This window comes from Bacillus sp. NPDC093026 (assembly GCF_044754665.1).
GTDB classification, from domain to species: Bacteria; Bacillota; Bacilli; order Bacillales; family Bacillaceae; genus Bacillus; species Bacillus maqinnsis.
This window is the reverse complement of the sequence record NZ_JBIVPN010000009.1, coordinates 57672-114852: the sequence shown is the minus strand read 5'-3', so window position 1 is coordinate 114852 and position 57181 is coordinate 57672. Positions and strand designations below refer to the sequence as shown.

60 protein-coding genes and 2 pseudogenes (2 of these 62 only partly in view) are annotated in these 57181 nt (G+C 40.2%); 22 read left to right on the top strand and 40 right to left on the bottom strand.

All coding sequences use genetic code 11. The features are described from left to right. A protein-coding gene (locus tag ACIQCE_RS15425; protein ID WP_400495869.1) for an FUSC family protein crosses the window boundary here: on the top strand, positions 1-753 show its 3' portion. It extends 321 nt beyond the left edge of the window; 753 of the gene's 1074 nt are visible here — the last part of the coding sequence; its start codon lies off the left edge, out of view; it ends in the stop codon at positions 751-753. A 30-nt stretch (positions 754-783) separates the two neighbouring features. Here ACIQCE_RS15425 and ACIQCE_RS15420 read toward each other — a convergent pair. From ACIQCE_RS15420 to fabL, 6 genes and pseudogenes are all read right to left on the bottom strand, one after another. After that, positions 784-996 (bottom strand): annotated as a pseudogene (locus tag ACIQCE_RS15420) (ABC transporter permease); the annotation flags it as partial. A 193-nt stretch (positions 997-1189) separates the two neighbouring features. After that, positions 1190-2935: an ABC transporter ATP-binding protein gene (locus ACIQCE_RS15415; protein WP_400495867.1), complete on the bottom strand. Its 1746-nt coding sequence runs from the start codon at positions 2933-2935 to the stop codon at positions 1190-1192. A 96-nt stretch (positions 2936-3031) separates the two neighbouring features. Beyond that, positions 3032-3562, bottom strand: coding sequence for a nucleoside tri-diphosphate phosphatase (ntdP, locus tag ACIQCE_RS15410; protein WP_400495866.1), 531 nt, complete (start codon positions 3560-3562; stop codon positions 3032-3034). A gap of 153 nt (positions 3563-3715) precedes the next feature. Further along, positions 3716-3976 (bottom strand): YgaB family protein, encoded by a 261-nt coding sequence (locus ACIQCE_RS15405; protein WP_400495864.1) that lies wholly within the window; start codon positions 3974-3976, stop codon positions 3716-3718. A 175-nt stretch (positions 3977-4151) separates the two neighbouring features. Continuing rightward, positions 4152-4298: pseudogene (locus ACIQCE_RS15400) on the bottom strand (gamma-type small acid-soluble spore protein); the annotation flags it as partial. 75 nt (positions 4299-4373) lie between these two features. Beyond that, on the bottom strand, positions 4374-5126 hold the full coding sequence (fabL, locus tag ACIQCE_RS15395) for an enoyl-[acyl-carrier-protein] reductase FabL (RefSeq protein WP_400495862.1): 753 nt from the start codon (positions 5124-5126) through the stop codon (positions 4374-4376). An 81-nt stretch (positions 5127-5207) separates the two neighbouring features. Here fabL and ACIQCE_RS15390 point away from each other — a divergent pair, with 81 nt between their 5' ends. Then, complete coding sequence (locus ACIQCE_RS15390) at positions 5208-5432, top strand: hypothetical protein (protein WP_353856322.1); 225 nt, start codon at positions 5208-5210, stop codon at positions 5430-5432. Here ACIQCE_RS15390 and mutY read toward each other — a convergent pair. Continuing rightward, on the bottom strand, positions 5419-6519 hold the full coding sequence (gene mutY / locus ACIQCE_RS15385; protein ID WP_400495859.1) for an A/G-specific adenine glycosylase: 1101 nt from the start codon (positions 6517-6519) through the stop codon (positions 5419-5421). The genes ACIQCE_RS15390 and mutY overlap by 14 nt on opposite strands. Positions 6520-6709: 190 nt before the next feature. On the opposite strand from mutY, the gene ACIQCE_RS15380 reads away from it, so the two are divergent. Further along, entirely contained in the window at positions 6710-7690 is a 981-nt protein-coding gene (locus ACIQCE_RS15380; protein WP_400495857.1) for a metal-dependent hydrolase, read from the top strand. A 431-nt stretch (positions 7691-8121) separates the two neighbouring features. Here ACIQCE_RS15380 and ACIQCE_RS15375 read toward each other — a convergent pair whose 3' ends face one another. The 3 genes from ACIQCE_RS15375 to ACIQCE_RS15365 form a co-directional block, all read right to left on the bottom strand. Then, positions 8122-10698 (bottom strand): YfhO family protein, encoded by a 2577-nt coding sequence (locus ACIQCE_RS15375; protein WP_400495855.1) that lies wholly within the window; start codon positions 10696-10698, stop codon positions 8122-8124. 91 nt (positions 10699-10789) lie between these two features. Then, the gene (locus ACIQCE_RS15370; RefSeq protein ID WP_353856326.1) at positions 10790-11773 is read right to left on the bottom strand and encodes a glycosyltransferase family 2 protein; all 984 of its coding nucleotides are present in this window, start codon (positions 11771-11773) and stop codon (positions 10790-10792) included. 297 nt (positions 11774-12070) lie between these two features. Next, the gene (locus tag ACIQCE_RS15365) at positions 12071-12340 is read right to left on the bottom strand and encodes a YfhJ family protein (RefSeq protein ID WP_353856327.1); all 270 of its coding nucleotides are present in this window, start codon (positions 12338-12340) and stop codon (positions 12071-12073) included. 116 nt (positions 12341-12456) lie between these two features. Here ACIQCE_RS15365 and ACIQCE_RS15360 point away from each other — a divergent pair, with 116 nt between their 5' ends. Beyond that, the gene (locus tag ACIQCE_RS15360; RefSeq protein WP_099679945.1) at positions 12457-12606 is read left to right on the top strand and encodes a small, acid-soluble spore protein K; all 150 of its coding nucleotides are present in this window, start codon (positions 12457-12459) and stop codon (positions 12604-12606) included. 25 nt (positions 12607-12631) lie between these two features. After that, positions 12632-12805 carry a YpzG family protein gene (locus ACIQCE_RS15355; protein ID WP_353856329.1) on the top strand — a complete coding sequence of 58 codons (174 nt, stop codon included), beginning with the start codon at positions 12632-12634 and terminating at the stop codon, positions 12803-12805. A 25-nt stretch (positions 12806-12830) separates the two neighbouring features. Here ACIQCE_RS15355 and ACIQCE_RS15350 read toward each other — a convergent pair whose 3' ends face one another. Continuing rightward, positions 12831-13145, bottom strand: coding sequence for a YfhH family protein (locus tag ACIQCE_RS15350; protein WP_353856330.1), 315 nt, complete (start codon positions 13143-13145; stop codon positions 12831-12833). Between the two features lie 3 nt (positions 13146-13148). After that, a complete protein-coding gene (gene recX, locus ACIQCE_RS15345) occupies positions 13149-13940 on the bottom strand; it encodes a recombination regulator RecX (protein ID WP_400495852.1) in 792 nt (263 codons plus the stop codon). Positions 13941-14033: 93 nt separating this feature from the next. Here recX and ACIQCE_RS15340 point away from each other — a divergent pair, with 93 nt between their 5' ends. From ACIQCE_RS15340 to ACIQCE_RS15330, 3 genes are all read left to right on the top strand, one after another. Next, the gene (locus tag ACIQCE_RS15340) at positions 14034-14930 is read left to right on the top strand and encodes a TIGR01777 family oxidoreductase (RefSeq protein WP_400495850.1); all 897 of its coding nucleotides are present in this window, start codon (positions 14034-14036) and stop codon (positions 14928-14930) included. Positions 14931-14984: 54 nt separating this feature from the next. After that, the gene (locus ACIQCE_RS15335) at positions 14985-15095 is read left to right on the top strand and encodes a YfhE family protein (protein ID WP_353856333.1); all 111 of its coding nucleotides are present in this window, start codon (positions 14985-14987) and stop codon (positions 15093-15095) included. A 61-nt stretch (positions 15096-15156) separates the two neighbouring features. Continuing rightward, complete coding sequence (locus tag ACIQCE_RS15330) at positions 15157-15312, top strand: YfhD family protein (protein ID WP_400495846.1); 156 nt, start codon at positions 15157-15159, stop codon at positions 15310-15312. A 45-nt stretch (positions 15313-15357) separates the two neighbouring features. Here the strand turns inward: ACIQCE_RS15330 and ACIQCE_RS15325 are convergent, their stop codons facing one another. Beyond that, a complete protein-coding gene (locus ACIQCE_RS15325; RefSeq protein ID WP_400495844.1) occupies positions 15358-15945 on the bottom strand; it encodes a nitroreductase family protein in 588 nt (195 codons plus the stop codon). 280 nt (positions 15946-16225) lie between these two features. Here ACIQCE_RS15325 and ACIQCE_RS15320 point away from each other — a divergent pair, with 280 nt between their 5' ends. Next, positions 16226-17482, top strand: a complete 1257-nt coding sequence (locus ACIQCE_RS15320; RefSeq protein WP_400495842.1) for a helix-turn-helix domain-containing protein — start codon at positions 16226-16228, stop codon at positions 17480-17482. Between the two features lie 36 nt (positions 17483-17518). Here the strand turns inward: ACIQCE_RS15320 and ACIQCE_RS15315 are convergent, their stop codons facing one another. From ACIQCE_RS15315 to mprF, 3 genes are all read right to left on the bottom strand, one after another. Continuing rightward, positions 17519-17986 (bottom strand): thiol-disulfide oxidoreductase DCC family protein, encoded by a 468-nt coding sequence (locus ACIQCE_RS15315; protein ID WP_400495840.1) that lies wholly within the window; start codon positions 17984-17986, stop codon positions 17519-17521. A 339-nt stretch (positions 17987-18325) separates the two neighbouring features. Then, positions 18326-18874 (bottom strand): thioredoxin family protein, encoded by a 549-nt coding sequence (locus ACIQCE_RS15310; protein WP_400495838.1) that lies wholly within the window; start codon positions 18872-18874, stop codon positions 18326-18328. A 92-nt stretch (positions 18875-18966) separates the two neighbouring features. Further along, entirely contained in the window at positions 18967-21537 is a 2571-nt protein-coding gene (gene mprF, locus ACIQCE_RS15305; protein ID WP_400495836.1) for a bifunctional lysylphosphatidylglycerol flippase/synthetase MprF, read from the bottom strand. A 169-nt stretch (positions 21538-21706) separates the two neighbouring features. On the opposite strand from mprF, the gene ACIQCE_RS15300 reads away from it, so the two are divergent. After that, on the top strand, positions 21707-22186 hold the full coding sequence (locus ACIQCE_RS15300) for a MarR family transcriptional regulator (RefSeq protein WP_353856340.1): 480 nt from the start codon (positions 21707-21709) through the stop codon (positions 22184-22186). 177 nt (positions 22187-22363) lie between these two features. On the opposite strand, the gene ACIQCE_RS15295 is transcribed toward ACIQCE_RS15300, so the two are convergent. From ACIQCE_RS15295 to ACIQCE_RS15270, 6 genes are all read right to left on the bottom strand, one after another. Next, complete coding sequence (locus ACIQCE_RS15295; protein ID WP_400495834.1) at positions 22364-23371, bottom strand: zinc-binding alcohol dehydrogenase family protein; 1008 nt, start codon at positions 23369-23371, stop codon at positions 22364-22366. Positions 23372-23456: 85 nt separating this feature from the next. Beyond that, complete coding sequence (locus tag ACIQCE_RS15290; RefSeq protein ID WP_400495833.1) at positions 23457-23999, bottom strand: hypothetical protein; 543 nt, start codon at positions 23997-23999, stop codon at positions 23457-23459. Positions 24000-24256: 257 nt separating this feature from the next. Continuing rightward, positions 24257-25297, bottom strand: a complete 1041-nt coding sequence (locus ACIQCE_RS15285) for an NAD(P)/FAD-dependent oxidoreductase (RefSeq protein WP_400495831.1) — start codon at positions 25295-25297, stop codon at positions 24257-24259. Positions 25298-25444: 147 nt separating this feature from the next. Beyond that, positions 25445-26074, bottom strand: coding sequence for a rhamnogalacturonan acetylesterase (locus ACIQCE_RS15280; RefSeq protein ID WP_400495829.1), 630 nt, complete (start codon positions 26072-26074; stop codon positions 25445-25447). Between the two features lie 153 nt (positions 26075-26227). Beyond that, positions 26228-26692, bottom strand: a complete 465-nt coding sequence (locus tag ACIQCE_RS15275) for a DUF6884 domain-containing protein (protein WP_400495827.1) — start codon at positions 26690-26692, stop codon at positions 26228-26230. After that, complete coding sequence (locus ACIQCE_RS15270; RefSeq protein WP_400495825.1) at positions 26689-27237, bottom strand: VanZ family protein; 549 nt, start codon at positions 27235-27237, stop codon at positions 26689-26691. Before ACIQCE_RS15270 ends, ACIQCE_RS15275 begins: the two co-directional genes overlap by 4 nt. A 176-nt stretch (positions 27238-27413) precedes the next feature. Here ACIQCE_RS15270 and ACIQCE_RS15265 point away from each other — a divergent pair, with 176 nt between their 5' ends. The 3 genes from ACIQCE_RS15265 (at position 27414) to ACIQCE_RS15255 (ending at position 28725) form a co-directional block, all read left to right on the top strand. Continuing rightward, positions 27414-27992 (top strand): TetR/AcrR family transcriptional regulator, encoded by a 579-nt coding sequence (locus tag ACIQCE_RS15265; protein ID WP_400495881.1) that lies wholly within the window; start codon positions 27414-27416, stop codon positions 27990-27992. A 72-nt stretch (positions 27993-28064) separates the two neighbouring features. Then, on the top strand, positions 28065-28409 hold the full coding sequence (locus ACIQCE_RS15260) for a DMT family transporter (protein ID WP_400495823.1): 345 nt from the start codon (positions 28065-28067) through the stop codon (positions 28407-28409). 1 nt (position 28410) lies between these two features. Then, positions 28411-28725 (top strand): DMT family transporter, encoded by a 315-nt coding sequence (locus ACIQCE_RS15255; protein WP_400495821.1) that lies wholly within the window; start codon positions 28411-28413, stop codon positions 28723-28725. Between the two features lie 41 nt (positions 28726-28766). Here the strand turns inward: ACIQCE_RS15255 and ACIQCE_RS15250 are convergent, their stop codons facing one another. The 4 genes from ACIQCE_RS15250 to ACIQCE_RS15235 form a co-directional block, all read right to left on the bottom strand. Continuing rightward, the gene (locus ACIQCE_RS15250; protein ID WP_400495819.1) at positions 28767-29048 is read right to left on the bottom strand and encodes a hypothetical protein; all 282 of its coding nucleotides are present in this window, start codon (positions 29046-29048) and stop codon (positions 28767-28769) included. A 507-nt stretch (positions 29049-29555) separates the two neighbouring features. Continuing rightward, on the bottom strand, positions 29556-30038 hold the full coding sequence (locus tag ACIQCE_RS15245) for an MFS transporter (protein ID WP_400495817.1): 483 nt from the start codon (positions 30036-30038) through the stop codon (positions 29556-29558). Positions 30039-30674: 636 nt separating this feature from the next. Further along, positions 30675-32066: a 23S rRNA (uracil(1939)-C(5))-methyltransferase RlmD gene (rlmD, locus tag ACIQCE_RS15240; protein ID WP_400495815.1), complete on the bottom strand. Its 1392-nt coding sequence runs from the start codon at positions 32064-32066 to the stop codon at positions 30675-30677. 96 nt (positions 32067-32162) lie between these two features. Further along, positions 32163-33032, bottom strand: a complete 870-nt coding sequence (locus ACIQCE_RS15235) for a DNA-3-methyladenine glycosylase family protein (RefSeq protein ID WP_400495814.1) — start codon at positions 33030-33032, stop codon at positions 32163-32165. 435 nt (positions 33033-33467) lie between these two features. On the opposite strand from ACIQCE_RS15235, the gene ACIQCE_RS15230 reads away from it, so the two are divergent. Continuing rightward, positions 33468-33968 (top strand): stress protein, encoded by a 501-nt coding sequence (locus ACIQCE_RS15230; RefSeq protein WP_400495812.1) that lies wholly within the window; start codon positions 33468-33470, stop codon positions 33966-33968. A 132-nt stretch (positions 33969-34100) separates the two neighbouring features. Continuing rightward, positions 34101-35060, top strand: coding sequence for a magnesium/cobalt transporter CorA (gene corA / locus ACIQCE_RS15225; protein WP_353856357.1), 960 nt, complete (start codon positions 34101-34103; stop codon positions 35058-35060). A gap of 78 nt (positions 35061-35138) precedes the next feature. Here corA and pdaA read toward each other — a convergent pair whose 3' ends face one another. Both pdaA and ACIQCE_RS15215 read right to left on the bottom strand, forming a co-directional pair. Next, the gene (gene pdaA, locus ACIQCE_RS15220; protein ID WP_400495810.1) at positions 35139-35930 is read right to left on the bottom strand and encodes a delta-lactam-biosynthetic de-N-acetylase; all 792 of its coding nucleotides are present in this window, start codon (positions 35928-35930) and stop codon (positions 35139-35141) included. A 99-nt stretch (positions 35931-36029) separates the two neighbouring features. Beyond that, complete coding sequence (locus ACIQCE_RS15215; RefSeq protein ID WP_400495808.1) at positions 36030-36221, bottom strand: SE1561 family protein; 192 nt, start codon at positions 36219-36221, stop codon at positions 36030-36032. 146 nt (positions 36222-36367) lie between these two features. Here ACIQCE_RS15215 and yfkAB point away from each other — a divergent pair, with 146 nt between their 5' ends. From yfkAB to ACIQCE_RS15200, 3 genes are all read left to right on the top strand, one after another. After that, positions 36368-37489, top strand: a complete 1122-nt coding sequence (gene yfkAB / locus ACIQCE_RS15210) for a radical SAM/CxCxxxxC motif protein YfkAB (RefSeq protein ID WP_400495806.1) — start codon at positions 36368-36370, stop codon at positions 37487-37489. A 7-nt stretch (positions 37490-37496) separates the two neighbouring features. Then, on the top strand, positions 37497-38333 hold the full coding sequence (locus ACIQCE_RS15205; protein ID WP_400495804.1) for a mechanosensitive ion channel family protein: 837 nt from the start codon (positions 37497-37499) through the stop codon (positions 38331-38333). A 345-nt stretch (positions 38334-38678) separates the two neighbouring features. Further along, positions 38679-39398: a YebC/PmpR family DNA-binding transcriptional regulator gene (locus ACIQCE_RS15200; RefSeq protein WP_400495802.1), complete on the top strand. Its 720-nt coding sequence runs from the start codon at positions 38679-38681 to the stop codon at positions 39396-39398. Positions 39399-39438: 40 nt separating this feature from the next. Here the strand turns inward: ACIQCE_RS15200 and ACIQCE_RS15195 are convergent, their stop codons facing one another. The 3 genes from ACIQCE_RS15195 to ACIQCE_RS15185 all read right to left on the bottom strand — a co-directional run bounded on the left by ACIQCE_RS15195 (position 39439) and on the right by ACIQCE_RS15185 (position 41799). Continuing rightward, positions 39439-40221 (bottom strand): YfkD family protein, encoded by a 783-nt coding sequence (locus ACIQCE_RS15195; protein WP_353856363.1) that lies wholly within the window; start codon positions 40219-40221, stop codon positions 39439-39441. A 67-nt stretch (positions 40222-40288) separates the two neighbouring features. Beyond that, positions 40289-41356, bottom strand: a complete 1068-nt coding sequence (gene cax, locus ACIQCE_RS15190) for a calcium/proton exchanger (RefSeq protein ID WP_400495800.1) — start codon at positions 41354-41356, stop codon at positions 40289-40291. 65 nt (positions 41357-41421) lie between these two features. After that, a complete protein-coding gene (locus ACIQCE_RS15185; protein WP_400495798.1) occupies positions 41422-41799 on the bottom strand; it encodes an OsmC family protein in 378 nt (125 codons plus the stop codon). A gap of 77 nt (positions 41800-41876) precedes the next feature. Between ACIQCE_RS15185 and ACIQCE_RS15180 the strand changes: the two genes are divergently transcribed. Then, positions 41877-43037: an MFS transporter gene (locus ACIQCE_RS15180; protein ID WP_400495795.1), complete on the top strand. Its 1161-nt coding sequence runs from the start codon at positions 41877-41879 to the stop codon at positions 43035-43037. A 409-nt stretch (positions 43038-43446) separates the two neighbouring features. Here ACIQCE_RS15180 and ACIQCE_RS15175 read toward each other — a convergent pair whose 3' ends face one another. The 3 genes from ACIQCE_RS15175 to ACIQCE_RS15165 are packed head-to-tail and all read right to left on the bottom strand — an operon-like array spanning position 43447 to position 45104. After that, a complete protein-coding gene (locus ACIQCE_RS15175; RefSeq protein WP_400495793.1) occupies positions 43447-44265 on the bottom strand; it encodes a YihY/virulence factor BrkB family protein in 819 nt (272 codons plus the stop codon). Between the two features lie 18 nt (positions 44266-44283). Then, positions 44284-44613 (bottom strand): hypothetical protein, encoded by a 330-nt coding sequence (locus ACIQCE_RS15170; RefSeq protein ID WP_400495791.1) that lies wholly within the window; start codon positions 44611-44613, stop codon positions 44284-44286. A 20-nt stretch (positions 44614-44633) separates the two neighbouring features. Beyond that, positions 44634-45104, bottom strand: a complete 471-nt coding sequence (locus ACIQCE_RS15165; RefSeq protein WP_400495789.1) for a low molecular weight protein-tyrosine-phosphatase — start codon at positions 45102-45104, stop codon at positions 44634-44636. Between the two features lie 174 nt (positions 45105-45278). Between ACIQCE_RS15165 and ACIQCE_RS15160 the strand changes: the two genes are divergently transcribed. Continuing rightward, on the top strand, positions 45279-46637 hold the full coding sequence (locus tag ACIQCE_RS15160; protein WP_400495787.1) for an alanine/glycine:cation symporter family protein: 1359 nt from the start codon (positions 45279-45281) through the stop codon (positions 46635-46637). Positions 46638-46707: 70 nt separating this feature from the next. Then, positions 46708-46926 (top strand): DUF1128 domain-containing protein, encoded by a 219-nt coding sequence (locus tag ACIQCE_RS15155; protein ID WP_353856371.1) that lies wholly within the window; start codon positions 46708-46710, stop codon positions 46924-46926. Between the two features lie 134 nt (positions 46927-47060). Here ACIQCE_RS15155 and ACIQCE_RS15150 read toward each other — a convergent pair whose 3' ends face one another. Further along, positions 47061-47579 carry a type 1 glutamine amidotransferase domain-containing protein gene (locus tag ACIQCE_RS15150; RefSeq protein ID WP_400495785.1) on the bottom strand — a complete coding sequence of 173 codons (519 nt, stop codon included), beginning with the start codon at positions 47577-47579 and terminating at the stop codon, positions 47061-47063. Between the two features lie 252 nt (positions 47580-47831). Here ACIQCE_RS15150 and ACIQCE_RS15145 point away from each other — a divergent pair, with 252 nt between their 5' ends. Then, a complete protein-coding gene (locus ACIQCE_RS15145) occupies positions 47832-52124 on the top strand; it encodes a multifunctional 2',3'-cyclic-nucleotide 2'-phosphodiesterase/3'-nucleotidase/5'-nucleotidase (RefSeq protein WP_400495783.1) in 4293 nt (1430 codons plus the stop codon). A 7-nt stretch (positions 52125-52131) separates the two neighbouring features. Here the strand turns inward: ACIQCE_RS15145 and treR are convergent, their stop codons facing one another. From treR to ACIQCE_RS15120, 5 genes are all read right to left on the bottom strand, one after another. Next, positions 52132-52860, bottom strand: coding sequence for a trehalose operon repressor (gene treR / locus ACIQCE_RS15140; protein ID WP_400495781.1), 729 nt, complete (start codon positions 52858-52860; stop codon positions 52132-52134). 19 nt (positions 52861-52879) lie between these two features. After that, on the bottom strand, positions 52880-54580 hold the full coding sequence (gene treC, locus ACIQCE_RS15135; RefSeq protein WP_400495779.1) for an alpha,alpha-phosphotrehalase: 1701 nt from the start codon (positions 54578-54580) through the stop codon (positions 52880-52882). 42 nt (positions 54581-54622) lie between these two features. Further along, complete coding sequence (gene treP, locus ACIQCE_RS15130) at positions 54623-56044, bottom strand: PTS system trehalose-specific EIIBC component (RefSeq protein ID WP_400495777.1); 1422 nt, start codon at positions 56042-56044, stop codon at positions 54623-54625. 164 nt (positions 56045-56208) lie between these two features. Next, positions 56209-56586 carry a DnaJ family domain-containing protein gene (locus ACIQCE_RS15125; RefSeq protein ID WP_400495775.1) on the bottom strand — a complete coding sequence of 126 codons (378 nt, stop codon included), beginning with the start codon at positions 56584-56586 and terminating at the stop codon, positions 56209-56211. 73 nt (positions 56587-56659) lie between these two features. Beyond that, positions 56660-57181: the final stretch of a methyl-accepting chemotaxis protein gene (locus ACIQCE_RS15120; RefSeq protein WP_400495773.1), read on the bottom strand. 1203 nt of this gene lie beyond the right edge of the window; the window shows 522 of its 1725 coding nt (coding positions 1204-1725); its start codon lies beyond the right edge, outside the window; the stop codon is at positions 56660-56662.

Below are 57181 nucleotides of genomic sequence, written 5' to 3'. Positions count from 1 at the left end.
GCTATTTTAGAAAGTGCAGGAGATCACTTCCTTTCCTTTGCTTTAATACGAACGGCTACCGTGGTGTTAGGCGTACTTTCTTCATTCCTTGTGAATTTAATCTTCCTGCCACCAAAGTATGAAACAAAGCTTGTGCATCATATTATGGAAAATACGGAGGAGATTTTAAAATGGATCCGTCTGAGCTCCAGACAGTCTACTGATCATTCCATTTTAAAGGATGACATCGATCAAATAAAGGAACGCATGATCAAATTAGATCATATTTACTTGTTGTATAAAGAAGAACGAAGCTATTTAAAGAAAACCACTTATGTGAAATCAAGAAAGCTCGTTTTATTCAGACAGGCCATTATGACATCAAATCGAGCCCTGTACTTGCTTAAAAAACTCCATAAATTAGAAAATGAAATTCATATGATGCCAGAACATTTCAGGGAGAGCTTAACCGATGAGATTGATTATTTACTATATTGGCACGAGCGAACCTTAATGAAGTTTGTCGGGAAAATGAAGCCTCAGGATGATGATTTTCAAAATGAGTGTTCTCTACGTCTTCAAACATTGACAAAATCTTTTATTCAGCATCAGCAAAACCAAGAGCACGACTTGCTTGATTACAATATGCTGAATGTCATGTCTAGCATCATTGAATACCGTGATGAATTGGAGCATTTAGATACATTAATTACAAGCTTCCAAACGTATCACCCAAAAGATAGTGAAATTGAAACAGAGGAAAAAGAAGCGTAAAGACCGATTATGAGAATCGGTCTTTCTTATTTTATTTTTAGGATCGAGGGTATCTCTTAAACCATTCAAAAGGACAGTGAGCATAATCGCAATTCCTAGGAAGGAAAGTGTCCACTGCGCTTGGACAAGATAAGGTCTTGTATCGTCCAGCATTTTCCCCCACTTTGGACTTAAAGCCTGTGCTCCCAGCCCTAAAAACCCAAAAGCTGCTGCTTCATTAATCGCCGTTTCAATCGCAAGATTCAGAAATAAAAACACAATCACAGCCAGCTTATGCTTGAAAGAATTGTTTGATTGAGTCAAGAATTAGTGATTGTAAACCCTCGGCTTTCTAAGTAGGCGCTTCACAAGTTCACCACCTCGTCATACTTTTTTAAATTGCATTGAGACAAGCTGGGAAATAAAGAGCCTATCGCTAAAATCGGATAGGCTTCTACTAATTTAATGTTTGAATGCTAAATAGATGGCGATAGTGGCTGTCTCCTCGGTTCATTAATTCTTCATGTGTCCCTTTTTCCACAATCTCACCTTTTTCCATGACAACAATTTGATCGGCATGTGTAATCGTGGACAGACGGTGTGCAACAATAAATGTCGTACGATCCTTTGCTAGCTTTTGCATTGCTTCTTGAATATAGTGTTCACTTTCTAAATCAAGGGCAGACGTTGCTTCGTCCAAGATGAGCAGAGGCGGATTTTTGAGAAAAACTCTGGCAATAGAAATCCGTTGTTTTTGCCCGCCTGAAAGCTTCACGCCTCGTTCACCCACCTTTGTGTCATAGCCTTCAGGGAGAGACATGATGAATTGATGAGCGTTTGCAGCTTTTGCTGCGGATACGATTTCGTCAAAAGACGCTTCCGGATTTCCAACGGCAATATTCTCTTTTATCGTATCACTAAATAAGAAGGTATCTTGCAGTACCATCCCCACATGATTTCGCAAACTTCTTACCTTGTATTCTTTAATATCTATACCATCCATTTCAAGTGATCCTTTTGTCACGTCATAGAATCTTGGGATTAAACTGACGAGTGTTGATTTCCCTCCGCCGCTCATTCCTACTAGCGCAATGGTCTGACCTTGCTCTACTTTCAATGAGATATTATGTAAAATTTCTTCCTGCGTATTTTCATAACGAAAGGACACATTCTTAAATTCAACTTCTCCCTTTAAATGATTGGCTTCCTTGGCATTTGGTCGATCTGTCACCTCGTACGGCTCATCAATAAACTCAAATATTCGATCCATCGACGCAATGGACTGAGTTAATGTCGTCGATGAGTTAATGAGACGCCGAATTGGACTGTACATACGGTCAATATAGCCGACGAAAGCTATCATTGTGCCAATGGATAGCGATCCGTTGATAACGGTATAGCCTGCAAACGCAATAATTAAGAGTGGCGCAATATCTGTAATGGTATTGACAACTGCGAATGTCTTGGCATTCCAATTCGTATGGTTAATCGCTTTGTTTAAAAAATTCTTGTTTTCATCATGAAAATTCTCTTGTTCATACTCTTCAATCGCAAAGCTACGAATCACCGGCATTCCTTGTACTCGTTCATGAAGATGCCCTTGTACTTCAGCTAACGCCTGTGAACGCTCTTTTGTTAGCTTGCGAAGTCGTCCATAAAAATACTTCACAGCGAAAGCGTAAAGTGGAAAAATAATAACTGATACGATGGTGAGCTTGATATCAAGTGTGCACATAATGGCAATCACGATCAGCACTGTCATCATATCAAGCCAAATATTCATAAGTCCTGTAATCACAAATTCCTTCGTCTGCTCCACATCGTTAATAACCCTTGAAATGATCTCACCAGTTCTCGTATTTGCATAATACCGGAGACTTAGCTTTTGAATATGTGAGAACAGCTTTTCCCGAATATCAAACAACACTTTACTGCCTGTCCACTGTGCATAATATTGTCTATAGTATTCAACTGGCGGTCTCATAATTAAAAATAAAAAGAGCATGATTCCCATGATCATAAGGAGTGAGGACGTCTTTTCTTCAGCCGTACCTGATCCTTGAATCACATCATCAATGACATATTTTAAAAGCAGAGGCAAGGTTAAAGGAATCGAGAATTTGATCATTCCGATTACCATTGTTAATGCAATCTGTTTTTTATACGGTGTAACAAAAGCCATATAACGTTTAATGACCCCCATGTAAATCTCCTTCCCAGTCTATCAGCGCCTCTTATCCAAACGCAGTCAAAAACCTGTTAGCTCATTTAAGGCCAAACAGGTTTTTGCGGCTCTTGCTTATTTTGTATAACGCAAAAAACGTTCATACCACATATCCACAAATTCTGGAGCAAACGGTCCCTTCCGCTGGTGAATCCAATGCAGTAATGTATTCAGATGCTCTCTTAAGATACTATCGATTTCTTTTGGATAATTCATTTGCCTCTTATGGTCTGCATATTCATCCTCATCCAAAATATTGTACGTCATGTCCGGAAAGACTTTGACATCTAAATCGTAATCAATATACTTAATTGCCTCTTCGTCTGTAGCAAAAGGAGAGCTAATGTTGCAGTAATAATATACCCCATCATTTCTAAGCATCCCAATAACATTAAACCATTGTTTTGCATGAAAATAGCAAATGGCCGGTTCTCTTGTCATCCATGTACGTCCATCGGATTCCGTCACCATTGTTCGGTCGTTTGCACCAATGATACACAATTCCGTTGCTTTCAGAATGGTGGTTTCATTCCAAATCCTGTGGATCAAGCCATTGTGTTTATAGCTTTGAATTTGGATGGTTTCTCCTTCCTTGGGATAGCCCATATTTTCTCCCCTACTTTCTATAACAAACAAACCTAACAGTCCAAAGACCTAATTTCTTAACTAACTTAACATGTCTCAATTATATTATACCGTTACATAGGTAAAAAATGAAATGAAAAGAGGCCATTCAAGGCAATTGAATGGCATACTGAATTACATGACGGTCGAACTCTTTTCCATCTGTTTATATGAATTAATTACTTGCTTAGTTTGTTTTGTAAACAATGTTTGTACTTTTTGCAGTTCGTCACGTTTTTGTTTGATTTGATGATCAAGCTTATGCCATTCCTCATTTTTTTCTTCTTGTAGCAGTCGTTTTTTTATTTCTAAGCATACATCTAGCTCTCCTTGTACATCTAGCAGGTGGTCCATGAGTTTCATTTGTTCTTTGACAAGCTGATCGAAATGAGACATCTAACTCCTCCTTTTTCATTCAAAATCCTATTTTGTATCTATATCAATTCTTGAAAGGATGAGGAAGTCCTTTGACTGTTTATGTAGAGACTTTACAGGTTTTGTCGGTTGGTGGTGATTAGCAAAAAGAAAAGCACTTCATTCGTATATGAAGTACTTTCCTTTGTTTCAGTGATTAGCTGTTTTGTTGTTTGTTTTGCTCAGCTTTTTGGTTGTATTTTTTTACTTGCTGTGCGTCAGTCTCGCTAGCAAATTCTGTACCATATTGACCTTGAGCAGCAGCTTGGTTTTGTTTTTTCACTTGTTGTGCGTTTGTTTTGTTTTGTTGTTTGTCCATCATTATCACCTCCACGCACATTAATTTGTGCAAAAGGTGTACATCCTATTCATGATTTTTTTAAACAAGTAAAGAACGTCCACCATCCACAATAATGGTTTGTCCTCTGATCATGTCTGCCTTGCCTGATACAAGGAATTCTACACTGTCGACCATGTCTTTAATTTCTACCATACGGCCTGCTGGTGTATTATTTTTCGCATCTTCTAATAGCTCTTCTCGGTTCGGGAAGTGCTTAAGTGCATCTGTATCAATCGCACCGCCTGAAACGGCATTGACGACGATATTCTTTTGTGACAGCTCAACGGATAAGTAACGTGTGAGTGCTTCTAGTGCTGCTTTTGAAACGCCGACTACTGTGTAGTTTTCAAGGTAGCGGATGGAGCCTAGTGAGCTAATGCTGACGATATGTCCACCACCGTTTTTTTCCATGAGTTTCGCCGCTTCTTGCCCGCAAAATAATAGGGCTTTTGCATTAATATTCATTGTCCAGTCCCAATGGTTTTCCTCAAGTTCCATAATTGGACGTTGTACACCAGATGCCGCATTGTTAATAAATACATCTAAACGGCCAAATGTTTCATCAATTTGTTGAAACATGTCTTTGATTTTTTCTGGCTGACCGACATTGGCTTTTACAACTAACGCTTTTACGCCTAATGCTTCGATTTCTTCAGCTGTTTCTAGTGCTGCCTTTTTACTTCTCGCATAGTTAATGACAATGTCATATCCTTTTTCAGCAAGGCGAAGGGCAACTGCCTTTCCAACACCTCTGCTGCTTCCTGTAATTAATGCACATTTACGTTGACTCATTAAGGTTCATCTCCTGATTTGAATAGTTTTCGTCCATTCGCTTCACACTAATAGGAAAATTCCTATTAGGAGGTTACATTCATGTATGTCGGACGCGATTTAAGCCAGCTTGGCATGATGTCAAAAGATCAATGGAAAGATACTGAGCTTGCTTATTTTCATCATGCTTTTCAACAAATTTTACCTTATTTAAACGAAGAAGGACAATCCAAGTATCGAGAAATCGTCTCTGAAATAGAAGAGCGCGGGGGTCTGCACCGGAATGAAGCCGATTATACCCACGGCACAACAGTTAAATACGACTAGGCTGCTCCACTGCCATCTTCCAAATTTTTTGGTGTGATACTGGCAAAGCGTGTGACTCAAATTCTTCTCTCGTTACTTTTTTCAGTACGGTGTCATCAGTCACAGCATTGACGGTCCCAAAGAAAACGGATATATTCCAGATCAGATGGGTAAATACATGCTGAATCGTGCCTTCTAAATCACCTAGTTGAACCTGTACGCCTGCTTTTTGCTCTAAAAATTCGAGTAGCTGCTCTTTTTCCGTTTTTCTCCCTTTGGTGGTTTCCGTGTTGGGAAACTCCCACAGGTTCGCAAGCAGACCTGTATTGGGGCGCTTATGAATATAAAGATAGCCCGCCTCATCGAACAAAACAGCTGCTGCCATTGATTTGGCAGTAGGCTTTTTCTTTTTACTTTTGACAGGCAATTCATGTTGAACACCTTCCTCAAAGGCCGAGCAATGCATGTTCACAGGACAAATAAGACAGGCTGGGGATGTAGGAGTGCAAATCAGTGCACCCAACTCCATGAGCCCTTGATTAAATTCTGACGGCTTTTCCCGGGAAATGAGCTGATCGACTGCAAATTCAAAAATATGTCTCGTTTTCGGTTTGGCAATATCATCCCATATCGACAGGATACGTGAGATGACTCTCATGACGTTACCATCTACAGCAGGGTATGGTTTCTTGTATGCGATGCTCAAAACAGCTCCACTTGTATAAGGACCTACGCCCTTTAGCTTTGAAAATTGCTCTTTCGTATCAGGGACAACGCCACCGTAGGATTCATATACTTCTTTCACAGCTGCCTGTAAATTACGCACTCGTGAGTAGTAGCCAAGACCCTCCCATGCTTTCATGACTTTTTCTTCATCTGCTAAAGCGAGGTCTTTGACAGTAGGGAATTGCTCCATAAACCGTTGAAAATAAGGAATGACCGTATCCACTCTCGTTTGCTGAAGCATCACTTCTGATACCCAAACGCGGTAAGGATCTTGGTTTTCACGCCAAGGTAATGTCCGTTTTTCTTTTTCATACCAATCAATTAAATCGTGCTGAAAATCCGCAATTTGTTTACGATCCAGCTTTTCTTGGATTTCTTTCATATTTAAACTCCTTATAATGATCAGAGGGCTAACGTTCTGAAAAGAACCTTATTTGTTGTATACTGATTGTAGATACGTTAATATGTTACATTAAATCAAGACAAAGCAAAAGTAATTTTGCACATAGTCTTTAGAGAAGACGTATACTTTGTATGATTGTTCCTAAGCACGACAACTAGGAGGTAATCAATTGGATACTGGTACTCATGTAGTAATGGGCATTTCTCTTGGGGGACTTGCGCTTTTAGATCCAGCCGTTAGTGCAGATCCGGAAATGGCACATGCCGTTATGATTGCAACCATTGCTGGCTCCCAAGCACCAGATATTGATACTGTGCTAAAATTAAAAAATAATGCGGTTTATATACGAAATCACCGAGGATTTACCCACTCCATTCCAGCTGTACTGTTTTGGTCATTGCTTATTCCGGCTGTGCTGTTTCCATTTGTGCCGGAGGCGAATGTGCTTCATCTTTGGTTATGGACGCTTCTTGCCGTTGTGCTTCATGTGTTTGTTGATATTTTTAATGCATACGGCACACAGGCCCTTCGTCCATTTTCGAAAAAATGGGTGGCGCTGGGGATCATTAACACATTTGATCCGTTTATCTTTTTCACCCATCTTGTGGCCATTGTCATATGGGCGATTGGCGGGCATCCCGGCTATACGTTCTTAACGCTGTATGTGGCGATCTTCTGTTATTATATCGTCAGGGTGATCATGCAGCTTCAGCTTAAACGTGAGCTGCGTGAACGTTTTGATGAGATTGAAGAGATCATCATTTCGCCAACGATGAAATTCAGACAATGGCGCATTGCGGTCAAATGTAAATCGTCTTTTCATGTCGGTCGAAGCATGAATGGGGAGATCGTCATTTTAGACACCTTTAACCGTGTGCCGGTCCCTGATACTGAAATTATGAAAATTGCCAAGCAAGATGAAAACATTTCAGCCTTTCTGTCCTTTTCCCCTGTATACCGTTGGGAAGTGGATAAGTACAAAGATCATTATGAGGTGCGGTTCATTGATTTGCGCTACCGCAGCAAAGGTCACTATCCTTTTGTCGCGATCTGCCACATCGACATGGACCATCAAATTAAAAATTCCTATACCGGCTGGATTTTCAGTGAAGAAAAACTGCAAAAAAAATTAAGACTCGGCTCTGTGTGAGCGAGTCTTTTTTGTATTTTGGATTTAAGTGATGTGCAGAAAAAAATTTTAAGGTGCTTGGCTTTCGTTTTATTCACATACTCGTGTAGAGTTCGTTGAAAATTCATGCTATTATTGTCACATCTTTCAGGTGATGATACTCAAACAACAAATCAGCAACATTTTGAGTTAAATTTTATCATTTGCTTTTGTCGAATAAAAAGGTGCGAATGTTGAGGGATTTTATGTCTGTTACCTTACATTCGCACCTGTCTTTTCTTTTTATATCTTGGTCATACAAAACCCCGTATCCTAGGACTTCTTGCAGTCGGTTTTTTCTATGAGTTTGATATAGAGTTTTTGTTCGAGGTCTATTCTTTCTTAAGATGCCGCATTTTGTCGTACAACTTCCTTTTGCCATACTGGGCTTCATTATTGATCTAATGAATTGTCTACCTCTTTTTGTGTCTTCTCCATGCATAGATGATCGCAACAAGCAGACTGATGAGAGAGATAAGAACCAAGATTTTGATATAAGGCGGATAGTAGGTTAACACAATCTCGTTTTTGCCTTTTTCTATTGGAAAGCCGATAAATGTGTAGTTGGCTTTTTCAATCTTCGTCTTTTGTCCATTCACCGTCAGTTCCCATCCCTGTTCATACGGAACTGGGATGACCATATAATCATCTCCTCGCTTGTTATCATAAGAGATGGTGAAGCGATTGTTGTGGAGTTTCACTTGCTGGTTTCCATTATCTTTTCTTGCCTTTTCATATGCTTGTTGCAGGACATGATATGGCTCTTGATATAGCTTTAATTGACGAAACTCATACGTTCCTTTTGGTACTCGGATTGATAGAATTTTTTCGGCAGGCACTCGAATGGTGACTTCATTTACGCCTGTTTTATAGATCGATGTATTGCTTTTTCGTGAAGTGACGTATTGATCAACAGACAACTGAAATCCTTCGTTAAGGTCGGTCCGCTTCACATAAAAGCTCACATACACATCCCCTGAACGGGCCATATCATCTGGCAGCGTGATATTTAGGCCGCCCGTTTCCCCGTATACGTCAAGCACACCATTTTCGTATACGGCTTGTTCCGTATGAATATTTGTATCCTTTACTCGATCTGGCGCATGCTCGATTTCAGCGTTTCCTTTTTTGTCTAAAATCACGCCTTGCAGCATCGCATGCTCTCTATCAAGTGCTGACGCATGCTGTAGGGATTCTTCTGAATAGATGGTACTCGTTGTTCTTGCAAATGGAAGTGGCCGTGTATTTTCATATACCTCATAATGCTCACTTTCCATGATCGGCTGAAAATAGGCGGGCGGTGAATAAGGCATCATTTTATTTCTCATATAATATTTGCCGTAAGTCAAGCTGTATAAATTATTTCGGTCGCCCATTGTGGCATAGCGGCTGACACTTTCTCGTCCCGTATCAATTTGCAAGTCGTTCCAGTAAAAATGCAGCAGGTGCTTATTCAAAATACTTGAATACACACTCATGCCATTAAAACCTTCAAATAATGGGGTATTGTTCCGAACGCCGTTCATCCAATCAATGCGGGCGAGCGGGTCTTTCTCACGGCTTTGAATTTGCTGAATGAGCTTCATTTGCTCTTGACCAGCATACGCCTCACTTTTCATATAAGCACTTGATACTTCCTTTATGTTACTTATCTCAGATAAGTATCCCTTTTGATAAACACCTGCTGTAAGTAGACTTGATACAAGCAGAACTGCTGAAAACAGATGAAGTTGCTGACGTTTTTCAGCATGTGTCCAAAGGAAGAAAAGACTGATGACAAGAAGACCCGTTCCCGTAAATACAACCACATCCAAATGACGCATAGCCCGTTCTGACAAGACAACTGTGAGAATGAACACAAGCCATGCACCTATCACCGCCCGCTTCTTCCACTTCCATTCGATCTGTTGGACATGTTTGATGGTGATGGCCACGACCGCACCGACTGTAAACGCCAACATGTATTCAAACCTGTACTGAGGAGCAGAAAAACCGTTAAACACACTTGCCATTTTCGGACTGTAATGAAAAATGATGAGCACAGTGCTAATCGATGTGAACATAAAAAACCACCGATTTCGATAAAGCGGAACGAGGAACAGACAAATCAGAAAGACCACAGGCAGTAAATACACCCTACTTGTAAAGATAAGGTGGTCATGCAGTTCAAACCATGGAATCGCCTGATCATACGGCGGCCTTAAATTATTGAGAAAGCCATAAACTGAAGGAATAAAGAAGGCGGCACTGATTCCAAAGGATAACAGCGTTGAGAAGGCAAGTGTCCATATCACCTTCCAGCCACGCTCCTCACTGCGGAGCTTGATCAAATATCTGAACACAAGGTATATGGCCAAAAAAATAAAGTGAATATAAGCAAAATAAAAATTGTTGATCAGCATGAGACTGCACGCAACAATAAACCAAGCCGGTCTGCCAGTTTTGAAAATACGTTCAACCCCAAGCACCAGCAGGGGGAACCACATCATACTGTCTGTGAAAAACTCCCAAAATGTTTGATGCCGGAAATATGTAATGGACAATCCATATATACCGGCTCCTGTCAGTGCTCCTGTTTGATTTTGAACAATGGATCGCAGCACGCGATAGGCAATGAAGAGGATGAGCGTCAGCTTGATCACACTTAACCAAATGACAGCATTTGCCCAGAAGTGAATGTCCGTTGACTGAATGATATGAAGCGCATTCATAAACCACACAACGAGCACAGTGATCATAAAGACAGTCGACGTTGTAAAATAATAACCTAATTGTGTATATGTCCCGCCGCCTAGACCAAATTGATAAGAATAAAAAAAGTTTCCTTTGACGTATTCGTCATAAAGCAGCTTTTTAAATGGGAGCATTTGCGAGATACCATCTCCATCACCTGTCATGAATCGGCCGTTGGCATATTCATATAAGAAGAAGGAATGGCCTAGTATGGCGAGAATGAGACAAATTCCAATGATCATCCATTTACGTTTCATCTTCTAAATCCTTTCCAAAGAAAATCAGCTTTTTCTCGAAACAAAACAACCCAGCAAGCGACTCACGCTTGCCGGTTATTTGAATCCATCGTTATTTAAATAACTGAGTTAACACTCGGTCTTGTTCTTTTGAGCTTGTCTCTTCTTCCGTCACATTTGACTCTTGAATCAAATAATGAGGCCTTTTTTTTGTTTCATAATAAATACGGCCAATATATTCTCCAATCACACCTAGGCTCAAAAGCTGAACACCGCCGAGGAAAAGTACAGCCGATATTATAGTGAAATAACCTGGTACCATAATCCCTGTTCTGACGATTTGAATAAAGGTAGCCACAATATAAATCAAAGAGAGGAATAAGATCAGTATGCCAGTGTACAAGCAAATGCGCAGCGGGCGGTTGTTAAAAGAAATGACGCCATCAATGCCATAGTTAAATAATTTCTTCAGCGACCATTTTGTATCGCCATGCTGCCTTTCCACATTTTCATAATAAATGACTTTCTCTTCAAAACCGATCCAGCAAAAAAGCCCTTTTGAAAAGCGATTCCCTTCTTTCAATTGAAGCAATGCGTCGATTGCTTTGCGTGAAATTAAGCGGAAATCACCTACGCCATCACGTAAATCTACTTCTACGACTTTGTTCATGACTTTATAGTACATGGATGATAGATAAGAACGGATTGGACTATCACCTTTACGGTTCCGTTTGGCAATGACTTGATCATACCCTTCCTCAAACCCTCTGACAAATTCTCGAATCAAATACGTCGGATGCTGCAGGTCGGCGTCCATAATGATCGCCGCTTCTCCCTTTGCATGTTCGAGCCCAGCCAATATGGCTGCTTCCTTTCCGAAGTTACGTGAAAAGGAAATATATTTGACCTTTGCACTCTTGTGAGATAACTCTCTCATGTATTGAAGAGTGTTGTCTTTGCTTCCATCATTTATAAAGATGATTTCATAATCATAATGAAAATCGCGAAACTCTTCCTCGAGTGCCTCAAAGATTCGTCTGATGTTTTCACCTTCATTGTAGGAAGGAATTATAACAGAGAGCAATTCCCGTTTCATATCGCACCTTCTCTTCATTTTTTCATACCGTCTGATATGTTCATTATTCCTTTTTTGTGAGGAAATGAAACACTTTTTTTCATAACCATCTATTTCATGTTCTTTTCAATCGTTTCATTATATCAAATGTTTGTTCTCAATCGTTTTCAGCCATATGAATTTAATGTAATTTTAAGTTTATCTATTGTAAAAAGCCTGTAATGCTTATCACAGACTGAAATGGTTTTATCAATAATGTATGATGATATAATGCCCAATTCGTTCAACTTGATGAATAAAAATGAAAAAGCGAGCCTTTTAGTGGAGGAGCCTTTTGTTATTTTGCAGATGCTCGTTTGCTTTTGATTTTTCATTTTGAAATAAATGCAACTGAGCACCATAGCTCTCTATCCATTCCTGCACAATGCGTTCTGTCGTTTCTTGCCCTTTATACTTGCGCCCTGCTTTTGCATAGGTCGTTTCAAAATCACTCCATAATAGCTCCACCCATGTGCGTGCTTCGTCATATGTCAGCATATTATTTTTTTCCATGAGTTGTTCAGTTAATCGTTCAAAGTATTGTTCCATATTGATTCCTCCTTCATCTAGCAAAAAGTGCCTATTTAAAAAAAACTCTTTTTTCATATACTACCCTTACGTCTTCAAAAGACGCAAATGATTTGTATTCTTTGGAGGGAATCGATATGCGCAATAAAGCAAAGGGGTTTCCAAATCAAGTGAATCACAAGTTTGAAGGCGAGCCAGGGGCTACAGATGCTTTTGCATCAAAAAGGCCAAATGGTGAGACGAACACACGTCCACAGGAACGTATGAGGGCATCAGGGAAACGCTAATTTTTCCAAAGGGAGTGCTTGAGATATGAGTGCAAATGGTAAATCGTATATGGAGGATTTTGTTCAATTAAGAACAACAGCTTATCCCCAACCATGGGCGAATGCAAAGCATTCAGCCTCTCAGGTCAATGGAGAAACCCAGCAAACGCAGCACGACATCGTCCTTCAGAACAACGTCCGTAAGCAGCGCTCGAAGTAAGGAACGAAAGGACTGATCTTAAAGATCAGTCCTTTTGTGTCAGTAATGAAATCGGTAATGCATCTTCTTGATCAGGGGTCGACAACCTATATCCCCACGCAAACACACCATTTAAATATTGAACGTAAAAGTGCTCGTCCGTATCTTTGATTTGATAAGTGGTATCTGTCTGAATGGCACTTGGATCTAATAAATATGCCTTGGCCATATCAATTTTCCGCTCTAATACAGCGTATTCATTAACGATACCAAGCTGCTCAGCCTTTCTTGCCTTTTCCGATAAGGCTGCAATTTCCTGCTTTAATTCGTATTCTGTCATCTCACTATAGCGTTTGTCCATCTGTCATTCCCCTTTGTCTAGAACGTGATCAATTGTATCGAGATCAAAGCCTTTCCGATAGAGGAATTGCTTCACTTTCATCTTCTTTTCAAATGAGCCGTCATATCCCACTTTGCGCTTTGCCTTCTCCAGCATATAATTAAGCGCTTCTTCTTCCTTTTCCTCTTCTTGTCCATCATAAGCTTCTTGAAGGGCTTGATCAATGACTTCAAAAGAAAAACCTTTTCTTTGCAACTGAAGCTTGATGCGTTGCTCCATCTCTTTCGCAGAACGATTCTTCTCTTTCTTGACAAGCTTGAGTACTTGTTTGACAGCTTCCTCTAGCTGCAACTCATTTGAATATTGCGCCAGTGCTTGTTCGATGATGTCATCATCAATTCCTTTTTGCTTTAATTCTCTTTTTAAGACGGATGGTCCTTTGTGATTGGTTTTACGTTGCGTGCTGACATATGCTTCTGCAAATTCAACATCATTTACATATTGATAATGCTTTAATTTGTGTATAATTTCAATAATGGCAGGTGCTGGAAACTCTTTTTTCGTCAGGTAATCAGTGACTTCTTTCACTGACCTCATGCGGTAAGATAAATAATCGACAGCTTGCTTAAATCCTTTTTTGACCAGATCGCCGAATTGAATTTCAATGATGTCTGATTCGTCCAATTCTTTGCCTTTTTTCAAGTCAAATTGGACAAGCACATCTAAATCAACGCTAAATGCGTATTTTTCATCAAGAAAGATGTTTACACGCTCTGTATTGTTTTTCTGGGCAGAAATTTTCGTAATATAGGGCATCCTGTTTTCACTCCTTTTTGAAACAGTCAGGATGTTTCTTTTTATTCAAAATCGTGAAAGATATAAGTATGTATATGAGAGGAGAGATGTCATTTGAATATCGCCATCACCGGAGGAACTGGGTTTATCGGTCAGCAATTGACAAAAGTGCTCGCAGATGAAGGACATCATCTATATATTTTAACAAGAAATTCAAAGGAATCCGAACAAAAACATTTACATTACGTCCAGTGGCTGACAGAAGGTGCTGCACCTGAAAATGAACTGCCTCCTATTGATGTATGGATTAACCTTGCGGGCAAATCCATTTTTACACGCTGGACGAACAATGCCAAAAAAGCAATCCTCTCAAGCCGGCTTCAGGCAACAAAAGAAGTGAGGCGAATCATTGAAGCACAAGCATCAAATCCGTCTGTGCTCATTCAGGCAAGTGCTGTCGGTATTTATGGCACTTCAAAGACGCAGGATTTTACAGAGGAATCTTCACCGCAAGAGACAGATTTTTTAAGTCATACATCAAAGCTTTGGGAAGCTGAAGGTCAAAAGATTGAAGCACTCGGCATCCGTACAGTCTATACACGTTTTGGAGTCGTATTAGGGGAAAAAGGTACCCTGCCTCTTATGACACTGCCATACAAACTATTTGCCGGTGGAACAATCGGTTCTGGTTCACAATGGGTATCTTGGGTTCACGTGGAGGACGTGGCACATCTCATTGCTTTTGCGATTCAACATGATCATGTATCTGGTCCACTAAATGTGACCTCTCCTAATCCGGTTCAGATGAAACAGCTTGGTCAAACCATTGCATCAGCACTCCATCGCCCTCATTGGCTGAAGGTTCCTTCCTTTGTGATCAAAGCTGTACTTGGGGAGATGTCCTTACTTGTCTTAGAAGGACAGCGGGCACTACCGAAAAAAGCACTGCTGTCTTCTTATGAATTTCTACATCCAGACCTAAAAGAAGCCATTTTACATTCCGAGGAATAAAAAAAGTTTAAAACAGCAACTCTAAAAGGGAAACCATGTGAGGAGGCTGTTGTGATGAAAAAGAAAGATCACCAACCAACTTCTCCGCTAAAGAAGACACAGGAAGTTCTGTATCAGCAGGAATTTAAAAAAGCGGAAAAGGCAGAAGAAAAAAGAAGCAAATGATGCGGATATTCCACTCCAACAAGCACATAACTAAAATGATCTTGTAAAGGAGGAGAAGGCCTTGAAAAAAGACCAAAACAAACAATCCGTCAGGCAGGCTTATGCCAATGAGACGGATGGCGAATTTGTTGAATTTTCCAAAGAACTTGCAGATCCAAATGACGTAAAAGCAATGGCACGAATGAAAGCAGCAGATCAACGTGCCAAGAATCAATAATTCATAAAAGCAGATCTTTTAGAGGTCTGCTTTTTCTCTGTCTTGTTAGCTAAGTTCCGTTAGCAGGGTTGACGCCTTTTGTCGCTTTTTTACCTCGGGGATTTCTTCTGGATAACCAATATGAAGAATGGCTGCAAAGCGTTCGTTTTCTTTTAATCCCATATCTTGTTGAAAGCCTCGATCGTACAAAATTCTACCGCTCTTCCATACCATTCCGATCCCTTGATCCCAAGCGAGCAACTGGAGGTTTTGAATGAGGGAACTGACTGCTGCAAAGTCATCATTTCTCACAACAGGGTCCTCATTCTCCTTTAACACGACAAATAAAAGGGCTGGCACTTTCGAAAAATATTCTCGATATTGAATGATTTTCTCATCTTTCGCATCAGGATTGTTTCGCTTAAAGTAGGCAATAAACCGTTCTACAAATGTCGCTTTCGCTTCATCCGTTGTGGCATAAAGAAAGCGCCATGGTTCAGTCAGTTTATGATTCGGCGCATAGACCGCATCTTCTAATAAAGGTTGAAGCTGTTCAATGGAAACAGCTATATCTTTGAATTTTCGAATTGAACGTCTATATCTAATAGCGTCTCGAACTGTTAACCTTTGCGTTTGTTGTTTCATTTCTGGCATATATGTCATCCTTTCAATCAATTTAATTGAAATTGATTCTCATTCACATTATAAACATCATAGTGATTTGTTGCAAATAAGGATCCTTCCTTTTCATTAGCTTAAAAGTTGTTTGATTTTTTCAACTAATGTTACAATCATATTACGTTTTAAATAAATTTTGAAAGAGGAGCCAAAATAATCAAATCATTTCAGCTTTTTCCCATTTAAGCATTTATTCAACTGGCTGTTTTTGCTAAAGGCTTTCGACCCATGATTGGAAGGGAGGCTTTTTGATGTAATGAAAACCAATATAGGACAAATTATAAAGCTCTATCGATATAAACAAAATATGACCCAATCCGAATTGGCAGAAGGAATTTGTTCTGTGTCTCATTTAAGCAAAATTGAAAATGGTTCAAAAGAGGCGAATCAAGATACGATCAATTTACTGCTTGCCAGACTTGGAATCAGCCAAGAAACGCTCTCTCAAAAAGCACGTCACTTGCTGTCATTGCTTAATGAGTTTCAAATGAACATGTATTTCTATGCCCTAGATCAGGCTGAACAAAACGCTGAAATGATTATTCATCATGAAGAACAGTTTTTTTCGTTAGATTTAGGCATTCAGTATCATTTGTCCTTATTTCAATTTTATCTATTAACTGAAAAGCAGCCGCTTGCATTAAAGACATATCGCGTGTTAAAAAAGTTTGAAAAGACCTTTATTGAAACAGAGAAGGAAACCTTTGAATATCTAGATGGGATCCATCAGATTAAAAATGGTCAACTAGAAGAAGGGTTGAAAAAGCTCGAAAGCTGCTTTTCTTACGCTTCTGTCGAACAAAGTGATCTTTATTATAATTATGCGAAAGCACTTGGAAAAATGGGACGTTTTGGTGATGCTCTTGAGGCAACACATCAGGCGATGGACTTATATAGGCAAAAAAACAATTTCAAACGAATCATTCATTGTACACTGATACATGGCGTGATCTCGCTGGAATTAAAAGCATTTCAAACAGCTAAGAAATATTTAAAAGAAGTCATTTTGCATACATCGCTTTATCCAGATTCTTTTATTAAAATGATCGCTTATTTTTATTACGGGGTTCTTTTGAAACGTGAAGGTGATTTTTCATCGGCTGTGCCTTTTTTACTAGATTCATTGAATTACTTTAATCAGGAACAAATAGAGGATCGCTATTGTGAAACGCTGTATGAAATCGCGACATTATATGCTGAATATGATCGGAAGAAGGCACTTCCCTACATACATGAGTTGTTAAAACAGCCACGTATTCAGCCGCACTGTTTATATATGATCAAAATCTATAAATTAATGATTGAACAGAACCCTCATGATTTAAAAACATATTTAGTCGAAGCAGCCATTCCGTACTTTGATAACCACCAATTACACAATGAGTATCTTTTTGCACTCAGAACCCTGCTTTCTTATGCGTCTTCTGAGCTTGATCAGTGTGAGTTTTCCTCATATACTAAGAAACTGCTTCGCCACTTAGAGCGATATGTTCCATACTACAAAAAAGCATGACCTTCTGCCGATCAAAGGTCATGCTTTTTCTATATTTTAGATTGTCTTTTGTTGATCTCTTTCAGGACGGGGCACTTGTTCGACAGAATGAATATATCGTTTTTTCGAAAAATAATCGTACACATATTGCCCGAAGCCAAACCAGATGCTAAGCAAAATAAATGGGACCGTTCCCCATAATGCAGGGATGTTGCAAGCAATACGCAACATTGTATAAATCCCTGAATTTTTTTGATTTTTGGCTAAGGAGATAGAGACGATTCGTTTCTCTGCTTTATCTTCGCTTATTTTATTCAGCTTTAGAAGCTGTGAATTCCTAAATGATTCGAAGTGAATGCGATTCTTCCAATCGAGTGCTTTTAATAGATCAATTGCCTTCGCACATGTAGGACTTTGTCCATCGAAAAACACAAGCAGCCTTAATGATTTGATGGAACGTTGTTCTCTTTTTTTTGATTCAGCTAGCTTCTTCTTTTCTTGCTCTAGATAAATGATTTTTTTCATAAATTAACCGCCAGTCCTTTTCCGTCATTTGTTTTTTTAGTTCGTTCAAAGGAGATTACAACTAGATTACTATAGTTGCTGGGCCTCTTGTATTGGGAAAAAGCAAACGGTTGTGCGTTATATGAGCCTTTAGATAAGGGCAAAATTGATGATTTCTTGGCATATATGACGTTTTTCAACTAAAACTTGTTGGGAAAATCATGATGCATTGCGGTTTTCTGCGGGATTTGATCGATTTCTGCGGTTTTTCTACATCTTTATGTATGCGGTGATTTGTAAGAAAACGCAATAACAAGATAAAAAAGACTACTTCCCATTGCGGCGAAGTAGTCTTTTGGTTTATATTTTTGCCAAAACTTCTACTATTTCTTTCTCAATATCTTTCCATAAGTAACGATCTGTCGTGTAACGATGTGCGGCTTCTTTGGCAAATGCCTCAAAAGCAGCCTCAAATTCAGGTACTCCTTTATCAGGTTTTTTCTCATCCACAAAGCGCTGTGCTTCTGCTGAACGCGGTCCCCATTTTCCCACTTCATTCCCGTCTTGATCAATGAAGATGATAATTGGAATTGATCTTGCGGTCCCGTTCGTTAAATACCGATCCATTAGGTCTAGATGCTCATCTCGAATGAAATAGCGTGCATCAATGAGTGCTTCACTCGCAATGCGCATAAAGATTGGTACATTCACCATCGCATCCCCGCACCAATCTGCTGTGATGACAAGCGCTCTTAGCTTTTTCTTCTGTAGACGCTGAAGCAGTTCTTTTTCTTTTTGGTGAATCGCATACTGGTTGTACACCGTGAGTAGGTTAACGCGGTTTTTCTCCATGTTATGTACATAAGTACGTTCAGCTAATCCCTTTGTAAACCATTCATTTAATGTCATTCCTTACATCCCCCTTACCCTTCCACTTTACCACTTTTTCTATTCTTTTGTCTAAAAAAACCTTCACCTAGTGAAGAAAAAGGTTTTTTGTCTTATTGAGACCGTTTTCGGTTTGGGTCCATCCCGATCAGTTTGGTGACGAGCGCCATAGTGACAGGCAGTGACGTATTCTTTTTATACGCTAAATATTTCCCCCGCCATTCTGGTTTGTATTTTTGTTTAAACGACCGTAAGCCGCTAAAACTATACATATATCTCACGTTGTTAAAGATGACGCTGGCTAAGCGTTCTGTTAGAAAGGACTGATGAAACGTTCCTACATTCGACAGTGGCGCCATCCCCATATTAAATGATTTGTAGCCTTTTTCTTTTGCCCATTGAAAGAGGTGGATGAAAAGGGCATCCATCATCCCATTCGGTGCATCATGCATATGCCGCATTAAGTCGATTGAGATCTCCCCTTCTTGATACATTGGCATTAAGGAAACAAAAGAAATGACCTTTCCCTGCTCATCCTTGAGTATCGCAACGGGTGCTTTTTGTAGATAGTCTACATGAAAGTAACCAAGTGAAAAGCCTTTTTCTTTTTTCTTCCCGAGCCAACTATCCGAAATGTATTTTAATGTGGACAGAAATTCATCAGAAAAAGGTGGTTCAACCATTTCAAAAGTGTAGCCTTCCCGCTCAAACTTATTGGCGACAGCTCTAAGATTTGATTTTTTCTTACCTGAAAGAGAAAATGTTTCTAAGTTGACTATGGCTTCTTCTCCAAGCTTAAAGAAGTGAAAACCTAGATCGTGATACAAGGCCATCCCTTCACGTTCCACTTGATAGAATGCAACGCGGTAACCTGCTGTTTCGGTCTCCTGCAAAAATTCCTCAAGAACAAGCGGATAAGAGGATTTACGGCCAGATGGATCGCCAAGCACAATCACACAGCGGCCAATGCGTCCAAACTGAAGCATTGCCTCACCATCACTTGAGAAAAACAACTTTTTATCTCCTAAAAAGCCAAGATGACTGAGTGCATTTCCTCCCTTTTCTTCTAGGAACGCTTTTAATTTTTGTTCATCTGCTTCCTCTCCAATAGGATAGGCCTTTTTATTAAAAATCAATCTACTAATGAAGAAGAAAAGCGGTACACCGATCAAAGCAATCATGCTCGTCATGGTGATGTGCCGTTCATTATGCACAAGATAATCCTTGCTCAGGAAATGTCCAATTTTCTCCCAGATAAAGTTCCCTATGACATTATAATTAAACAGAACCAGTAAATATCCGACTGTAGCCGCTATAAATTGATACAAGGAATAAGGGGCTTGCTGCTTCACAAATTGATTTCGCAGTGAAAAGAAAACTGCCATAATGACGGGCAAAATAAAAATCAGACTTAGGTTAAACCCTTTTAGCAAGGTAAACACAAAACCGCCAGCTAGAGAAATCATCGTCAAAACGTAAGACCGCTTTGTTCTTTTATACACTTCAATGGACAAAATCATGAGGATGATCCCGAACATTAAAGATAGACCGTTAAACCCTGATAACAGAAAACGGGGAATGCTTGTAATCACCCCTAAACGATCTACAGGCAGCACAACGGAAGCCATAATCAATAAGCCGCTTCCAAACGTTAAAATGGATAAAGAACCGTACAACAAACGGATTAATAATGCCCTGTGCAATACAATTAAGACGTTCGTCGTTTCAATGGCAGGTGCCATTTTTGGATTGCCTTCAAGGCGTTTAAGGGTAGTTCCAGTTAAATCGTATGCTGCCAGACAAAGCCCAAGAATAAACGGAAAGATCGAATACACGAAGCGATACAAAACAAGGGCTGTCAGCACCATTTCTTTATCGAAACCAATGTATTGCATACTGAGTAAAAAGATCAGATCAAATGAACCGAATCCGCCTGGAATCATACTGATTAAGCCGCCGATTGATGCAATGGCAAACACACCTAATATGATTCGGACATCGACGTTCATTCCCATTGCCACAACAGCCATATACATGACAAGACCTGCTGCTAACCATTCTAAAAATGATGCACCGATGTATGCGTAAATCGGATGCTTAAGTCCTTTTTCGCCCCCCTGAATCGAGCTTTTTTGAACCGAGACCATGATGATATAAATCGGCACAAGACAAGCAAAGATAATCACAAATGCCCATAGCCAAGGTTCCTGACTAATAATACTCTCAACTGGTAGGACCCTGACCAATATCAAATCACTGAAAATAGATAAACCTAAAAGAACAGAAGATGTCAAAAGCGCAATGCCTTTCAACAGTTTTTTCGTATCTGATATGTACTCCTTATATAAAAGCGTTCGGAGCCCTGCTCCTGATAGGCCTCCGAATCCAAGTACACTGTTAAAGGAGTTCGCAATCCAAGAGATCCGAACTGTTTTCCAGCTACTGATTTGCATATCAAGACTTCTTCTTAAAATAAAATCATATAAGGACATAGAGAGGACAGCAACCAGTCCAAGAAAGACAAGAATAAACAAATCCATTCGATTCAAATTGTCAATAATATAAAAGGTCTTTTTAATGGAAAGGCCGCTGAGCTCCTGCTTGGCGACAAAAATCAGTACAAGGATGATGACGACTGGAAAAAGCATTTTTAAGATTGTCATGCCCGTTTTTTTGTTCCACATCTTTTTCCCAACTTTCTAGTTTGCTTCATTTGTTTTCAACTGAACATTATTATACAACAAATACCACTTGTTTCATTCAGTTTAACATGCAAAAGCTTCATGATGCTTTCCTTTAGAAGTAAAAATCAGTAATATAAAGAGAAGAGCCGCTTAAAGGAAGTGAACAAGCGTGGAGTATAATATTCATGATACCACCGTACTAAAAGAGGAAATTCTATCTCCAGAAGAAAAAAAGACATGGGTGCTTTATATGAAAGTACTCACAGCCGCAGGACTCGGAGATGTCTCTGAATGGATGAAACTCGATATGAGTATGCCTCAGATGAAAGTGCTCATGCTGCTCAATAACCATGGCTCTCTCAAGGTATCCGAAATTGCTGAAAAAATGGGGGCTTCTTTGTCCAATATGACAGGTCTGCTTGATCGTTTAGAGCAGTCAAACTTTATCGAGCGGAAGCATTCTGAACGTGATCGACGCATCATTGTTGTAGAAATGACAGAGGAAGCCAAAAATATTTTCAGAAGTATTTATCAAAAAGGACACGAAAAAATTAAAAATTCCCTCCAACGGCTCAACGATGAGGAAAAAGAAAAAGTAAATGAAGGTCTGGCCATATTAGAAAAGGCACTTCGCCCCGAAAGAGAGTGAAGACAGACGAGGAAAAAGACGGTCATGTTAAATCCGTCTTTTTTATTTCATCGTGTATATCATTCTCTATGAAGGTTTTTGGAATCGCGTTTCTATCGTCCCTTAGTACGCTTGTTGTTCAAAATGGTTCATATAACCAATTATTGTCGTGAGGTCATTTGCTGCTCCTTTTGCTCTTTAAAATCCTTCTAGCACGAACTTGCCGATCATCTGCCCTTTTTCAAGCTCTTGATGTGCCTGTCTCAAATTTGCTGCATTCACAGGACTCAGAACTTTTGTTAAAGTGTGCTTTAATTTCCCCTGTTCAAATAACTCACTTGCTTCTGTTAACAGCTCATGCTGTTTTATCATGTCCTCTGTCTTATACATAGGGCGTGTGAACATGAATTCCCAAACAAAAGCAGCACTTTTGTTTTTTAGCAATTGAATATCCAAACTGTTTTGATTTTCAACTATTGTACATATCGTTCCTTGTGGTTTAATGGCTTCTGCCATTCCTTGAAAATGCCCGTCAGTATCGTTTAAGCATAAAATAGCATCCACTTCACCGATCTTTTTTTCCTGTAATTGTGCCAATAAAGGTTGATGATGATCAATGATGTAATCGGCTCCTAATGAGAGGCACCACTGTCTTGTTTCTGGTCTTGATGCTGTTGCAACGACAGTCGCATTTGTTAATTTAGCCAGTTGAATGGCAATGGAGCCTACTCCACCAGCACCGCCTATGATTAAAATGGTCCGTTCCTCTTCATTTCGCTTGATATGCATGCGATCAAACAAGGCCTCATACGCAGTAATTGTCGTCAGTGGCATCGCTGCTGCTTCTGCAAAAGAGAGATTGGCAGGCTTTCTCGCAATGATTCGTTCATCTACAAGCTGAAATTCACTATTAGAACCTTGACGAGTGATGTCTCCTGCATAGTACACATGATCACCAGGCTGAAACAACGTACACGCTTCACCCACTTCAACCACTATCCCGCTAGCATCATAGCCGAGGATTTTCAATTCCTCTTCCTTCTGATTCTTAGATGTCCTTACCTTTGTATCAACAGGATTCACCGACACAGCCTCTACTTTGACCAGCACATCCCGTCCAGTTGCTATTGGCTTTTCAACCTCCTGATCAATCAAGCTTTGCTCATGTTCAATTGGCAAGTACTCATATAATCCAACCGCTTTCACCCTCGCACACTCCCTTTCTCCATGCTTCTCATTTTATCATCATTTTCTGTTAATTTTATATGAATCAAAACAAGGGAGGGCACATTTACGACCGTCCCATAGCCTTTCGTTCCCTAACAATGCAAGCAGGTCGAGGTTTTTGCTGAAAAGGAATGTATTTCAACCAACTTGTTGACTTAAAGAAAATTTGTACGTAATAAAACTGAATATGTTGAAGTAAGATAACTACAAAGAGAAAAGCAGATAACATGAGCGAAAAGACGTCCGCTTCACCTTTCACCAAATCAATGATGAAGAACATCACATAACAGATGATGAAAAGCTGCTCTCCCCTTTGAACAATCCGAATAAAAACATGGCCAAGTTTCGATACATCTCCTGATTGACGCTTCCTGATTTTTCTCGATTTATAAAACCAAACGATACTTTCTAATAGATGATGGGACATAAAAAGGACAATGATTGCAACAAAAAGAGGGGATTGAATAACCAGTGGTTGGGTAATGAAAGAAAGCAACCAAAAATAAAATACGATAAAGGCATGTCTCATAGATAGGAGAAATAGTTCTTTTTCTAAGTGCTTTTGCATCTTATTCACCTCATTAGGTACTACGATTTCACTCGCCAAAAGGTTTCCTCTCATCAAGGATCGTTCGTTGCTTTCTGTCATAGAAAGAATTGTATCTGTCTAGAGCGTCAATTCCTCTTCCTCCTTCCATATGAAAAAAGTGCTGCCCATCTTGGCAGCACTTCAGCGTGTAGACAAACCCTTGCATTCGTTGTCAAATCCTTAAGTACTGGTGCTCGGGTCTTCCATGCTGGTGAAAAAGGACTAAAATAAACACCATTTTAACCCTTTGACAACAATGTTTGACTGGATGCTAATCAATGAGCACTAGCTGATTGTAATTGTTTGTTTTTCTCTTTAAAGCGTTCATTATGTGAGGAGACGTACGCCACTTTTTCTGCTTCTGGTTCAATGTAAAGCTTTGCACTATTCAATGCATTTACGCCATCAACAAATGTACCGGCAATTAAACGGACTTTGCTTTTATGTGTACATAGGTCTCCTACGGCGTATACGCCTGGTAAGTTGGTTTCCATTTTTTCATTGACCTCGATTAGTCCCCAATCCCCCTGCTTCAGTCCCCAGTCTGCTAGCACACTTAAATCACCTTTCATACCATGATTGACAATGACTGCATCAGTTTCAATTCGTTCGATTTCACCTGTTTCTAAATGCTGAATGGTCACAGCTTGAATTTTCTCTCCATGACCATGAAGCTCTATCAGTTCATGAGGTGTTAAAATTCGTGCACTTGACGCTTTCATGTTCGCCACGTTTTTCTCATGTCCACCAAACATGTCACGACGATGCACAACCGTGACGCTTTCAGCAATTGGTTCAAGCGCATTTGCCCAATCCACGGCTGAGTCCCCGCCTCCGGATATGACGACTCGCTTACCTGCAAATGTCTTCAGCTCTTGCACTGTATAATAAAGGTTTGTCACTTCATAACGGTCTGCATGTTCGATTTCAAGTTTACGCTGAACTGGAATTCCATGACCCATCGCTAAAATGACCGTTTTTGTTAAATGGCGATCACCATTTTCAGCAGTCAGCAGAATATGACCATCCTCTAAACGCTCGAACTTTGTGATTTTTTGATTCAGCGCAATTTCTGGGTCAAATGTTTTCGCCTGCGTTTCGAGCTGTTTAATGAGCTGTTCACCCCTTGTTGGCGGCAATCCGCCTACATCCCAAATGACTTTTTCTGGGTAAAGAAGTACTTTTCCTCCAAGGCTTTCATTATACTCAAGTATCTTCGTCTTTAAATCTCGCATCCCGCTATAAAAGGCGGTGTACATACCTGCTGGACCGCCTCCAATAATGGTGACGTCAAATAATTCAAGCTGATCTGTCATTTGAGTCCCTCCAGTTTCTAAAATACATCTATAAGTGATATTGATTCTCATTATCATATATGTATATTGTAGTCTACTCTGGTCAAGGGAATCAATAGCTTTCTACCAAAAAGAACAAGACGGGCACTGCACCCGTCCTGTCATGATTCACACAATGCTTAAACCAAGATCCTTTAATTCAAGAGAGACAAGTCTTGCAATCGCATCTGCACCTTCTTTTGTAAAATGAGTGCGGTCATCAATACCCGTTGACAGCATAAAGTAAGAAGTTGTCTTCTCTAGACCTGATATTTGATAAAACCGAAGGCTGGCGGTCATTAAATCAACAAGAAGAACCTCTTCCTCATCGGCTAATTCTTTCATGGCGGCACAATAATCAGGAAAATCATTAATATATTCTCCGTCTTTTTCATGAAATCGTCCAACAGGGGTTAACAAAAGTGGTGTTGCCCCCTTTGTTCTAGCTCCATGAACATATTGTGACAAATAGCTTTTGTAGGTCGTAAAAGGTTCCGTATGCCGTTCAGGCTTCGATGTTGATGCATCATTATGTCCCATTTGAGTAAAAAGCCAATCCCCCGGCTGAATCTCTGCCAATATGTGATCAAGACGCCCTTCTTCAATGAATGTCTTTGAGCTTCTTCCACCGATCGCCCGATTCACGACTTTTACGTCTTTTGCCGTATAACGATGTAAAAACTCTCCCCAACCTCCTTGAACAGGACGATCTGGGTAAGACGCAACGGTTGAATCACCAGCTAAATAGATGGTTGTCATGTTCATACGCCCCCTTTTTTAATTCAACCACCTCTCCATTGACAATGCGGCATGAAAGTGGCTGTTGAAAAGAACTGCAAGCGACCAGCATCGCTTATTCAATCATTCTCTTTTTCATCTTCAAAACCCTGCAAATAGAAAGTTGTGCATTCATTATATATGCGGCGTAAGTTCTGTTTTTGTCTCGACTGCCGCCTTTAATGCCTGTAACATATAGCCAATCCCTTGATAAGGAGTTAGCGGATAATTTGCCTTTTGATGAGACTGCAATAATGGGTCAATGACTTTTCGATATTTCTTTCCCCCTAGTATCACAAGCTCATCATATGCGAATAGCTTTTTTTCATAGAATTGACGATAGAGTTCTTCTTCTGTGATCTGTTCAGGATGCGGAGTTCCGAACGCAACATCATAATGATCAGATACAATGTCATGTGCATGTAAAAAACCGTGCTTCGCTGATAAAATCAGCCAATCGGAAAAAAAGGTTTGGGCATAGCACTTCGTTCGTTGATGAAGGGGGCTTAAATAGACAAGGTGTGCCGGCTGGCTTCCCGCATCTGGCTTTACATCCCATATTTTTTTTGCACCACAGGGAATGATACAAACTCGCTTCACCTAATCTTCTCCTTCCTTCGTTGGTACATGTGATGTATGAAACAGCCTATCGCTGTTCCTATCGTATTCAATATCATATCATCTATATCGCTACTTCTAGTAATGATATCAAATTGGGAGAAAATCCATTGCAGTACTTCAATCATCGTTGATAGGAGAAAACCTGCTAAAATCGCTTTCTGCCAGTACATTTTTCTATATCTCCAATAAAGTAAAAAACCGAGCGGAACAAATAAAAGAATGTTTCCAGCAAGATTTAAAAATACAAGATTTGGGTAGCCTTGGTGATAAGCGTGAACGTTTTGATAGATCGAGTGAAAAGGCATGAGATTGACACTGACTTGATCCCTAGGGGCGGAAAAACGATTCGGAAAGACCGTTAAATATAACAGGAAGTTTGTATAAAAAAACAGACAGGCAAAAACCATTTCCGTTTGCAAATAGATAAAGCGGTTTTGCTTTATTGCCTGTCTGTATCTCATATAAATATATAGCGGAACGAGCAGAATAAAGTAACTAATCGAAATTACTGCGCTGACTGTCATTAAGAGAGCTGCCCCTTTCCTCTGTTATGCTTGGACATATTACAGCTTATTCATGCCTGATTCCGTCTATTCATCCCTTATTTTCTCAATCAATGAAGTTAGCAGGTCTCATATTGACAAATCGTCATTTTTTGGTTAAAATGACTGACATTCAGTCATTTAAGGTCGGTGAGGTTATGTCGAAACGAGAAAAGATTATGCTCGCTGCCATTGATGCGTTTAAGGAAAAGGGGATTGAAAAGACGACCATTTCAGACATTGTGAAAAAAGCAGGTGTCGCACAAGGAACGTATTATTTATATTTTCCCTCGAAGCTTTCTGTGATGCCTGCCATTGCAGAGCATCTTATTTCACAGATGGTTCCTGCGATTGAACAGGAATTAACCCAGCATGCTGATGTACTTGATCAGGCAGATGCCCTTGTTGAATTTATTTTCTCCTTTACGAGACAATACCGTGATGTGCTTGCCCTCACCTACTCTGGTTTAGCCGCAACCGAGCATTTAAAGGAATGGGAAGATATTTACGAACCGCTCTACAAATGGGTTGCCGCCTTTTTAGAAAAAGCCAAGCAAGAACAGCGCATTAGATCAAATTTGAACTGTCAATATGCGGCAAAATTTATTATTGGCTTACTAGAGTCCTCTGCGGAACAAATGTATTTGTTTACCGAAACAGATACAGAGGAGGTGCTCATTCAAAAACGGGAAGTCAAGCAATTTCTCCTTTACGCACTCGGCATAGAGACACCTTAAAAAGTACAGCATACGCTGTACGCTCTTTTTCGGCTTTAAAATGACGAATCGTCAGTTATAGGAGGAGATGAGATGAAGAAAAGCTGGATATATGTCGCACTCACTTGTTTATTTGAATTACTTTGGGTGTTTGGCTTAAATAAAGCAGATACAGTTTGGGAATGGGCGATCATTATCTGCCTCATCCCTATCGATTTTTACTTTTTAATGAAAGCCTGCGAGAAGTTACCGACAGGAACGGTCTATGCCGTGTTTGCCGGAGTTGGAAGCATTGGTACGTCCATCATGGATTATACGCTGTTCGGCGGATCATTCTCATTAGAAAAGCTGCTGTTTATGGGCATTTTAATCATTGGTATTATTGGTTTAAAAGTGTCAGATGGAGAAACGCATCAGCAGAAAGGAGAAGCGATATAAAATGGGCTGGTTTTTTGTTTTGTTCGCCTCTGCCTGTGAAATCGGCGGAACCATTGGCTTAAATATGTTCAGTAAGAAAAAACAAATCGCATCAGGCTTATTATTTGTCGGTGGTTTTGTCGCTTCCTTTTTATTTTTATATGCTTCATTCTCTTCTGTTCAAGTGTCTGTCGCCTATACGATATGGATTGGTTTAGGGACAGCTGGCTCTGTTTTATTTAATATGATTCTATTTAAAGAGCCGAAAAACTTGATTCGTATCCTGAGCCTGCTGCTCATTGTCGTCGGTGTAGTGGGGCTGAAGTTGTATACATGACAATATACAAAAGGCAGGGATTACTTCCCCTGCCATCATCATTAATGGAGCACCGATTGTTCATTCAATAGATCAATGGCATAAAGTGATTGTTCGTGTTCATCTAATAGGACATATACTTTGAGGGGTGCGCCTGATTGATCTGTCTGCTGCGTGAATAACACACAAGTGAATTTTTCTACTCCTTCTGGCAACTTACTTTTAAGAAAAGGGTGAAGAATGGGAGAGATTCGAAGGGTATCAACATCTTTCAGCCAAAGCTCATTTTGTAGCGCAGGATAATGGTCAACTAAAAACTGGCGAAACACTTCCAATGGACTCAAGTGGATATCCTCACTTTCTTAGCATGACATCAAACTCACCTTGAAACACTATGAACTCTTACATGACTTTGGCACACATATGTCGCTCTATTACTTAAGACACTTTATCTCCTCGTGAATATGAACTGTTATTTAACTTTACTATATTGAATGCTCAAAATGTATGTACGTTCTCTCATTCTTTTGGAAAGAATAAGGTTGCTTCTCGCACTTGAATTCAAACGATGAACCTAAAGTCATTCTCTTATTATTTTCTTTCGTGATAGAACGCCGTCTTCCTGCTATGATATTCCATTTTGTTGAAAAAGCACTTCTCTTCTAAAGGTGCAGCAACTAACTGAAGGCTTGTTACATCCAATGATGTTTGTAATGATCCAAGTAAGCTACACTGTTTTTAAAACTTCTTCTTTCTCAATCTCTAAAATAGTTCCGTAGAATCCACTCTCATTTTTTTTCAGCTTCTTCTTTAGACATTTTGAATGTTCGTGACGAATCTTTATTACGTCTCTATGCAATAAAAGATTCAATATTTTCCCTTTTATACGCAGACTCGGTTTTAGAGTTCTCTTGCGTCATTGCATAAGAATTAACAGTATTGAGTTCCTTATCATTGGTAACTAGTAGTTTAACTGATGCTTGATTAGCAGGAAAAAATAAAGTTCTAAACACTGTCATTAATATACCCACTAAAATAATATATCCATAGTTTAGATAATCTAATACATCAAGCAAAGGAATCGATAGTACTAAAATCGCTCGGATAAAATCACAAAATAACATTATCTTCTTTTTATCTACTTTATCGATAATACTTCCACTGATAAAGCCAAATACAAAATATGGAATTGTGGTTAGAAATAAAACAATCCCAGATGAGAAAACATTATCTGTAACTTCAAATGCCAAGAGTGTCAACGCTAAGCTATAAAGTGAACTTCCAAATACGGATGTGAAATCTGCACTCCAAAGAAGTTTTGAATTTCTATTCATTCTGTCACCTGCTTTCAAAATTAATAGAAAATATTTCTTCTATATGTTTAGAAATATCACTTCCATTAGGCTTTCTAGAAAAATCTACGCAAAAATAATTAATATATGGATACGAGTGATTCTGCGACAGAAATAAAAATCTATTCCAATTTATCACTTTTGTTGTATTCATTTGAATATAACAAAGCTCCTTAAATGTCCATGGACCTATTTTCTAAATAGTAACAGAACCCAATACTGATTTCCATAGTACATATCTCTGTAAAACTTCAAGCGTGGATATCTGTACAAGGGTGAAGTCATTCCCGAGAATTCTGACTACTATTATCTTCCTGCAAACTCCTCCACAATTCTATTCAATAATTCTTCTACATAATAACTATTACAAGTAGCAAAAGACTTCAATGCCAGTATCAAATGCGTCTGATTAGCTTGTTACCTTTAACAACAAATCCATATTTAATTAGCAATCTTAAAAGATCTCCGAAAAAAAGAAGAAAGAGAAATTCAAAAGAAGAGAGTCATGAAATCAGCAAAAAAAAGACCCAGAAATCGGAATTGTTTATTTTACCGAAATCCAGATCTGTTTAGGAAATGATTCATTTATTTTTACTGGAAGAGTTTATTTTCATTATATTATTTCAACGTCATCGACACCACGCACTCCACATGCGCCGTATGCGGAAACATATCCACTGGCTGAATATATTCGATCTTGTAGTCTTTTGACATGTATTCGAGGTCTTTTGCTAGTGTTGATGGGTTACAGGAGACATAGACAAAGCGTTTCGGTTTGACCTTTTTGACGGTGTCTAGGAAGGTGCGTTCGCAGCCTGTTCTTGGTGGGTCAACGACGATCACGTCAGGACGGAAGCCTTGTTTGACCCATTTTGGCAACCAGTGTTCCGCTGTTCCTGTCACATAGGTAGCGTTTTTCATGCCGTGTTTTTTGGCGTTTTTCTTGGCATCGTCAATGGATTCTTTGATCACGTCCATTCCTCTTACTTCTTTTGCGCCATCTGAGAGCCACATGCCGATGGTGCCAACGCCGCAATAGGCATCGACGAGTTTCTCTTTTCCTGTCAGTTTGGCCGCTTTCTTGGCTTCATCATAAAGCTTTAAGGTTTGCTTCGGATTCAATTGGAAGAAGGCACGTGCGCTCAGCTCAAAGGAAACATCACCAAGGAACTCTTGAATGACCATATTCCCAGCTAGGTGTGAAGTCTTATGACCAAAGATGACAGATGTTTTTTCACCATTGATATTGTGCATAATGGACGTTACTTCTGGCAGACGTTTTTGAATGGCTTCGGCGATTTCTTTTTTCTTTGGAAATTCTGGTTTAGCTGTAACAAGCACGACCTGTACCTCGCCTGTTTTAAAACCAACTCGCACGACAATCGAACGCACGTCTCCTTTCCTTGTACGTTCGTTGTAAACTGATACGCCGAATTTCTCTAAAATTTTGCGGACAACGCCTGTTGTTTTGTTCGTTTTTGGATGCTGAACGATACATTCCTTAATCGGAACAAGCTTGTGAGAATTCAGCCCATAGAGTCCTGCAATGATATCTCCACTATGAGAACGTCCTACTTGAAATTGACTTTTATTCCGGTAGTGCCAAGGATTCTCCATGCCGATCGTTGGTCTGATATCTAGTTTTTCTACCAATAATTTCGTATGACGTTCTATTGATTGAATGACAATATCACGTTTTTCTTTTAATTGTTGCTCGTAAGCCAAATGCTGAAGCTGGCATCCTCCGCACTGCTCGTATACTGGACATGGCGGCTTCACTCGATGCTCCGAGCGTTTTCGCACTTTCCTAACCGTACCTTCTGCATATTTCGGCTGTACATTTGTCGCTTCTACGACTACTTCCTCACCAGGAAGCGCCCCTGGAACAAACACCACTTGCTTTTTAAAATAACCGACTCCTTCACCATTAATGCCAAGACGTTTAATCGTCAGCGGGAACTGTTGTCCCTTTTGCAGAAGGGTCCCTTGCTGTTTTTCTTTCAATTTCATTCTCTCCGTTCTATTTGAACCTTTATAGGTTGTCCTCATTTTATTCCATCTCATTAGTATATCACGACTTGGACAAAGAGAGAAAATGCGTTTCATTTATTTGTCTGTCTCGATACTTCTCCATAAATAAAGGGAAGCGTAGCTTAAATACGGCGCCCACTCCTTACTCAATTCCACCATCTGCTCTTTTGTCGGCTTTTCAGACAATTCAAAATGCTGTTTGATGGCGTTTTGAATACCGATATCAGCCATTGGAAAGAGATTCGGTCTTCCAAGTCCATTCATTAGCACATTTTGAACAGTCCAAGGACCAATTCCTCTAATTGGAAGAAGCCGCTCTTCAATTTCAACATCCGGCAATGCGTGTAATTCCTCTAGACAAAGGGAGCCGCTGACGATTCGTTTTGATACGTCAATGACATATTCCGCCTTCCGCTGACTGAATTGAAGCTTTCGTAAGTCGTCTGTGTGAAGGGAGGCAATGGTTTCTGGTAAAGGATCAAACCAAACATCTTCTATTTGCTCTCCATAGGTGTGGACAAACCGCTTTGTCAGCTCATAAGCAAAGACCAGATTAAGCTGCTGATGAATGATGCATTTCATCAAACAATGATACAAATGAAAGTCAAGCATAAGCGGTGTACCCATGTGACGTTCAAATATAGATGAAAGGTTTGTTTGAGAAAAGTGGGCATGAATGACTTTTAATTGATGATTCATCCCAAATATTCGCTCAATCTCACATATGATTTGTTCCTTTGGGCCATGTGCCTGCACAAGGAATGTTGGCGTCTCGATTGTTCCAGTTGCTCGAACGATCGCAATATATGGATTTTTTCCCAACCTGATCGGTACTTTAATTTCTCTTTTTTTCATATCTACTGCCTTTAATGGATCATTTGATAAGCGCCTTAACACCTGATCGAAGTGATATGGCGGCTCAAGTACCAACTTTTTTTCCCACATTATATGCCTCTCCCTTTCTGCCAAAACAAGCGATATGATTGATTCATTTAATATGAATCATTCTCTATATTGAATACTTTTAAAAATAAAGAGTACAAGAATTTATCAGTCATATCTTCCTTATTTTCGGTCATTTTCTTTTTGGAATCACGCAAGATTTTAGGCGAATCCAACCAAAATTCGACATGATCTATCAAAATTTTAGGATCATAATCCTCAAATTAGAAATAGAACCAATGGGCGATATCTTACTTTTTAAAAAAATTTATAATTATGACATATCAAGGAGGTGAACAAAGGAATTAGCAGAATAGGCAATCATTTATTTCATCTTACAGGAACATATTTACCTCATTGATTAACCAGCTTCACCTAGTTTCATAATTTTACGAAAAGTAAGACCCAAAAAAATTAAAAACAAAGGAGATCCGACCAATGAAAAAAACAATTCTTTCTATTGCACTTGCTACTGCTGTTTCTTCGACACTACCTGTTTTTGCTCATGCTGCTGAGCCAAAAGCCGCTCCAGTTTCAACAACTGTTCAGCCAACTGTCTTAAACAAAATTGCTGAAAGTAAAGCATCAGCTACTAACGTTAACATTAACTTTGACGTACTTGGTATTGCAAATGCAATCATCAATGCTGCTAATGCAAACACAAACCGTGAAGGCTTTGTAAAAGGTTTAATGGAGTCTGCTTTCTATGCTGCTGGCGCTAGATACAATGTCATGGTATTTAACTTAAGCCAAGGCTATGAGACACGTTTTAACGGAGTCAAAACGTTCGCTACAGTTAGATACGGAGGTCTCACTTACGGAGTTTGGGTATTTGAAAGTGGATCTTTCACAAACAAAGGTGACGGCGGCTACATCAACTGGGCATTTAGAGGCTGGTTTGACCGTAACGGTGGTTTCGTTAACTTCCGTCGTCCTTAAATCTCGCTTTTATCCTTCAATCATACACGCACATGGACCGATCTCATTCATGAGATCGGCTTTTTTTATTGACAAAATGAATAAGTTTGCTCACACTGCTTCATGATATAATGCAAGTCTGGAGGGGTGCATATGCTGAAAAAAATTGCAGTAACAAAAAACGGAGACTTGATTGAACATGCAACATTACAGCAGCTTTCAAGCCCCGATATCGCTTGGTATTGGATTGACTTTCACGCGCCAACTGAAAAAGAAGCAGCAATGCTGAAAGAATTCTTTCAGTTTCACCCGCTTGCGATAGAAGATTGCTTCCATTATTTGCAGCGACCTAAGCTTGATTTTTATGATGGGTATTTATTTTTCGTTCTTCATGCCCTCAATCAAAAAACACTTCGTTCAGAGGAAGTAGATCTCTTTGTTGGTGAAAGCTATATCGTTACTTTTCATTTAAAAGAAGCGCCATACATTGATCGTGTGATTCGGAAACTCAAAGCATCTGATCACATACGAAACAGTGGACCTGAGCATCTTGCCTATATGCTGATTGATCAGCTGGTTGATGATTACTTCCCGATTATATATCAGATTGAAGATAGGTTGAATGAAATTGAAGATGAAGAAGGACATAAAACATATGGTACTTTAATGAACGAAGTGTTCGGAATTCGGTCAGATTTGTTAAAGCTAAGAAGAACAATTATTCCGATGAGAGACCTTTTATATCGGATCGTTAACATTAACATGATAAAAAGCGACAAAAACCGACAAGCCTATTTTAATGATATATATGATCATCTTCTAAAATTGACAGAGATTGTTGAGTCTAACCGAGATATGACAGCAGACCTTAGGGACAGTTATCAGACGCTGAATTCTAATCGGATGAATGCGATTATGATGACATTGACAATTGTGTCCACCATATTTATTCCGCTGACCTTTATTGTTGGGGTCTATGGAATGAATTTTGATTACATGCCTGAATTGCACTGGAAATACGGCTATTACGGGGTGCTCATTTTCATGGGAATTCTTGTCTCCGGCATGCTCCTATGGTTTAAACATAAAGGGTGGTTTCGTATTTTTAAATAACAAAAGGCGGACAAGATTCCCTTGTTTTCACGTCATAGGGGAAAGGAAAAAGCCTGCAGATGTGCTGCAAGCTTTTTTCTATAGCTGAGGCAAATGCCATACTTTTTGAAGCATGAGATCGTCTAAGCTTTTAAAAGAATAACCTTGTTTTTTTAAAGACGTGATTGCATCTTCCAGTGCCTCGGCATTATCACGTGATACGGTGTGAAGTAAATAAATTGCACCTGGGTGAGCCTGTTTTATCATTTGATCATAGGCATATTGTTTTCCTTTTTGATGGTGAATATGCCAGTCTACAAAGGCAACCGACCAGAAAACGGTTTGATAGCCTAGCTGTTTCGTTTCCTTTAATACCCTTTCACTAAACACCCCGCGCGGAGGACGAAGGTAAAGATTATCTTGCTTTCCCGTTATTTTGTAAACCGCTTCATTTACACTGTCTAGCTCCTCTTTGATTTCATTAGCAGTCTTTTTCGTTAAATCAGGATGATGGAATGAATGGTTGCCAATAATATGCCCTTCCTCTGCCATACGTTTCACAAGTTGTGGCTGATCCTTTACAAAATGACCTGTGACAAAAAAGGTCCCAGGTACTTTATGTTTTTTCAGCACGTCTAAAATCTTGGGTGTATACCCGTTCTCGTAGCCATTATCGAACGTAAGATAAATTTCTTTCTTTTTTGTATCCCCTAAATAAAAGGCATCATATTTTTTTAAAAGTGTCGTGAGTTTTTTTCCAGCATCTGCTGGTTTGTGCTGTTTGCTTTTGGCAAATCCCCAATGAATGGGTTGGTTCGACACTGCTGTTGCTTCTGAAATTGGCATCGACAAGAAAAGTGCACATAAACAGATCAGCATATATTTTTTCATCTTCGTCACTTCCCGGTTTTTCTTATATTGTGCAGAATCTGACCGAGACTCATACTGACTTTGACCTGCCAATTTAATGAAAAAGCCCGCATGTGCAAGCTACTGATCTTTCCAATCGGTTTTAAAACGTTCGTATTTCGCTTCTAAATCATCAATCATCTGAATGAGTCTGTCTATATCCTCAACATCTGTTGATTCGGGATCTAACGAATCAATGACATGCATCAACATATCTAGTCGGTTCCTTAAGTAATCGACTTGCTGCTCTTTACTATCTGCTGCCTTGCCCATAGAGACACTCCCTTTTGCATTTGTTTATAGCTTATCTTTTTTTGCATTTCAAATCAATTCCGCCCGACTTGCGTATAACGGAAATGAGGCTTAAAATTAACTGTTGGCGGGTCTTCGTTTGCCCGAATGAAAAGGAGATAGATACCATGAATCAAAAAACAGCACTTCGTCCAATTACCCCTGCATACGACCCTTGGGAAGCCTATCTCGATGTGCAGGACTACGGAGAAATGAAGCTGACAAATATTGAATTGACGACCACCACTTTATGCAACATGAGATGTGAGCATTGTGCAGTTGGCTATACATTGCAACCAAAAGACCCAAATGCACTGCCTCTTGACTTGTTACTTCGCCGTCTAGATGAGGTCCCTTTACTTCGCTCACTTAGCATTACAGGCGGGGAACCTATGCTTTCTCTAAAATCTGTCCGTGAATATGTAGTGCCTTTATTAAAGTATGCTCACGAACGCGGTGTCCGTACACAAATAAATTCAAACTTAACGCTTGATTTGGCTCGATATGAGGAGATTATTCCATACCTTGATGTCCTCCACATTTCACATAATTGGGGCACTGCCCAGGAATTTGCAACGGTTGGCTTTGCCATGATGGACAGAAAACCAACCTTTCAGCAGCGGGAAAAATTATTTGACCGAATGATCGAAAATAGTCAGGCACTTGTCAAAGCGGGCGTGACTGTATCCGCAGAGACAATGTTGAATAAGCGTACATTGCCTTATATTGAGCACATTCATCGTCAAATCGTGGAAGAGATGAAATGTCAACGGCATGAAGTTCATCCGATGTATCCAAGTGATTTTGCCAGTGCACTTGAAACATTGACGCTCCCGCAAATGCGTGACGCCATTCATCAGCTACTGGATATTCGTGATGAGGACACATGGATGCTATTCGGTACTTTGCCATTTTATTCATGTAGCACAGACGAAGAAGACCAGCGTCTTCTCGAAAGATTGCGTCAAGCCAAAAACGTCACCGTCCGAAATGATCCTGACGGCCGCTCCCGATTGAATGTGAATATTTTTGATGGGAATATTATTGTGACAGACTTTGGCGATACGCCTCCACTCGGTAACATTGAAACAGATACACTGCAATCTGCGTACACACGCTGGATGGAAACAAAACTGGCAAAAGAGCTGAACTGTCATTGCCCAAGCGTAAAATGTCTAGGTCCTAATGTTCTTGTGAAAAACAGCTATTATCAAGATGTCGATTTTACTTCTCGAACGGCCAGGGGGTAACCTTTAGATGAACGATACATTTCTGACTGTAGTCAAAAACAAATACATTGAAATTCTGCTTATTGGACTCATTCTTTGGCTTGCTGTCTTTATGGTCAACAAAGCCCTTCAGCTTTTCTTTAAACGAACAGAGTTTATTGAAGACAAGAAGAAGAAAACGATTGAGAGCTTGGTGAGATCAATCACGAAGTACACAGCCTCTATTTGCTTTGTGATTTATGTCATGTCCCTCTTTTTTGATGACTTTGGAAAAATCCTTGCTGGTGCTGGCGTTGCTGGGATTGTGATCGGTTTTGGTGCGCAAACGTTAATCCGTGATATTTTAGCAGGGATATTCCTGATCTATGAACAGCAAATCCATAAAGGAGACTATGTAACGGTCAATAATCTCTTTAATGGAACCATTGAGGAAATTGGCCTACGCTCGCTTCAAATTAGAGAATGGAGCGGCAAGCTGTTAACCATTTCAAATGGGGACATCCGGCAAATTCAAAACTACAACATGCACTATATGCGAATTACAGAATCTGTGTTAATTAGTGCTAATCAGGATCCTGACATCGCCTTTCAGGCATTGGAAGCAGCTTGTGACCAACTGAATCAAAACCATCATGACTTTCTGAAAAAAGATGAATTCCAAGAAGCCATTGAACCCTTTCAGGTTCACGGTATTATGGGACTCAACAAGCTGAATCGTGGCATTGAAATCACAGTCAAAGGGATGGTCGAAGATGAAAGATACTTTGAAGCTGCCCTTGCTGTCCGTAAAGAAATGATCAAACAGCTTCATCAGCATGGTGTGAAATTGCTCGAAGATCTCGTCTATCCACAACCTGTCAAATAACCTCCTCTTTCATGATCTTGAAAAAAGGAACAAAACATCTACGCAATTGATCATATGTTATTTGATAAGGACACGGTAAAAAACGCCTTTGTTAGATCGTCCATATGAAGCTGAAAAACGGCGATTGCGGGCATTTTTTCTGTTAGACGGAAAGTCGAAATGACAAGAGCATATGAAAAACTCAAAACACTGGAACAACTCGGACATATCAGCTAAGGAATTCAGTACTTTTCAGCCCTCTTACTTCTATCCCCTTGACTGATTCATGTATAATAGAAAGCAGAGTGTCATGCAGCATGGGGACCCTCATACTGTGTATTTACTAAGTGAAAGAGAGTGAATAAGATGGGTCGTAAGTGGAACAACATTAAAGAAAAGAAAGCATCAAAGGATGCAAATACGAGTCGTATTTACGCAAAATTCGGGCGTGAAATCTATATGGCTGCCAAACAAGGTGAGCCCAATCCAGAATCAAACCAAGCACTTCGCTTTGTCCTAGAACGTGCCAAAACATATAATGTTCCAAAACACATTGTGGACCGTGCGATTGAAAAAGCAAAAGGTGGTTCTGATGAAAACTTCGATGAGCTACGCTATGAAGGATTTGGTCCAAATGGATCAATGATCATTGTAGATGCACTCACCAATAACGTGAATCGTACTGCTTCAGATGTGCGTGCGGCATTTGGGAAAAATGGTGGAAACATGGGCGTTAGTGGATCTGTTGCCTACATGTTTGACCAAACGGCTGTCATTGGTGTAGAAGGAAAAAGCGCGGAAGAAACACTTGAGCTTTTAATGGAAGCAGACGTTGATGTACGTGACATTATCGAAGAAGATCAAACTGTCATTGTTTACGCTGAACCAGATCAGTTTCATCAAGTGCAAGAAGCATTCAAACAAGCCGGTGTAGAAAAATTCACTGTTGCTGAAATCACGATGCTTCCTCAAAACGAAGTCACATTAGATGATGAATCAAAAGCACAATTCGAGAAATTAATTGATGTATTAGAAGACCTCGAAGACGTTCAGCAGGTTTATCATAATGTAGATTTAGGTGAATAAAAGAAAACCTCTTTCGTGTTGAAAGAGGTTTTTTAGCAAATTAATTCATCCCTTGAAAACCAAAAGTCAGATGATCTTGAACAGGAATCCATGCGCCGATTCCTTGAGAAGTGACGTTTTTGACGACAAGCTTGCGTTTGTTTCCTTTTAACACAAGGTATACTTCACCGTATGTGATCTTTCCTTTTTCGTTGATTGCAGGGGCATAAGCATGCAGAGAAGCTGCTTTTTTTGGAGATACATGGTACGACTGATCTCGTTTTGTTCCTGCACCAATAACTGTATCAAAGGCAAGCGGCAGCTTTGTTTTTTGGATGGCTTTTTGCATCATCAATGTTTTCACATCTTCTGGACTTGGCACTTTGGCTGTAAGTCCACCGCTTACTTTCACTTGCTGCTTTTGAACATATTTGGCGATGGCCGTTTTGTTACCACCTCTGTTGTCAATATGGTTTGTATTCACCTTTTTGTATTCCCAATTCGCAACTGTTTCACTTGATTCGTAGCTAAGCGCCCACCTTCCAAGAAAAATGGTTGCCCTGTACCCAACTGCAAGCGGTGTATCAGAGATGCTTGATTCATTCAGCATTTTAATCAAATGTGTATTTTCAATTGGAACATTGGTTGTTTTAAATAATTCAGCCGTCAGCTCACTTGGCTGAAGAAGCGGCTGATCCTGTGAAGCATTCGGATACGTATTCTCCTTCGATATACTAGCTACAGAAGATGGCACTTTAAAAGGCTTTGCTGCCTCTGCCGGAAAACTATATAGAAAACTTAAGGATAAAAGAACAACAACCATGATGCGAAGCATCTTTTTCATATCATCACTCTTTCTCATTCATTTTTCCATAGTATTTTCCGCAAAGACGTCCCTTATCCCTAAAACATTATAAAAGGAAAAATCCAATCGCCATGATAAAATATGCAGCGAGCAATGTTGCTCCTTCAAACCAGTTTGTATCACCGTCATTCGATATAATCACAGTTAGCAGTACCGATGATGACATGGCAATCAGTTCTGGTAGCGAGAAAATCAGCGGCATCTGCTTTTCGAAAAAAAGAGAGCTGATCACAAGAATCGGTCCGACCATCATGGCGACCTGAAGTGTTGAGCCAAAGGCAATTTCAACAGCGACATCCATTTTGTTTTTATAAGCCATGATAACAGCAGAGGCATGTTCCGCCGCATTACCTACAATGGCGACAATGATGACCCCGATAAACAGCTCACTCCAGCCAAACTGTTCTCCTACCGTATCAAATGTATGAACCAACCGCTCTGAGATATAAGCGACAGCAATGGTCGAAAGCAGCAGAACAATTGTTGCGAAAATACCTGACCATTCTGGTTGTTCTTCTCCTTCTGCCGCTTCGCCGCTTGCGATCTCTTGCTTTGCTACATAAACCCCGCGATGACTAACCAGCTTGAAATATAGGGCTGCCACATAGAGCAAAATCATTACAACGCTAATCCCAATACTTAATGCAAATTGTCTGTCCTCCGCCATTTCCATTGAAAAAACTTCTGGAATCACAAAAGCGACAATGACGGCAAACATAAGCAATCCAGAGTTATGTCTCGCATCATGGACATTAAATTCTTGCCGTTTAAATTTTAAACCGCCAACGAAAAAAGACAACCCTGCCACTAAAAGTAAGTTACCGATGACTGATCCGGTTAATGAGGCAAGCACAATTGCAGTCAACCCTTGTTTTAACGCAAAGAACGATATAATTAATTCAACTGCATTTCCAAATGTAGCATTTAAAAGTCCACCTATTCTTGGTCCTGCAATGATCGACAGACTTTCTGTTGCTCTTCCCATATAACTAGCCAGACCAATAATGGCGATACAATAAATCGCAAACATAACCGCCTGCGGGAAATGGAGTAAACTACCGATAACTGAAAGTGGAACACCTAACACAACAATCACAAGAAATAAACGATTCATACAGTTATTCTCCTTTACATAACGTCTGACTGTTATTCTTTCGTGAGTGCCGTCATCATATACATTTAGAGTCGTTCAAGCGAGGTGGTGATGTCGATGCTACCTTTCACAGATTGCACCATTGAACAGTGCTTCATGGCGAGTTGCACCACTTGTTTCATTTGCTCGTCGGAAACGTCGATATTTTTCATGATGATCAGTAAATGTATATGGGTGATTTGATTTGCTGCACCTTCTCTTGTCGTATTAGAATGAATGATCAATTCTTGATAGGGTATTCGTTTTTTTCGTAAAACATGAATGAGCATTTCACCTAAACAGCCCGCCACTGCTGACACGAACAATTCATATGGTCGATAACCTGTTTTTTCTTTTCTCGATATATTGAGTTGTCCGTAATCGACATTTGCCACCCAGCGCTCATTTTCGTATGTCAGCTTCATTCCTTTTCCACCTTTCTATTGAAACCCCTATTGTTCCATTGTACGATATGAATACATGAACTTGTAAGGAGCTTCCTATGTCAAGAATTCACTTTATGATTTTAATTTTACTTGTATCGGTATCTGGCTTTTCACAGGGCGCATTACTACCTGTCATATCTATTATCTTTGAACATGCTGGTACTTCTGCTACATTAAACGGTCTGCATGCTACAGGATTATATCTCGGCGTACTGCTCGCTTCTCCTTTTATGGAAGCACCGCTTCGACGTTTCGGTTTTAAACCTTTAATTGTGATTGGAGGACTAGCGGTATTTTGCAGTTTGTTCAGCTTTGTCCTATTTGAGTCTTATCTTGTCTGGTTTTTCCTCCGTCTCATCATTGGTATTGGTGACCATATGCTTCATTTCTCTACACAAACGTGGGTGACCTATGCATCTTCTTCTCAACATCGCGGACGGAATATTTCATTGTACGGGTTGTCCTTTGGACTGGGTTTTGCAGCAGGTCCATTTTTAACACCATTGATCGAAATCAATCCATCTTTGCCTTTTATCGTCACAGGTGCGGTCAGTTTATGTATTTGGCTACTCGTGTTTATTCTAAAAAATACATATCCAGATACAGGAGAAGTTCAAACAGAGCATACTAACAGCTTGAAGCGCTTTAAAAAGGCCTTCCAGTTTGGATGGGTCGCCTTTATGATGCCATTTTGCTATGGATTTTTAGAGACCACATTAAATAGTAACTTCCCTGTCTATGCGTTAAGAAGCGGGGTTAGTGTGGATGCAGTTGCGCTTATTTTACCTGCCTTTGCTATAGGGAGTATTGTCTTTCAGCTACCACTCGGCATGCTAAGCGACCGATTTGGAAGGCGGCGAGTGATTTTATGCGTCACGCTCGCTGGGTCATTCTTTTTCCTCATGGCGGGTATTTTCATCCAGTCCGTTTTAGCCGTTGCCATCTGTTTCTTTATTGCCGGAATGGCAGTTGGCTCTACATTTTCACTTGGCATCAGTTATATGACCGACTTATTGCCAAAACATCTTCTTCCTGCCGGGAATTTGATGTGCGGGATGGCCTTTAGTGCAGGCAGTATACTCGGACCGATTCTAGGCGGATTCTTTGTCCAAATGTTCGAGCACGTAAATTTACTCTATCTCGTCAGCATCATGATTCTATTTGTGTTTTGCTGCGTTCGATTTGGGAGAGCATCGGCTGTGCTTGTGAATGAATAAAACCTTTTGATGAGGAGGACATATCATCTTGTTTACCCGCGACATTCCAAATGAACTGAAACTAGACATATTAATGTTAGATGATGCGCAAAAGCTGTTAACACTTATCCATGAAAATAGATCTTATTTAGATGAGTCACTCCCGTGGGTCCATCACTGTAAGAGCCTAGCAGATGTAAAAAATTTTAAAATTCATAAAAATCATGAAAACCCCCTGCAGAGCAGGGGGTTTCATTTCATTAGTGATAACCATTCTGACCGTTCGCACTTCCGCTTGTTTTGTGCTTCGGCTGATGGCCTTTATTTTGTTTTGTGTTGCTTCCGCCTTTTTTCGATTGCTTAGACATGTGGTCATTCCCCCATCCATGAATTGAACAAGTTTGTTCTCCTTTAGGATGCCCTTTTGTCGTTACAGTTTGCCTGGTACGTTTTTACGTTTATATAAAAGCGCATTGAGCTCGCCACCTAGAATGATCATAATGCCGGTTAAATAAAACCAGATCATTAAAATGATAATTCCCCCGATGCTTCCATACATTGCACTATAGTTGGCAAACTCGCCTACATAAAAAGAGAACAGCATGCTCACAAAAATCCACCCGATGGAAGCAAATATGGCGCCAGGCAGCACAAGCTTTAGTTTCAACCGAATGTTTGGGGCAAAATAATATAATGATGTAAAGACAATGAGTAAAATCAGCGGGCTGATGATCCATCTAAGAGCAGCCCACATCGTGAGAAAGGTATCAGATTGACCGACTAAGCTGGAAACAAACAAGCCAAGTTCTTTTCCAAACACAGGTAACATCAGGGCAAAAATAATCGTGAGTACCATTGCAATCGTTAAGATGATGGATGTTAAACGTACGAGAATGAAGGAACGATTTTCCTCCACTTCGTAAGCGTGGTTAAACGCTCTGACGATCGCATTAATGCCATTGGAAGCAGACCAAAGAGCTGCAATAATCCCGAATGACAATAATCCGCCATTCCGTCTATTAAGTGTCTCGTAAGCAATTGATTCAATCATTGATAGAGCACCCTCCGGCGCATAACCAGAGATCACATTCAACACATCCTTTGAGGTGAGTGGCAAATATCCGACTAGCGTCAAAACGAAGATGAGAAACGGGAATAATGAAAGCAAAAAGAAATAGGCAAGCTCTGCAGATTTTGCCGGTCCTTCATGAAGTAAAAAGCGCTCAATTAACGCTTTAACAAAACTCATACGTCTCAGCTCCAATGATCAATCTTTCTGTTTTGATCGAAAGTGATCCTTTGTTTCTTCAATAATCTCTAATACCTTTGGTGTTGTTTCCTTTAACTGATTTATCTGTTCATTTAAAAATGACAAATCATCTGAGACCGTTCGCAAAATCTGCTTCGTTTCTTCAACTTTTTCTTTCATGTAAGCAGACATCTTGCCTGGCTCTTGGCGGTATTCCTCCAGCTTTTGCTGGCAGTCGCTCCATTTGTCTTTTAATGCCGTTCTTGTTGGCCGATGAAATAATGTGAGCAGCATTCCGCAAGCTGCTCCAATGACAGCTCCTCGCAGCACATGATTTTTCTCTTCCATCTCATCTGATCTCCTTTCAGTTAAAGGTTTTGATCTTTCTTTACATACGTCAAAAAACGGTCAATTCCTGTTTCAATTAAATCATAGACTTCCTCAAAGTTCCCTGTGTAATAAGGATCTGGTACATCATCCCGATCGTCCTCTTCTACAAACTCAAGAAGACGACCAATAAAATGATGACTCCCATAGCCGGCGATACTGCGAAGTGCACCTACAATTTCGGCATCCATAGCAATGATATAGTCATATGTTGTAATATCCTCATTAATGATTTGTCTTGCTTTCATGCCTTCATAGCTGATGCCTTTTTGATCAAGCAGCTTTCTCGTTCCTTCATGTGGAGGACTGCCTTGATGCCAGCCGCCAATACCTGCTGAATCAATTACAAACTGCTCTGCAAGTCCTTCGTCCTCTACACGCTTTCTAAACATTGCCTCTGCCATTGGTGATCTGCAAATATTGCCGAGACACACAAATAATACATAAATCATCCTTCATTCTCCCCCTATCTTTTCCCTCAGAGACCCTTTCAAAAACCTTTTCTCTATCATATCAAGCCCTTTTCCTTTTGGAAACTTTGCAAGAAAAACTGTCATTGATATTGACAAATTACACAAAATCAGGAGACACTTTAGGAGAATTACAGAAATAAAGGGGGATATTTTATGGGGTTAATTGAACAGTTTGTCACAAATATGAACAATTTTTTATGGGGCCCTCCCCTGTTAGTTTTAATTGTTGGTACTGGAATATACCTCACCTTTCGCGTTCTCTTCATTCAAATTAGATTACTTCCTTATTCTTTAAAGCTCGCATTTTCAAAACAAGATAAAACTTCTGAAGGCGATATCTCTCATTTCCAAGCGTTAATGACGGCTTTAGCTGCTACCGTTGGAACTGGGAATATTGTAGGGGTTGCCTCAGCTGTCATTGCCGGTGGACCAGGCGCTGTATGTTGGATGTGGTTTGCAGCTTTCTTTGGAATGGCCACGAAATATGCTGAAGCCGTTCTTGCTGTCAGATACCGTGTGAAAAATGAAAAAGGCGAGATGTCGGGCGGGCCCATGTATTATTTAGAGCATGGTTTGAAGCAAAAATGGCTAGGGGTGTTATTTGCTATTTTTGGCGCCAGTGCTGCCTTCGGGATCGGAAATCTTGTGCAGTCTAATTCCATATCTGGGGTCATGAATTCTACCTTTCACATACCAACTTGGGTGACTGGAATCATCATCACAGCCTTTACTGCACTAGTTATTTTAGGCGGAATTAAGAGTATTGGCAGAGTGACATCTATTTTTGTTCCGATTATGGCTTTATTCTACGTCATTTCCGGGCTGTTCATTCTTGTGATGAATGCTGATCTTGTGCCAGGCGCAATTGGTTTAATTTTCTCTGATGCCTTTACAGGTCAAGCTGTTGCAGGGGGTGCCATTGGAACCGTCATACGTTGGGGTGTGGCACGAGGGGTCTTTTCAAATGAAGCAGGTCTTGGTTCAGCGCCAATCGCGGCTGCTGCGGCAAAAACCGATATGCCCGCTCGTCAGGCGCTTGTGTCTATGACCCAAGTATTTATTGATACAATCATCGTTTGCTCCATTACTGGCATTACCATTGTAATGGCAGATATGTATTTAAGTGAGAAAAGTGATGCACTCACTTCCTTATCATTTGCTTATTTCCTTGGGCCTATCGGCTCGACGATTGTCGCCATCGGATTATTACTATTCGCCTATTCCACTATCATTGGCTGGTCCTATTATGGGGAAAAATGCTTTACATATTTAGTCAAAGACTCATATGTGATGTATTATCGCATTGTGTTTGTCATTGCCGTCTTTTTCGGGGCAGTGTTTAAGAATGACTTCGTTTGGGGGTTAGCGGATATGCTCAATGGACTCATGGCGATTCCGAACTTAATCGGGCTGATCGGTCTGTCAGGGGTCGTTGTGTTTGAATCCAAACGTATTATCGATAAGCTCAAGCAAGAGAAAAATGAGAAAAACATCTCCGTCTCTTCTTCATAGCCCTTTTATTCTTTCGCATTTCTGTTAGAATAGATATGATTCGATACAAGCAGGAAAGGACGTGCCACCCTTGTCAGAGCAAAAAGCGGCTGAAGTCAATCAGCTAATTGAAGACATTTCGCAAAAGTTAAACATGCTGAACATGGGAGTCATTAAAGCCGAGGACTTCAGTCCAGACAAGTATGAGGATATTGAATTTCTTCACCAAATGGTCATGAAAAAATCTTCATTCAGCCCAAGTGAAATGCAAGCCATTGCAAGCGAACTGAAAAACTTAAGAAAATCATGATGTGAAAGAAACTGCTTCAGAATGGGGCAGTTTCCTTTCATTTATGTGCTCATAAAAAGCCAGCACCTGTTGATAAGTGCTGGCTTTTCCCTATCTAGATGTCTCTAAGGCAAAACATCTTTCACCATGTTCATTTATTTCGCAAGGAGTTTTAATGATTCGCGATTAAATGCTGGAATGTCGTCTGGTGTACGGCTTGTCACAAGCTGATCCTGACAAACAACCACTTCTTCATCTTTGAACTTTGCACCTGCGTTTTCCATATCGACTTTAATCGATATGTAACCAGTTGCCCCTCTACCTTTTAATGTCTTTGCAGTAATCAGCAATTGCGGACCGTGGCAGATCGCAAATACTGGTTTTTTCTCATCCATAAACGCTTTTGTAAATTGAACATAGCGATCATCTGCACGTAGAATATCTGGTGAGAATCCGCCTGGGATGAGGAGTGCATCGAAGTCTTCTGGCTTCACGTTATCAATGGACGCATCCACTTTCACTTCCGCTTCTCCTTTTTTCCCTTTAACCGTTTTTCCTTTTTCATCTTCAATGACTGTGATGTCATGACCTGCTTTTTTAAAGGCGTTCGCAGGCTCGGTAAATTCAACATCCTCAAAATAATCTGTTAGTAAAACGGCAATTTTCTTACCCATGTAGAAACCCTCCTGCATCATTATGTTTACATTACACAATATACCCGCTCGTTTTGGAATCAAACATCCTATTCCTATCTGAAAACCCCTTAGATTAAAATAATCATTTAGACCCATTCGCATTCCCTTATCAAGGTAATTCGGATAATTTGTGTTATCTTTACAATAATCTGCAAAAAATAACTACAAAAGTTAACGAAACATTTCTACAATAGGTATTGAGGTCAAGAAAATTAGAAAGGCGGAGATCAGGTGAAGAAGCAAGCAAATAGGGCTAAACGAAGGAAAAACTTGTCTATTCTGCTCACTTCCATTATGATGATTAGTCTCATTTTCCCAGCAACACTCATTCACGCAGAAGCAGAAAGCGGCAATGCCATTCAAGTGAGCATCTTAGCCACAACAGATGTTCATGCCAACATGATGAATTACAATTATTACAGCGACAAAGAAACAAATGAATTCGGTTTAGCCAAAACAGCCGAGCTGATTGAAAAACACCGTTCACAAAATCCAAATACACTTCTTGTTGATAACGGAGACCTGATTCAAGGAACCCCTCTTGGAGAATACGTTTACAAAAATGAGAAAAGTAGCATCATCAATCGAACAAAGGTTCACCCCATTATTCATACACTCAATCAACTAAAATATGATGCAGGAACACTTGGCAATCATGAATTTAACTATGGATTATCGTTCCTTGATGGAACCATCGCTGGTGCAAACTTCCCCATCGTAAATGCGAACGTCAAAAAATTAAATGGAGAACACCGATTTACTCCTTATGTGATTCAAAACAAAACGTTCAAAGATGCAAATGGAAGGTCACAAACCTTAAAAGTTGGATACATAGGATTCGTTCCGCCACAAATTATGACATGGGATAAGAAGAATGTAGATGGACAAGTTCAAGTACAAGATATAGTCGAGTCTGCCAATGAAACCATTCCTGAAATGAAAGAAAAAGGTGCTGATATCATCATCGCTCTTGCTCATACAGGAATTGAAAAAACAGCCCAGCCTAAAGGGTCAGAAAATATGATTTTTGACCTTGCCACAAAGACAAAGGGCATTCATGCCATTGTGTCCGGTCATCAGCATGGGGCATTCCCAAGTTCCGCTTACAGTGGTGTAGACACATTCGATGTATCCAAAGGAACCATCAATGGCATTCCAGTCGTCATGTCGAAAAACTGGGGAAGCTACCTCGGCATCATTGATTTAACACTGAAGCCAGACGGTAGCAAATGGAAAGTGACAAACGGAACAGGGAAAATTGAATCAGTCACGCAAGTCACATCTCAAAACAGTACAGTCAAAAATGCCATTCAAACCACTCACCAAAACACACTTGATTATGTCAGAAAGCCTGTCGGAAAAACAGAAGCAGACATTAATAGCTTTTTTGCCCAAGTGATAGATGATCCTTCAATTCAAATTGTGACAGATGCACAAAAGTGGTATGCACAAGAAAAAATGAAGGACACTGCGTATAAAAACTTACCGATTTTATCTGCGGGTGCGCCATTTAAAGCTGGCGGCCGAAATGGTGTCAATGATTACACGAATATTGCCAAAGGAGATCTAGCGATTAAAAATATCGGCGATCTCTATCTTTACGACAACACCGTACAAATCGTCAAGCTCAAGGGCAGTGAAGTGAAAGACTGGTTAGAAATGTCTGCTGGACAATTTAATCAAATTAAACCGAATAACTCAAATGAACAGCCAATTTTAAACGAAGATTATCGCTCATATAACTTTGATGTGATTGACGGTGTCACCTATCAAATTGATGTGACACAACCTGCAAAATATAGCACAACCGGCACACTCATTCATGCCAATGCAAACCGGATTAAAAACCTTTCATACAATGGAAAACCTGTATCTGCCAATCAAGAGTTTTTAGTCGTGACGAACAACTATCGTGCTTCTGGCGGTGGAGGCTTCCCGCATCTAACGCAAGATAAAGTCGTGCTCGCTTCTGCAGATGAGAATCGGCAAGTGCTAATGGATTATATCATTGAACAAAAAACAATCAATCCAAGTGCCGATCAAAACTGGTCCATTGTGCCAGTGAAGGGTGCGACTCTAACCTTTGAGTCTTCCCTCCTCGCAAAACCATTCGCAGAGAAATCAAACAACGTCGCATTTGTTCGTAACGCAAGCACAGATGGACTCGGTGTGTACAAACTATCCTTCACTCAAGATGGCACAACGGAACCACCTGCGTCAGACAACTGGAAATTGACCGTCATGCACACAAACGATACTCATGCACACCTAGATGATGCCGCAAGACGCGCCACAAAGATCAAAGAAGTTCGAGCCCAAAGTGAAAACAATATTTTATTAGATGCTGGAGATGTCTTCTCTGGTGACCTATACTTCACAAAATGGCAAGGACTGGCTGATTTAAAACTGATGAATTTGATGAAGTACGATGCCATGACATTTGGTAACCATGAATTTGACAAAGGACCAACAGCACTTCGTCAATTCTTAACAGGGGATGCCTCTCTTGTCGATGCAAACAACCGTCACAACTTTGAAAAGCCTGCCTTCCCCATTGTGTCATCAAACGTTGATGTATCAAAGGAAAAACAATTAAGCGATTTAGTGAAAAAGCCGACTACATTGAAAGCTGGCGAAAAAAAAGAACCCGGTATTTACCCTTACATCCTGCTTGATGTCAGCGGTGAGAAAGTCGCTGTATTCGGATTAACAACTGAAGACACAGCTATTACATCCAGTAGCGGACCTAATATTAAATTTAACGATGCTTATCAGAAAGCAACAGATACAGTCAACACGATTCAAACAGAAGAAAAAATCAATAAGATCATTGCCTTAACACACATTGGCTATCACCGTGATCTTGAGCTTGCAAAAAAGGTAGACGGTATTGACTTAATTATTGGCGGACATACGCACACCCTTGTAAAAAAATTAAAAGTCGTCAATAAAAAAGAACCAACAATTGTCGCACAAGTAAAAGATGATGGACAATTCTTAGGAAAAGTTGACGTGGCCTTTAACAAAAAAGGTGTCGTTCAGCCAAAAGAATCTTCTTTTCACCTCATGACGATTGATGACTCTGTCAAAGAAGATGCTGAAGCAAAAGCAATCCTTGACAAGTACAAGACCGATATTCACGATTTAAAAACAGAGAAAATCGGTCAGACAGATGTCCTTTTAGATGGACAGCGTGAGCACGTTCGTGCAAAAGAAACAAATCTCGGTGACTTTATCGCCGACGGTATGCTAAAGAAAGCCAAAGAATCTTCAGGCGCTGACTTAGCCATTACGAACGGCGGCGGTATTCGAAGCAGTATTGAAAAGGGAGATATAACACTAGGTGATATTTTGACCGTAATGCCTTTCGGAAACACGCTATATGTTGCTGATCTAAAAGGAAGCCAAATTAAAAAAGCACTCGAACAAGGCTTGTCAAGCATTGAGGAAGGCGGAGGCGCATTCCCTCATGTAGCTGGCATTGAATATACGTTTACACTGAGTAAACCAACTGGCAGCAGATTAATTGATGTGAAACTGAAAGATCAAAACGGCGGCCTGTCTGACATTGATGATCAGAAGACATACCGCGTGGCGACAAACGCATTTGTTGGCACAGGCGGTGATGGATACAGCGTCTTTACAGAAGCCTCTTATGGAGAAGACTTAGGCTATGTTGACTATGAAATCTTCAAAGAGCAAATTGAAAAAGCTAACGGCCGTATTTCACCAACCATTGACCATCGTGTGAAAGAGGTTTTCCTTCCTCATTCAAAAGGAAAAGGAGACTATGACATTCAAGATGATGAGAAGTTTCAAATGTATGTACAACATACAAATAAAGCATTGCTCTATTTAGACAAAGCTCGACATACCCAAAATATTCAATTGTCTCTATCAAAAGCGCAAATCACCGAGCTCAAGAAAAGAAAACAAGATCCATACGTGACCATCTATCATGATAGAGCCGGACTAGAATTACCGCTTGCCAACCTGTCAGAGAAGAACGCCGATGTATGGATGGCGAAAACAGGCAAGGTGAAAAATGCACTGACAGACACATATGATTTCCATATCAAGCAAAATAAGAAAAGTGTCTCCACCTTTAAAGAGCCTGTCAAACTATCATTTACATTAGATGAGCCAGCAAAGGCGAATAAACCTTCTATCTATTATGTTGATCGAGAGAAAAACCGCTTCTCTCAAACAAGTAACGGTTCCTTTAAAAACGGAGTTGTGACAGGTGAAACGAATCACTTTAGTGAATACACTGTTTTAAATCAAAGTGAAGCTGTTGCAACTGTACCAGATCAAACTGGTGATCAGGGCGATACAAATACACCCAGTGGAAATGATCCAAATCAAAATCAAAACGGAACGGATTTTCTAGGGGGTACACTGCCCCATACAGCAACTATGATGTATACCGCTATGTTGATCGGCTTACTCATGCTAGCCTCAGGTGGTATCCTATATGACTATCAGCGCAAGCGATCAAGAAAAGGTGTCTCATCTAAACAATAGACAGAGCCTACGCTCTGTCTATTTTTTCTCTTCTTGCAAAATCAACGAATCGAAACCGATCCAGCCGGTGCCGGCTTTCTGTGTATTGAAATAGACTCGTATCCTCCAAGAACACGTAATTTTTCACAACAACCACATGGTCCAATCCATTCAAATCAAGGTACTGTGCATCCTCTTCTGTACATGGCTCCACAACAAATTCCTTTTGAGCATAACTAATTGATACACCGAGTTCTCCTTCAATATACTCATAGATCGATCCTTCACAAATTTTCTTTGACAGTATCGGCACATGCTTTTGCAAAAAGTAATCCTTGTCTAAAATGACTTCTTCACCACTAATGTTGCGAGATCGAATGACCTCCCAGACTTCTTCTTGTTCATTTATTTTCAGCTGAGACTGAATATATGGAGCCGGTCTTTTTAATCCAAACTCATGAACAGTTGTGACTGTCTTCCGGCCAAGTGTCTGCGAGAGCTCTTTAAAGCTAACAAGACCTGAAACAGGGAACCGCATTTTTTCTCTATTCAGCAAAACAGAGCCTTTTCCCCGGATTTTTTGAATATAGCCATTTTGCACAAGAATGTTTAATGCCTTTCTTACGGTCTCTCGTGACGTGTCATACATCAAGGATAGCTCATGCTCTGATGGAAGGATTCCTTTATCCTGCCATTCACCTTGTTCAATTCGTCGTGCGAGCTGATCATATATCGCTCGAAATTTATTCTCTTTCATTTTCCCTCCGCTCCATTTTCTAGCGTTTGGTTAAATGATAAACGATTGACTCATATGGACGCAACGTAAAGGCCTTTATCTCTTTGGGCACATCATCATAATTGGATAAAAGCACGTGATGATTCATCTCTTCAACAGCCTGTTTCAACTCATCAGGAAGCGACCAATTCGCCTCTCCTGCATAAAAATGATTGATGACAAGCAGTTTCTCATTTTCTCCTTCTCTTATATAAGCAAAAATCTTCGGATCATCTGGCAGCAGCAAAGTGAAGCTACCATACGTGATGACATCGTATTCTTTACGTAACCTACAAAGTGCTTGATAATGATAAAAAATGGATTTCGGATCTTTTAATGAGGACTCGACAGTAAGATCGTTGTCTGCCGGCTCAATCCAAGGTGTCCCCGTTGAAAATCCACCATTCTTTTCGGATGTCCATTGCATTGGCGTCCGGGCATTATCTCTTGATTTAGCCTGTAAAATAGCCAGTGCCTCTTCCTCTGTTTTCCCTTTTTTAAGCATGACTTCGTACATATTGATTGATTCCACATCACGATAAGAGGTCATATCCCGAAAAGTGGGATTCTTCATGCCGATTTCCTCACCTTGATAAATATATGGTGTCCCCTGCATCAGATGAATAGTTGTAGCCAGCATCTTAGCCGATTGCTTATGATATGTGCCGTCATCTCCGTACCTTGATACGATGCGAGGCTGATCATGGTTGCACCAAAATAGCGCATTCCAACCGCCACCCTCGTGCATTTTCGTCTGCCATTCAGACAGAATCGATTTCAGTGCGAGAAAATCAAATGGTGCAATGGCCCACTTTTCACCATTTGGATAATCCACCTTCAAATGATGGAAGTTAAAGGTCATATCCAGTTCCTTTCGATCAGGTCGTGTGTACCGAATGCAGTCTGCTATATTGGTAGAAGACATCTCCCCAACCGTCATGCTATCGTATTTCGCAAACACCTCTTGGTTCATTTCATGCAGGAATTCATGAATTCTTGGTCCATCTGTATAGTACATTCGCCCATCACCTTGCACTGACTGTCCGGCGTCATCTAAAAATCGTTGATCCTTTGAAATATTATTAATGACATCTAGCCGGAACCCATCAATCCCTTTTTCAAACCAAAAGTGCATAATGTCATATACTTGCTTTCGGACTTTTTCATTTTCCCAATTTAAATCGGCTTGTGTGACATCATATAAATGAAGGTAATAATCACCGGTGGCTTCATCTCGTTCCCATGCTGGACCACCAAATTTCGATTGCCAATCATTCGGCGGAGAACCGTCCTCTTTTGGCTCCTTCCAAATATAAAAGTCCCGATAAGGGTTTTCCTTTGACTTGCGCGAGGCTTGAAACCATTCATGGAAAATAGACGTATGATTGACAGCAATGTCCATGATGACACGAATTCCTCGTTTATGTGCTTCTTTTAGCATGTGCTCAAAATCAGCCATTGTGCCGTACATCTCATGTAGTTTTTTGTAATTACTAATATCATAGCCATTATCGTATTGCGGAGACTCATACATTGGGGTCAGCCAAATACAGTCAGCTCCGAGCTCTCGTATATAGTCCAGCTTCTTGGTCACACCGTTAATATCACCTGTTCCAGAGCCAGTTGTATCTAGGAAACTCTTCGGATAAATTTGATAGACCACCGCTTTTTTCCACCACGGTTCATTTGTTTGTTGATGCAAATTCTTTCACCACCACTTGTTATTATCATATGAAAAAAAGGATTAGACTTCATCCTTTTTCCTCTTCAGTTTTGCGTATAAAAGGGTTCCAATGAATGGAACAATGAGGACAATGACCATACCTATGGCAAATGCGCCCCAATATTTCGGGATAATAGAAAATATACCCGGAATGCCTCCGACCCCGACAGAGCTTGCTAACACACCTTGAGAGGCGATGAACATGCCGGCTATTCCTGAGCTGATCATTGCAAAGATAAATGGGAATCTGTAGCGCAGGTTAACACCAAACATAGCCGGTTCGGTAATACCTAAATATGCTGAAATGCTAGATGTAAGTGACAGTCCTTTTTGTTTTTCATCCTTTAGGACGAACATCATTGCGAGAGCAGCAGATCCTTGCGCAATATTCGATAAGGCGAGCATTGGCCAAAGGAACGTGCCGTGCAGCTTTGAATTAATCAATTGAATATCTACTGCTAGGAAAGTATGATGCATTCCTGTGATGACTAATGCCGCATATAATCCACCGTATAACAGACCGCCAAGTGCCGCAAATTGCTGGAACACCGCCACTAGTCCAGATGTCAAAACGTTTCCAAGCGCAAACGTAATCGGTCCGATGACGATAAAAGATAAAAAGCCGATCAATAAAAGTGTAATGGGGGCAACGACTAACAGTTGAATACTTTCTGGTGTCCGTTTTGTTAAGAATAATTCAAGCTTTGTCAATAAATATGATGCGACTAATATGGGAAGAACTTGCCCCTGATAACCTACCTTTTGCACTTCGAGTCCGAATAGATGCCAAACTGGAATATCACCAGACTTTTCAGCCGCTCCATATCCCCAAGCATTTAACAAGTCGGGATGAACGAGCATGAGTCCAAGTACCATTCCTAAAAGTGGATTTCCTCCAAAACGTTTCACGGCCGACCAACCAATTAATGCTGGCAAGAATGTAAAGGCAGTCCCTGCGATGAGATTGATCATATTCGCTAAATCAGCCCATGCCGGATACACATCTACGATCGATTTTTGATCAAAGAAAATATCAGGAGCCGTTAATATGTTATTAATCCCCATTAATAAACCGGCTGTGACAATGGCAGGAAGAATTGGAATAAAGATATCAGCAAGCGTTTTCACAGCACGTTGCAATGGATTTAATTTCTGATCAGAGGCGCGTTTGACGTCCTCCTTTGTTGCTTCCCCAATCCCCGTTTGTTTCACCATTTCAGCATATATCCGGTTCACTACACCTTGGCCGATGACCACTTGATATTGACCGTTTGCTGAGAATGAACCTTTGACTTCATCAATTTGTTCTAGCGCTTTTTCGTCAACCTTTTCTTCATCCTTTAAGACAAACCGAAGCCTTGTGACACAATGTGTGGCTTGTTCAATATTTTCCTTGCCGCCGACGGCTTTCACAATCTGATCTGCTGCTGCCTGATAAGCCATGCTATCCCCTCCAAGATCGTTTTTATAAGAAAAAAGAACTAAAAATTGTATATACATGTTTACCTATTATTTTATATTTGTATATACATGTAGTCAACAATAAAATATAGCGCTTACATAAAAAGCTGCCTCTGTGTTGTCAGAAGGCAGCATGACATTATTTTTTATTCTCTGTTCACTTTTTCATAGACCCTGTTTTTATAAAAGGAGGAGGCAGAACGTGCGAATGTTTGGCGCTTTGCAGTTAATTCATCAAGACGTTTTTGTTTTTCCTCACAAACGAGAGAGCGTTTTACTCTTTCCTCTGAATCCATAGTCGTTTTAAGTAACTCCTTAACTGTCATCAGTTCTTTTTTTAATGCACTTTCTTCGCCAGCAAAACCTGCATTTTTCATGATTCGGTAGCCCATTCTCAATTCTTCGGGTACATAAGCGGCATCATCTTTCGGTAGCGGCTTTCCAAAGCCTGCTAGTCCCTCAAATGCACCGTTTTCCATTGCTTTTTTAATCCGTTCTTCTGACAGTCTCTGCGCGAAATCCATGGCTCTGCCCCCCTTTCCGTTTTATTTGAGCATAGCAAAAAAGCTGACTCTCATACAAGAGCCAGCTTTCTGGTTATTTTTCGTCGATTTTAAATGCTGCAACCATCTGTGCCAAGTCTTTTGACATATCAGATAGCTGTTCAATTGCACTAGAGATTTGCTGCATTCCAGCACTTTGCTGTTCTGATGCCGCCGCTACTTCTTGAGAGCTAGCTGCATGTTCCTCTGAAACAACAGAAATTTGTTCAATAGATGTTGAAATGGTTTGGTAAGCTCGTTTCACCTGCTGAATCGATTCAAGCAGATTATTGGTTCTGATTGCAAACTGGGAAACCCCGTCGTAAATACCAGCGAAGTTTTGAGACGTACCTTGCATTTGCTCACGTCCTTCTTCCACTGCTCGGCTGCTTTCCTCTACGCTCTCAAGCACACGCTGACTGTTTTCCTGTGTACCAATGACTAAGTCTGACACTGTCTTAGCCGCATCTGCCGATTGTTCAGCAAGCTTACGAACCTCATCTGCCACAACAGCAAACCCTTTCCCTTCTTCTCCAACACGTGCCGCTTCAATAGAAGCATTTAGTGCTAGCAAATT

Excerpts from the sequence above, each read along its gene's own strand:
- ACIQCE_RS15335 (WP_353856333.1), top strand. The coding sequence starts at position 14,985 with ATGAAAAAGAAAGATCACCAACCAACTTCTCCGCTAAAGAAGACACAG.
- pdaA (WP_400495810.1), bottom strand. The coding sequence starts at position 35,930 with ATGAAAAAATATATGCTGATCTGTTTATGTGCACTTTTCTTGTCGATG.
- ACIQCE_RS15180 (WP_400495795.1), top strand. The coding sequence starts at position 41,877 with ATGTCAAGAATTCACTTTATGATTTTAATTTTACTTGTATCGGTATCT.
- ACIQCE_RS15315 (WP_400495840.1), bottom strand. The coding sequence starts at position 17,986 with ATGAAAAAAATCATTTATCTAGAGCAAGAAAAGAAGAAGCTAGCTGAA.
- yfkAB (WP_400495806.1), top strand. The coding sequence starts at position 36,368 with ATGAATCAAAAAACAGCACTTCGTCCAATTACCCCTGCATACGACCCT.
- ACIQCE_RS15320 (WP_400495842.1), top strand. The coding sequence starts at position 16,226 with ATGAAAACCAATATAGGACAAATTATAAAGCTCTATCGATATAAACAA.
- ACIQCE_RS15215 (WP_400495808.1), bottom strand. The coding sequence starts at position 36,221 with ATGGGCAAGGCAGCAGATAGTAAAGAGCAGCAAGTCGATTACTTAAGG.
- mprF (WP_400495836.1), bottom strand. The coding sequence starts at position 21,537 with ATGTGGAACAAAAAAACGGGCATGACAATCTTAAAAATGCTTTTTCCA.
- ACIQCE_RS15370 (WP_353856326.1), bottom strand. The coding sequence starts at position 11,773 with ATGAAACGGGAATTGCTCTCTGTTATAATTCCTTCCTACAATGAAGGT.
- ACIQCE_RS15175 (WP_400495793.1), bottom strand. The coding sequence starts at position 44,265 with ATGAGTTTTGTTAAAGCGTTAATTGAGCGCTTTTTACTTCATGAAGGA.
- cax (WP_400495800.1), bottom strand. The coding sequence starts at position 41,356 with ATGAATCGTTTATTTCTTGTGATTGTTGTGTTAGGTGTTCCACTTTCA.
- recX (WP_400495852.1), bottom strand. The coding sequence starts at position 13,940 with ATGCCCTATATTACGAAAATTTCTGCCCAGAAAAACAATACAGAGCGT.
- ACIQCE_RS15170 (WP_400495791.1), bottom strand. The coding sequence starts at position 44,613 with ATGGAAGAGAAAAATCATGTGCTGCGAGGAGCTGTCATTGGAGCAGCT.
- ACIQCE_RS15415 (WP_400495867.1), bottom strand. The coding sequence starts at position 2,935 with ATGGGGGTCATTAAACGTTATATGGCTTTTGTTACACCGTATAAAAAA.
- ACIQCE_RS15350 (WP_353856330.1), bottom strand. The coding sequence starts at position 13,145 with ATGGACAAACGCTATAGTGAGATGACAGAATACGAATTAAAGCAGGAA.
- fabL (WP_400495862.1), bottom strand. The coding sequence starts at position 5,126 with ATGAGTCAACGTAAATGTGCATTAATTACAGGAAGCAGCAGAGGTGTT.
- ACIQCE_RS15195 (WP_353856363.1), bottom strand. The coding sequence starts at position 40,221 with ATGAAAAAGATGCTTCGCATCATGGTTGTTGTTCTTTTATCCTTAAGT.
- ACIQCE_RS15390 (WP_353856322.1), top strand. The coding sequence starts at position 5,208 with ATGTATGTCGGACGCGATTTAAGCCAGCTTGGCATGATGTCAAAAGAT.
- ACIQCE_RS15165 (WP_400495789.1), bottom strand. The coding sequence starts at position 45,104 with ATGATTTATGTATTATTTGTGTGTCTCGGCAATATTTGCAGATCACCA.
- ACIQCE_RS15245 (WP_400495817.1), bottom strand. The coding sequence starts at position 30,038 with ATGAATAGAAATTCAAAACTTCTTTGGAGTGCAGATTTCACATCCGTA.
- ACIQCE_RS15310 (WP_400495838.1), bottom strand. The coding sequence starts at position 18,874 with ATGACATTAAATGAATGGTTTACAAAGGGATTAGCTGAACGTACTTAT.
- rlmD (WP_400495815.1), bottom strand. The coding sequence starts at position 32,066 with ATGAAATTGAAAGAAAAACAGCAAGGGACCCTTCTGCAAAAGGGACAA.
- ACIQCE_RS15285 (WP_400495831.1), bottom strand. The coding sequence starts at position 25,297 with ATGACAGATCAGCTTGAATTATTTGACGTCACCATTATTGGAGGCGGT.
- ACIQCE_RS15260 (WP_400495823.1), top strand. The coding sequence starts at position 28,065 with ATGAAGAAAAGCTGGATATATGTCGCACTCACTTGTTTATTTGAATTA.
- ACIQCE_RS15265 (WP_400495881.1), top strand. The coding sequence starts at position 27,414 with ATGTCGAAACGAGAAAAGATTATGCTCGCTGCCATTGATGCGTTTAAG.
- ACIQCE_RS15150 (WP_400495785.1), bottom strand. The coding sequence starts at position 47,579 with ATGGGTAAGAAAATTGCCGTTTTACTAACAGATTATTTTGAGGATGTT.
- ACIQCE_RS15200 (WP_400495802.1), top strand. The coding sequence starts at position 38,679 with ATGGGTCGTAAGTGGAACAACATTAAAGAAAAGAAAGCATCAAAGGAT.
- ACIQCE_RS15160 (WP_400495787.1), top strand. The coding sequence starts at position 45,279 with ATGGGGTTAATTGAACAGTTTGTCACAAATATGAACAATTTTTTATGG.
- ACIQCE_RS15270 (WP_400495825.1), bottom strand. The coding sequence starts at position 27,237 with ATGACAGTCAGCGCAGTAATTTCGATTAGTTACTTTATTCTGCTCGTT.
- ACIQCE_RS15360 (WP_099679945.1), top strand. The coding sequence starts at position 12,457 with ATGCGCAATAAAGCAAAGGGGTTTCCAAATCAAGTGAATCACAAGTTT.
- ACIQCE_RS15205 (WP_400495804.1), top strand. The coding sequence starts at position 37,497 with ATGAACGATACATTTCTGACTGTAGTCAAAAACAAATACATTGAAATT.
- ACIQCE_RS15235 (WP_400495814.1), bottom strand. The coding sequence starts at position 33,032 with ATGTGGGAAAAAAAGTTGGTACTTGAGCCGCCATATCACTTCGATCAG.
- ACIQCE_RS15405 (WP_400495864.1), bottom strand. The coding sequence starts at position 3,976 with ATGTCTCATTTCGATCAGCTTGTCAAAGAACAAATGAAACTCATGGAC.
- ntdP (WP_400495866.1), bottom strand. The coding sequence starts at position 3,562 with ATGGGCTATCCCAAGGAAGGAGAAACCATCCAAATTCAAAGCTATAAA.
- ACIQCE_RS15355 (WP_353856329.1), top strand. The coding sequence starts at position 12,632 with ATGAGTGCAAATGGTAAATCGTATATGGAGGATTTTGTTCAATTAAGA.
- ACIQCE_RS15365 (WP_353856327.1), bottom strand. The coding sequence starts at position 12,340 with ATGGAACAATACTTTGAACGATTAACTGAACAACTCATGGAAAAAAAT.
- corA (WP_353856357.1), top strand. The coding sequence starts at position 34,101 with ATGCTGAAAAAAATTGCAGTAACAAAAAACGGAGACTTGATTGAACAT.
- treP (WP_400495777.1), bottom strand. The coding sequence starts at position 56,044 with ATGGCTTATCAGGCAGCAGCAGATCAGATTGTGAAAGCCGTCGGCGGC.
- ACIQCE_RS15280 (WP_400495829.1), bottom strand. The coding sequence starts at position 26,074 with ATGACAACCATCTATTTAGCTGGTGATTCAACCGTTGCGTCTTACCCA.
- treR (WP_400495781.1), bottom strand. The coding sequence starts at position 52,860 with ATGAAAGAGAATAAATTTCGAGCGATATATGATCAGCTCGCACGACGA.
- ACIQCE_RS15230 (WP_400495812.1), top strand. The coding sequence starts at position 33,468 with ATGAAAAAAACAATTCTTTCTATTGCACTTGCTACTGCTGTTTCTTCG.
- ACIQCE_RS15375 (WP_400495855.1), bottom strand. The coding sequence starts at position 10,698 with ATGAAACGTAAATGGATGATCATTGGAATTTGTCTCATTCTCGCCATA.
- ACIQCE_RS15185 (WP_400495798.1), bottom strand. The coding sequence starts at position 41,799 with ATGAAGCTGACATACGAAAATGAGCGCTGGGTGGCAAATGTCGATTAC.
- mutY (WP_400495859.1), bottom strand. The coding sequence starts at position 6,519 with ATGAAAGAAATCCAAGAAAAGCTGGATCGTAAACAAATTGCGGATTTT.
- ACIQCE_RS15325 (WP_400495844.1), bottom strand. The coding sequence starts at position 15,945 with ATGCCAGAAATGAAACAACAAACGCAAAGGTTAACAGTTCGAGACGCT.
- ACIQCE_RS15255 (WP_400495821.1), top strand. The coding sequence starts at position 28,411 with ATGGGCTGGTTTTTTGTTTTGTTCGCCTCTGCCTGTGAAATCGGCGGA.
- ACIQCE_RS15125 (WP_400495775.1), bottom strand. The coding sequence starts at position 56,586 with ATGGATTTCGCGCAGAGACTGTCAGAAGAACGGATTAAAAAAGCAATG.